This window comes from Actinomadura livida (assembly GCF_014648675.1).
GTDB lineage: Bacteria > Actinomycetota > Actinomycetes > Streptosporangiales > Streptosporangiaceae > Spirillospora > Spirillospora livida.
The window spans coordinates 252,550-307,848 of sequence record NZ_BMRO01000002.1 but is presented as its reverse complement, the minus strand read 5'-3'; the positions used below and the strand labels follow the sequence as shown (position 1 = coordinate 307,848).

The following is a 55,299-nucleotide window of genomic DNA, read 5'->3' as shown; positions in this document are numbered from 1 at the left end:
CCCCCTCCGGGCGGCGGATTGTCGGTCCTGGGGGTCACGATGGGTTCGTGGATCGCGTCGACCGGCTGCTGGCGCTCATCGCGGAGCTGCGCGCGGCCTCCCCCGAGCCGGTGGATCCGGCCGTCCTGGCGGGGCGGCTGCGGGTCAGCGAGCGGACCGTCCGCCGCGACCTGGAGCTGCTGACGCACGGCGGGCTGCCGGTGCGGCAGGTGAAGGGCCGCGGGCACGCGCTGCCGGGCGCGGCGGAGCCCGAGCCGCTGAGCGAGGCGGGGTCGCTGACGGGCCCGGTGCACGACACGCTGGCCGAGGCGGTCCGGACCCGGCGGGTGGTCCGGCTGGCCTACACCGACCAGTCGGGGGCGCGCAGCTTCCGCGACGTGGAGGCGCACGGCCTGGTCGTCGCCCCCTACGCCGAGTACCTGGTGGGGTGGTGCCGGATGCGGGACGGGCCGCGGATGTTCCGGCTGGACCGGATCGGCGCGGCGTACCTGTCGGGGCGGGGCGCGGAGGTCCGCGATCTGGACGAGCTGCTGGCGGCGCTGCGGGTGCCGATGCCGCGTCCTGCGCCGGGGCCGGAGCCGCGGGGCCCGGCGGGCGCGGCGCGGGCGCGGGCGTGGACGCTGGACCGGCTGGAGTTCGTGCGGTCGCGGCTGCGGGACGCGGCGGCGGAGGTCCGTCCCGCGGCGCCGGGCGGTGGCGGCGGCGCGGCGGCGCTGCGCGCGGTCCTGGGCCATCTGGCGGAGTGGACGCGGTGGCAGGTCGCGGCGGTCCGGGCGGCCGCGACCGGTGAGGAGCCCGTCCTGGACGGGCGCCGCCCGCCGTTCCCGGCGGAGTTCGGCCGGGAGATGCCCTACGACGCGCGGGAGCGGATGATCCAGGACGCGATGGCGCTGCGGTCGCTGGCGGATCTGGCGCGGGACCTGCAGGAGGTGCTGGAGGCGGCGGGGCACTGGGCGGCGGGCTGCGACGACGCGCTGTGGGAGGCCGAGCTGCCCGATCCGCGGCCCTTCGGCGCGCCGGGCCCGCCGCGTCCGCTGGCGGATCTGCTGGCGGGGTGGCGGGGGCCGCTGGCGCACATCGAGTGGCATCTGGACCGGCTGTCCGACGAGCCGCCGCCGGCGCCGTCGGGCGACGACGAGGACGTGTGGGTCGTGGACCGCTGCCCCCTGCAGGCCTGACGGCGCCGGAGGCGCACCGCGTGCCGGGCGCTGACCGGGCTCAGCCGTGCAGGGCGGGCCGGTAGGTGAGCTCCTGGGTGCGGCCGTCGAGTGTCCGGCTTTCGAGCAGTTCGAGGTCGAAGTCGGGCGCGCCTTTGAAGACCGGGTCCGCCCCGGTCCGGCCGGCGATGACGGGGAAGATCGTCACCTGGACGCGGTCGACCAGCCCGGCGGCCATCAGCGCCCGGTTCAGCGACAGGCTGCCGTGCGAGCGCAGCGGCACCTCGGACTCCCGCTTGAGCCGGGCGACGACGTCGGCGGCGTCGCCGCTCGCGATGGTGGCGTCGGGCCAGTCGAGGGGGCCTCGCAGGGTGTTCGACACCACCGTCGCCGGTAGGTCCCTCATCCGGGTGACCCACGGGTCACGGGACTCGGGCTCCCCCGTGCCGGACGCCAGCATCTGCGCGTGCGCCCGGTAGGTGGCGGCGCCGAAGACCATGCGAAGATCCCCGCTGTACAGGGCGAGGCGGTGGTCGAGCAGCTCGGGGCCCTGCCTGCCCCAGTAGCCGCCCCAGTCGCCATGGTGCGCGCCGTAGCCGTCGAGGGTGGAGAAGACGTCGAAGGTGTAGGTGGCGGTCATGGTGTTCTCCTCGTGTCCGGTGACCGAGCGTGTGGGGTTGCGGGCCAGGGGGCGGCCGGGGTGACCGCCTCGTCGTAGGCGGTGCGGGCTCCCTGGGATCAGGCGGACAGGCGGCGGGCGACGACCGGAATCACGATCACGGCGGCGACCGCGGCGGTCGGGCCGCCGATGACCAGCGGCCGCACGGGAGCGGTGGTGGTGACGGACTTCGCGGGAGCGGTGGTGGTGACGGACATCGTTGTCTCCGATGTGCGGCGACCGGCCCGTTGCCGGTCTCTCACCATGGCCACGAACGCACTCGGCGCCATCCGACACCCCGCGGAAAAAATCTGAACCGAGATTCCCGGCAGGGTCGTGGGGCGATGCCCGGGGGCGGAGCGGGCCGGGGGCGTGGTCAGGACGGGTTGAGCAGGCGGGTGAACCAGACGGTCTTGCCGGTCTCCTCGGGGCGGGCGCCGTGGTCGGTGGCCAGGGCCGGCGCGCCGGGGGGTGCGGTGGAGGAGGCACCGCCCGGGAGCCGTTACAGTGGACGGGTCGGTGTGGCATGTGTCCCCCGGGCTCTACCTGATGCCTTCGGGGAATACCGCCGGTCCCATGCGGTCCGGGCTGGAGCTTCGTTGTGCCTTTCGCCGTGAGGCGACCACCACACCGGCTTGAACGCCGAGCCCCCGGCGAGTATCGCAACTCGCCGGGGGCTCGGCGTTCGTGTCTCCGGCCGCGGGGGCGGCGCTCGGACGGCGCTGTGTCTAGGGCGGGGCGTGGGGGTCGGGGCGGGGGGTCATAGGGCGGCGGCCGCGACGGCGGCGCCGACCGCGGCGAGGACGATGATGACGGCGGCCGCGGCGAGGACGACGGTGCGGGCACGGCGGCGGGGTGCGCCGAGCCGTGCGAGGCGATGGGCCAGCCGCGGGTCGTCCTCGCTCAGGCGGACCTCGATCTGGGTGAGGATCCGCTGCTCCTCCATCGACAGCGCCATGCTCATACCTCCGGGGGGTCAGGTGTCTTCTTCCTCCCCCCGGAGCATGATCATTATCCCTTCGGGGCGGTGACCGTCACGCCGCGCGCGGGGGCGCTCTGGTGGTGGCGGCGGTCCAGCGCGGTGACGTAGTAGGTGTAGGTGCGGCCGGGCTCGGCGCCGGGGTCGACGATGCCGCCGCCGCGGACGTCGGCGATGAGGTGCCCGGGGTCGACGGGGGCGCAGCCGGGGCGCTCGCCGTCGGCGCGGTACACGGCGTAGGTCGCGGCGTCGCGGGACGGCCGCCAGGTGACCTTGACGCCGTCGTCGTGGGGTTCGGCGGCGGTCTCCTGGACGGGCTGGGGCGCGTCGCCGCCGGCGCCGGCGGGCCGCAGGGCGGGGCGGCGGTAGTGGTCGTCGCGGAGCCGCTCGGCGAACCCGCGGCGGTTCTCGGTGATGTCGGTGGCGCTGAAGTACACGTCGCCGCGGACCTGCGGGTACTTGTCGTTGAGGGTGAGGTGCCGCGACAGCTCGGCGGGGTCCTTCCAGGCGGCGTCGGCGCCGACGCGGTAGGCGCCCTGCCCGATCGTCAGCTGCACGTCGGTGCCCTCGACCTGCTCGGCCCACCACGCGACGAGCTCGGCGTAGTCGGCGCGGGGGTCGCCGATCGGCCAGTACAGCTGCGGGGTGATGTAGTCGACCCACCCCTTCTCGATCCACTTGCGGGTGTCGGCGTAGATGTCGTCGTAGCTCTGCAGCGCGCGGGTGTCGGATCCGGCGGGGTCGCTGTTCTTGTTGCGCCACACCCCGAACGGGCTGATGCCGAACTGCACCCACGGCTTGGCGTCGTGGATCTTGCGGGACAGGTCCTCGATCAGCAGGTCGACGTTGCGGCGCCGCCAGTCGCCCTTGTCCATCCCGCCGCCGTGGGCCTTGTAGGTGGCCTGGTCGGGGAACTCGCCGCCCTCGGGGTAGGGGTAGAAGTAGTCGTCGAAGTGGACGGCGTCGATGTCGTACTTGCCGACGACGTCCATGACGGCCTTGGTGGCCAGCTCCCGCACCTGCGGGATGCCCGGGTCGTACCACATGCCGCCGCCGTACTCGCGGACCCAGCCGGGGTTCTTGCGGGCGGGGCTCTTGGCGTCCAGCTTGTCCAGGTCGGTGTGGCGGGCGATGCGGTAGGGGTTGAACCAGGCGTGGAACTCCAGGTTGCGGGCGTGGGCCTCCTTGAGCATGAACTCCAGGACGTCGTAGCCGGGGTCCTTGCCCTGCGTCCCGGTGATCCAGGTGGACCACGGCTCGATCGGCGAGTCGTAGAACGCGTCGGAGTTGGGGCGGATCTGCACGAACACCGCGTTCATGTTCATCTGCCGGGCGTTGTCCAGGAGCCGGGTGAACTGCTTCTTCTGCTCCGCCGCGGACGCGCGGGGGTCCTTGGGCCAGTCGATGTTGCCGACGGTGGCGATCCACATGGCGCGCAGCTCGCGCTCCTTGGAGTCGCCGGGCGCGGGGACGTCGGCGCACTCGGCGCGCGCGCCGGCCGGGACGGGCGCGCGGCCGCCGCCGCGCTCGTCGGTGCCGCCGAATACGGGGATGCCGCAGCCGGCCAGCGCACCGGCCGCCATCGCCGCCGTGAGTGCCGCCGCCGCCGCTCGGAACTTGGATCGCCACATAGCGCGCCCATTGTTACCCACGCGGAGCGATGCTGCGTACAGAACACCTCCCCGCCCACCACCCCGCCCCCACCTGGCGCGGCTGGTGGAGCCGGGCGCCGCGCCGCCCCGCAGCCGCCTGGAGGTGGTGGCGGCGCTGAACGAGGCCGGTATCGGCTGCGGGGTGCTGATGGGCCCGGTCATCCCCTACCTGTCGGACTCACCCGCCCAGCTCGGCGCCGCGGTCCGGCGGATCGCCGACGCCGGCGCCACGTCGGTGTCGGCGATCACCCTGCACCTGCGTCCGGGCGCCCGCGAATGGTTCCTGGCGTGGCTGCGCGAGCACCACCCCGGCCTGGTCGTCCCCTACGCGCGGCTGTACCGGGGCGGCGCGTACGCGCCCAGGGAGTACCAGGACGCCGTCTCCCAGCGCGTACGCGACCTGGCCGCCGAGTACGGCATCACCGGCCGCACCCGCCACCGGCCCGCCCGCGCCGCTCCCCCGCCGCCCGCCGCGCCGCAGCAGCTCTCCCTGCTCTGACCGGCCGCCCGGCGGCCCCGCCCCGCACCGGCGGCCGCCGGGCGCCAGCCACCGGGCACGCCCGGCCGGCGCGCCGCTGTTCGAGGGGTCGTCGTCCATGGAGGTGGCGCGCCCGGTGCCGGGCGTCCATGCGGGGGTTCGTGGGGTGGTCTCCGTCGTCGTCTCGGTGGTCGCGCGAGGCCGGGGGTGGGGTGGCCGGGGGTGGGGGTGTGTGAGGATCGGACCATGGGTGTGGGTGGGGGTGGGCGGCATCGGGTGGCGGTGGTGGTGCGGGAGGGTGTGCAGCCGATGGAGTTGGGGCTGGTGCACCAGTTGTTCGGGGGAGCGTGGTCGCCGGGCGGGGAGCCGCTGTACGAGGTGGTGTCGTGTGCGGTGGAGCCGGGGCCGGTGGTAACGGCCGCCGATTTCGCGGTGGTCGTCGCGCACGGGCTCGACGTGCTGGAGGACGCCGGCACGGTGGTCGTGCCGGCGGCGCCCGCGGTGGACGAGGTGCGCCCGGGCGATGGGCCGGTGCCGGCGGCGCTGGTGGCGGCGCGGGAGCGGGGCGCGCGGATCGCCTCGATCTGCACCGCCGCGTTCGTGCTGGCGGAGGCGGGGCTGCTGGAGGGGCGGCGGGCGACGACGCACTGGCTGTCGTGCGAGCGGTTCGCGGCGCGGTTCCCGGGGGTGCGGGTGGACGCGGCCGTCCTGTACGCCGACGAGGGCGACGTGCTGACCTCGGCGGGCGAGGCGGCGGGCATCGACCTGTGCCTGCACATGATCCGCCGGGACCACGGCGCGGCGGTGGCGGGGGACGTGGCGCGCCGGACGGTGGTGCCGCCGCACCGCGAGGGCGGGCAGGCGCAGTTCATCGCGCGGCCGGTGCCCGAGCCGCGGGGCTCGTCGACGGCGGCGGCGCGGGCGTGGGCGCTGGAGCGGCTGGACCGGCCGGTGACGCTGGCGGAGCTGGCGGGGCGGGCGTCGATGAGCGTGCGGACGTTCACCCGCCGGTTCCGGGAGGAGACCGGGGTGTCGCCGCAGGCGTGGCTGGCCGGGCAGCGGGTGGAGCGGGCGCGGCGGCTGCTGGAGGAGACCGACCTGCCGGTGGAGGCGGTCGCGGCGCGGGCGGGGTTCGGGACGGCGGCGTCGCTGCGGGCGCACCTGCAGGCGGCGGTGGGGGTGGCGCCCACCGCCTACCGGGCCACCTTCCGCGGCCGCTGACCCCGCCGGCCCGCGCGCGGCGGCGGGGCGGGGTCAGGCGTGTTCGGAGTCGAGTTCGACGGGTTCGGCGATGACGTCGACCATGGCGCCGTTGCGCAGCACGGTGATGGGCAGCGGCCGGCCGATCGCCTCGGCGAACATGAGCTTCTGCAGCGACTGGGCGTGCGAGACCGGTTGCCCGCCGGCGGTCAGGACCAGGTCGCCGCGGCGCAGCCCGGCCCGGTCGGCGGGGCTGGCGGGCACGACCTCGGCGACCCGCAGCGCCGCTTCCTGCCCGGTGCGGGCCCGCAGCGCGGCGGGGACGGGCACGGGCGCGGCGGCCAGGCCGAGGAACGCGCGGCGGACCCGGCCGTCGCGGATGAGCGCGCCGATGATGCGGCGGGTGGTCGCGTTGATGGGGACGGCCAGGCCGAGGCCGATCCCGGCGACGGCGGTGCTGACGCCGACGACGCGGCCGTGCGCGTCGGCGAGCGCGCCGCCGGAGTTGCCGGGGTTGAGGGCGGCGTCGGTCTGGATGACGTCCTCGATGACGCGGACGGCGGTGCCGGTGCGGGTGCGCTGCGAGGTCGGCAGGGACCGGCCGAGCGCCGACACCACCCCGGCGGTGACCGACCCCGACAGGCCGAGGGGGTTCCCGACGGCGACGACGAGCTGCCCGACGACGAGGCCGTCGCTGTCGCCGAGCGTGACCGGGCCGGGGACGGGGCCGTCGGCGCGGACGACCGCCAGGTCCGACAGGGGGTCGCTCCCGACGACGGTGAAGTGGGCGGTGGAGCCGTCGGCGAACGCGGCGTCGCCGCCGTGCGCGGCGCCGACGACGTGGGCGTTGGTGAGCAGGAACCCGTCGCCGGTGAACGCCACGGCCGAGCCGGCGCCCTCGCCGCCCCGGTGCCGGACGCGCAGCGCCGCCACCCGCGGGGTCAGCTCGCGCGCGACGGCGGACACGACGCGGGAGTAGGCGTCCAGCGGCGGACCGCCGTCAGGGGGATCGGGGATCATCGCACCTCCCGGATGATTACATCGTTACACGGTAACCACGGGAGGGGAAGAGGTGTTCCGCGCCGCTCGGGCGCGCCCACCTGCGCGTCCGGGAGCGGCGGTGTCAGCGGAGGGTGGACAGGCCGCCGTCGACGTGGACGACCTGCCCGGTGACGTAGGACGCGCGGTCCGACATCAGGAACACCGCCACGTCGGCCACCTCCCACGCGGTGCCCTGCCGCCGCATCGGGATCAGCCCCGCCACGCGGTCCCGGTTCCGGTCGCCGGCGGACGCCTCGCGCCCCATGACGGTGTCGATGAGGCCGGGCGCGACCACGTTGGCGCGGACACCGCGCGGCGCGCCCTCGGCGGCGATGTGGCGCACCAGCCCGGCCAGGCCCGCCTTGGACGCGTCGTAGGACGGCGACCGCGACCCCGGCTTGGTCCCCGCCAGCGACCCGATGAACACCATCGCGGCGCCGTCGTCCAGCGCGGGCATCGCCGCCTTCCCGACCAGGAACGGGGCGCGGAGGTTGACCTGCAGGACGCGGTCCCAGTCGGCCAGCGCCGTGCCCGCCAGCCCGTACCCGATGCCGATCCCCGCGTTGAACACCACCCCGTCCAGCCCGCCGAGCCGCTCGGCCGCCTGCGACACCACCCGGTCGCAGGACTCGGGGTCGCCGACGTCGGCCACCGCGACGCACGCGTCCCCGCCCTCGCCGGCGATCATCGCCGCGGTCCGGCCGGCGGAGTCCTCGTCGGCGTCGGCGCAGGCGACGCGGGCGCCCTCCCGCGCGGCCGTGATCGCGATGGCGCGGCCGTTGCCGACCGGCGCGTCCGGTTCGTCGCTGGGCCGCGTCCCCGCGCCGACGACCAGGATCCGGCGGCCGCGCAGCAGGCCGCCCGGGAGGGAGGGATCGGGCATGACCGGCACCGTACTGGACACCGCCCGCCGCCGCCCAGACCCGGAGGCCCCCGCCCCGGGCTATGGTGCGGGGCATGGGCGATGGCGCGGGGACGGCGAGCGGGCCGGCGGTGGCCGAGCCGGGCGAGTTCGAGCCGGGCGAGTTCGAGCCGGGCGCGGTGGAACCGGTGGTGGTGGAGCGCGCCGCGGGGGTCGGCGGGGAGCTGGTGCTGCGCCGCGCCGGCGCCCACTACGAGATCATCAGCAACGGCGTGTTCCTCATGGACACCCGCGGCGGCGCGTCCGAGCGGCTGCTGGTCCGCGCCGCCGTGCAGGGCCTGGACGGGCCGGTGCGGCTGCTCATCGGCGGCCTCGGCGTCGGGTTCTCCCTCGCCGAGGCGCTCACCCTGCCCGCCGTCGCGCACGTCACCGTCGTCGAACGCGAACCCGCCGTGATCGCCTGGCACGCCGCCGAGCTGCGGCCCTTCTCCCGCGGCGCGCTCGACGACCCCCGCGTCACCGTGGAGCGCGCCGACCTGCTCGACCACCTCGCCGCCCCGCACGGCCCGCGATACGACGCCCTCTGCCTGGACATCGACAACGGCCCCGACTGGACGGTCACCCCCGGCAACGCACGCCTGTACGGCGCCGCGGGACTGGACCTGCTCACCGCGCGGCTCACCCCGCGCGGGACGCTGGCGGTGTGGAGCGCCGGCGCCGCACCGGCGTTCGAGGCGCTGCTGCGCGGCCGGTTCAGCCGCGTGCGGACCCGGGCGGTGCCGGTGCCGCGCGGCGAACCCGACGTCGTCTACCTGGCGACCGGCCCCCGCCCGGCCGGCTGACGCTTCCGGCCGCACATCCCGGGGGTTCGCGGCCCGGTTCCGGTAACCCCCTTCATCAGCTCCGACGTCCCGTTCGCTAGGTTTCCGGACTGACAACACCTTTTGGGAGGACCCTGTGGCCACTGCCCACGCAGCCCAGCGGCGCCCCGCCGTCCTGGGCGACCTGCTGCCCGGTTCACTGGCCCGCGACGCCGCACTCGTCGTCGGCGCCGCCGCGTTCGTCGGCGCGGCCGCGCAGCTCGCCGTCCCGCTGCCCGGCACCCCGGTGCCGGTGACCGGGCAGACCTTCGCGGTCCTGCTGGCGGGCGCCGCCCTCGGCTTCGGACGCGCCGGCCTCGCCATGATCGTCTACCTGCTGGCCGGGATGGCGGGCATGCCCTGGTTCACCGAGGGCGGCTCCGGGACCGGCGTCCCGACCCTCGGGTACGTCATCGGGTTCGTCGCCGCCGCGGCCGCGGTCGGCGCGCTGGCCCGCCGCGGCGGGGACCGCACCCCGCTGCGGACCGTCGCGACCATGCTCGCCGGCACCGTCATCATGTACGCGGCGGGCGTCCCGTACCTGATGGCGTCGCTGGACATCGACCTCGGGCGGGCCCTGGACCTCGGCGTCACGCCGTTCCTGGCCGGGGACGCGCTGAAGGTCCTGCTCGCGGCGGCCCTGCTGCCCGCGGCATGGAAGCTGACCGGGACCGCCCGCGGCCGCTGACCCGCCCCGCTGCCCCGCGCCGAGGCCGGCCCCCGGCCGCGCACCGCCCGCCCGCGTTCCGTGCATGAGCCCGGCGCGGGCGGGCATATGCCCCCGCACCGGACACGGCACCGGAGCGCCCGCCGGACGGCCCCACCGGACGGCACGGGAGCACCGGGCGTGTGGCGCACACCTCACCGCACCCCCTCCACACCCGTTTGAACAGGTTCAAATCTGGCGTACAGTGGCTTGCGTGAAGCTCGCCGTGACAGCACCGGAGCGCCTGTCCGTCCGCACCGTCCCGGTCCCCGACCCGGGCGACCTCATCGCGCGGCTTCCGCACCCCTCCGCGCTGGCCTGGATCCACCGCGGCGAGGGCATCGCCGGCTGGGGCGAGGCCGCCCGCATCCACCTGCCCGGCGGCCCCGGCCGCTTCACCGCCGCCGCCCGCCTCCTGCGCGAGATGTTCGCCGCCGCCACCATCGACGACCCCGTCGGCGTCCCCGGCACCGGCCCCGTCGCGTTCGGCTCCTTCGGCTTCGACCCCAAATCCCCCGACTCCACCCTGATCATCCCCCGCCGCATCCTCGGCCGCCGCAACGGCACCGCATGGCTCACCACCATCGGCGGCGACACCGACCCCCTCACCCTCCCCAACCCCCCGCAGCCCCCCACCGGCCTGCGCTGGCACGACGGCGCCCTCCCCGAGCACGCCTGGAAGCAGGCCGTCGCCACCGCCGTCCACTGCATCCGCGACGGCCACCTCGGCAAGGTCGTCCTCGCCCGCGACCTCACCGTCCGCGCCGCCGCCCCCATCGACGCCCGCGTCCTGCTGCACCGCCTCGCCGCCCGCTTCCCCGCCTGCTACACCTTCTCCTGCGCCGGCCTCGTCGGCGCCACCCCCGAACTCCTCATCCGCCGCACCGGCGACGACATCGAATCCCTCGTCCTGGCCGGCACCACCGCCCGCGGCACCGACCCCGCCGACGACCGCGACCGCGCCGCACGCCTGTTCGCCTCCGCCAAGGACCGCGAGGAACACCGCTACGCCGCCGACATGGTCCGCGACGCCCTCGCCCCCCTCTGCGCCGACCTCACCGTCCCCGCCGAACCCGAACTGCTCACCCTCCCCAACCTCACCCACCTCGCCTCCCCCGTCCGCGGACGCCTCGCCGCCGACCGCTCCGTCCTCGACGTCGTCGCCGCCCTGCACCCCACCCCCGCCGTCTGCGGCACCCCCACCGGCACCGCCATGGACCTCATCCGCGAACTCGAGGGCATGGACCGCGGACGCTACGCCGGACCCGTCGGCTGGGTCGACGCCCGCGGCGACGGCGAATGGGGCATCGCCCTGCGCTGCGCCGAGATCGACGGAACCCGCGCCCGCCTGTTCGCCGGCTGCGGCATCGTCGCCGACTCCGACCCCGGCGCCGAACTCGCCGAGGCCCGCACCAAGTTCCGCCCCATGCAGGACGCCCTCAGCGGCTAGCGGCAGACCCGTCCCACCCCGCCGCACTCACACGGCGGACGGCTGGCACCCCGGACACCAGAACAGGTTCCGCGCCGCCAGCTCCACCGTCCGCACCTCCGACCCGCACACCAGGCACGGCAGCCCCGCCCGCCGGTACACGTACACCTCACCGCCGTGCCCGTCCACCCGCGGCGGCCGCCCCATCGCCTCCGGCATGTGCTCCGGACGGACCGTGTCGATCCGCCCCGCCCGCACCCCCGCCGCCATCAGCACCACCAGGTCGTCCCAGATCCCCGCCCACTGCTCCCGCGTCAGCCGCCGCCCCGGCAACCGCGGATCGATCCCCCGCCGGAACAGCACCTCCGCCCGGTAGATGTTCCCCGGCCCCGCCACCACCGACTGATCCATCAGCAGCACCGCGATCGGCGTCCGCGCCCGGCCCACCCGCCGCCACGCCACCTCCGGATCACCGTCCGCACGCAGCGGATCGGGCCCCAGCCGATCACGCAGCACCTTCACATCACCCGGCTCCAGCAGCTCGCACGCGTTCGGCCCCCGCAGATCCGCGAAACCCGCCGCACCCGCCAGCCGCAGCCGCACCGCCCCCACCGGCTCCGGCGCCGGCACCGCCCCGAACACGTACTTGCCGTAGATCCCCAGATGGACGTGCAGCGTCCGCTCATCGTCGAACCGCACCAGCAGATGCTTCCCGTGCGCGTCCGCCTCCACCAGCACCCGCCCGTCCACCCGCGCCGCCCCCTCGGCGAAACGACCCTGCGGACTCGACGCGGCGACACGACGGCCGCCGAACATCCGCTGATGCTCGGCGGCCAGACGATGAACGGTATGTCCCTCCGGCATGCCCGGAGCATAGCCCGCCCTACCGCAGCGGCTCCCCCACCTCACGCATATGCCCCAGCGCCTGCCGGTACGACGCCACCAGACCCGTCTCCGCGTACGGAACCCCGACCGCCGCGCAGTGCTCCCGCACCAGCGGACGCACCGCCCGCAGATTGCACCGCGGCATGCTCGGGAACAGATGATGCTCGATCTGGTAGTTCAACCCGCCCATGAACCAGTCGGTGAACAGCCCACCCCGCACGTTCCGCGACGTCAGCACCTGCCGCCGCAGATGATCCCACCGCACCCCCGGCTCCGGCATCGCCATCCCCTTGTGGTTCGGCGCGAACACCGCACCCAGATGCACCCCGAACAGCGCGTGCTGCACCGCGATCAGCACCAGCGCCTGCGGCACCGGAAGCAGCGTGAACGCCAGCGCCAGATACCCCACGGCATGCGCCACCAGCAGCCCGCCCTCGACCACCTGGTCACGACGCGACCGCCCCCGCAGGAACAGCAGGCTCCCCACCTTCAGATTCAGCCCCTCCAGCGTCAGCAGCGGGAAGAACAGCAGCGCCTGATGCCGCGCCACCCACCGCAGCGGACCCCGCTGCCGCCCCGCCTGATCCTGCGTCCACGCCAGGATCCCCTCCCCCACATCGGGGTCCTTCCCCACATGGTTCGGGTTGGCATGGTGCCGGTTGTGCTTATCGCTCCACCACCCATGCCCCATCCCCAGCAGCAGGTTCCCCAGCAGCAACCCCAGCCACCGGTTGCCGCGCGCACTCCCCGCGATCTGCCGGTGCCCCGCGTCATGCCCCAGGAACCCCGTCCGCGCCGCCAGCACCGCCAGCGGAACCCCCAGCAGCACCGCCCACCAGCTCGGCGCCGCCCACGCCACCGCCCCCCACACCGCAGCCGTCGCCGCCAGATTCAGCCCCACCGCCCGCACGTAGTAGCCGCGGCGCCGATCCAGCAGCCCGCTCTCACGGACCCGCCGGGCCAGCGGCGCGAAATCACTGCCGGCCGCCCGGGTCACCGGAGGGGGCGCGGCGTGCAGGGTCGAGGGCATGAAGCCTCCATTCGGGGAACGGGACGATCACTTGAAGCTACGGGCCGCGTAACCTGCCGGTCACCACGCTGCAGAGCCATCCCCCATCTGGCTCCTAAGTCCCGGTCCTCCCCCGCACACCCCTCCCCACAACACGACCCTGCGAAAAACAGCCCCAACAACCGCCATATAGGGTCACAAACCATGGACGACGGCACGCGCTGGATCGACCTCAACGGAGCAGTCAACGCCCGCGACCTCGGCGGACTCCCCACCACCGACGGACGCACCACACGCCGCGCACGCATCCTGCGCTCCGACAACCTCCAGCACCTCACGGTCGCCGACGTACGGCTCCTCCTCGACGACTACGCCCTCAAGAACATCATCGACCTGCGCAGCAGCGCCGAAGTACGCCTCGAAGGACCCGGCCCCCTCACCCGCGTACCGTCCATCACCGTCCACCACCTGTCCCTGTTCCCCGAAGGCGGCCGCCACACCGACGCCGCCGCCGACACCATCGAGATCGACAAAGTCCTCCCCTGGCAGAACGGCCCCGCCCAGAGCCCCGGCCCGGACCGCCCCACCGGCCACTACCTCGGCTACCTCAACGACCGCGGCGACTCCATCGTCACCGCCCTGCGCGTCATGACCCGCACCGACGGCGCCGCACTCGTCCACTGCGCCGCCGGCAAGGACCGCACCGGCGTCGTCTGCGCCCTCGCCCTCGACGCCGCCGGAGTCACCCGCGAAGCCATCGTCGCCGACTACGCCCAGACCGGCGACCGCATCGACGCCGTCCTGAGCCGCCTCCGCGCCAGCGACACCTACGCCGCCGACCTCGACTCCCGCCCCGCCGACTCCCACCTCCCCCACGCCTCCATCATGGAGAAACTCCTCGCCCGCATCGACGAGCAGTTCGGCGGCACCCTCGGCTGGCTCGCCGGCCACGGCTGGACCCCCGACGACACCGACGCCCTCCGCACCCGCCTCCTCGACTGAACACGCGCAAGGCTTCCCCACGAGGACGGCCGGAACGGCACGGTCGTAGCCCCCCATCAACCGATCGGCCGATGGCAGGACCAGCGCCCCGGACGATGCCCCACCGCACCGCCCCGCGCCATCCTCGAACCATGCCGATCATCGAAGTCAACGGCCTGCGCAAGACCTACGGCGCGCACACCGCCGTCGACGACGTCACCTTCACCGTCGACGAAGGCGAGATCTTCGGAATCCTCGGCCCCAACGGCGCCGGCAAGACCACCGCCGTCGAATGCCTCGAAGGACTCCGCCGCCCCGACACCGGAACCATCCGCGTCGCCGGCCTCGACCCCGCCACCGACCGCGACGAACTCACCGCGATCCTCGGCGTCCAACTCCAGGAAAGCGAACTCCAGGAAAAACTCACCGTCCGCGAAGCCCTGGACCTCTACAGCGCCTTCTACCCCTCCCCCGAGGACTCGCACGCCCTCGCCGAACGCCTCGGCCTCACCACCAAACTCACCACCCGCTTCGGCAAGCTGTCCGGCGGCCAGAAACAGCGCCTCTTCATCGCCCTCGCCCTCATCGGCCGCCCCCGCATCGTCGTCCTCGACGAACTCACCACCGGCCTGGACCCACGCGCCCGCCGCGACACCTGGAAACTCATCGAGGAGATCCGCGACTCCGGCGTCACCGTCGTCCTCGTCACCCACTTCATGGAAGAGGCACAACGCCTCTGCGACCGCATCGCCGTCTTCAAACAGGGCCGCATCGCCGCCCTCGACACCCCCGCCGGCCTCATCGGCCGCAGCGCCGGCGACACCGTGATCTCCTTCACCCCCTCCCGCCCCCTCGACCACGACGACCTCGCCCACCTCCCCGACGCCCAGACCATCGAACGCCGCGACGGCCGACTCACCATCCACGGCGGCGACACCACCGTCAACGCCGTCATCTCCCTCCTCGCCCGCCACCGCATCACCGCCCACCAGCTGCGCGTCACCGACTCCACCCTCGACGACGCCTTCCTCGAGCTCACCGAAGACCGGGAGAACTGACGTGTCCGCCCCCACCGCCGTCCTCAAAGCCGAACTCCGCCTCTTCCTCCGCGAACCCTTCAGCCTCTTCTGGATCGTCGTCTTCCCCACCCTCCTGCTCGCGATCCTCGGCCTCATCCCCTCCTTCCGCGAACCCAGCGCCGAACTCGGCGGAAACCGCGTCATCGACCTCTACGTCCCCGTCAGCGTCCTCCTCGCCACGATCATGGCCGGGCTCATGGCCCTCCCGCCCGTCCTGGCCGGCTACCGCGAACGCGGCATCCTGCGCCGCATGTCCACCACGCCCGTCCGCCCCGCCGCACTCCTGGCCGCCCAGATCGCTCTGCACTTCGCCGCCGCCCTCGTCTCGGCGCTGCTCGCCATCGCCACCGGCCGGCTCGCCTTCGGCGTGGACCTGCCCGCCCACCCGCCCGGCTACATCCTCGCCCTCCTGCTCGGCGCCCTCAGCGCCCTCGCACTCGGCTCCGCGATCACCGCGATCACCCCCACCGCCAAGGCCACCAACGTCGCCGGCACGATCGTCTTCTTCCCGACGATGTTCCTCGCCGGCGTCTGGGTGCCCGTCCAGGCCATGCCCGAACTCCTCCAGCACATCGTCGGGTACTTCCCGTTCGGCGCCGCGGCCCAGGCGCTCGACGACGCCGCCCAAGGCGGCTGGCCCGCATGGAGCGACCTCGGCGTCCCCGCCGCCTGGACCGCCCTCCTCATCGCCGCCGCCGTCCGCTGGTTCCGCTGGGAATAGGACGCACACAGGAATAGGACACACTGCATCTATGGCGACCATCCAGGAGCAGTGGGAACGGTTCTACCGCTGGGGACCCTTCGGCCTGCTGGCCCTCGGGACCTTCCTGGCCCTGCTCATCCGGGAAGTCGTCATGACGCCCGCGCAGGAGCGGGCCGCCGCGACCCTCCTCATCACCGCCCTGGTCCTCCAGACCCTCCACCTCACCGAGAAGATCCCCGGCCACGTCTACTACTGGACCCGCACCGGCCTGGCCTTCACCCTCTCCTGGCTCAACCCCTTCTTCTGCATCTACGCCGTCGTCGGCTACTTCGACGCCCAGCACTACCTCACCCGCCGCTGGGCCATGACCGGACTGCTCATCACGGCGGTCACCATGGCCGGCGCCCAGGCGGGCGGCCTCCCACCCGACGACCCCACCGAGGCCGCCGCCCTCGGCGGCCTCTTCGCCCTGAACTGCGGACTCATCGTCATCTTCGGCCGCATGGCCGAAAGAGAGGAGAAGCAGAGCCTCGTCCAAGCCGAGACCATCGACGAGCTCGAACGCACCAACGCCCGCCTCGAACAGGCCCTCGCCGAGAACGCCGGCCTCCAGGCCCAGCTCCTCGTCCAGGCACGGGAGGCCGGCATCAGCGACGAACGCCGCCGCCTCGCCGCCGAGATCCACGACACCATCGCCCAGGGCCTCACCGGCATCATCACCCAGCTCCAGGCCGCCGAGGACAGCGAACACGTCCGCCGCGCCACGGCCCTCGCCCGCGAGAGCCTCCGCGAAGCCCGCCGCTCCGTCCAGGACCTCGCCCCCACCCACCTGGAGCACGACATGCTCCCCGAAGCTCTCAAGAAGATCACCGACGGCAGGGCCCACCTCACCGTCACCGGAACCGCCGAACCCCTCCACGGCGAACTCGAAGCCACCCTCCTGCGCATCGCCCAAGAAGCCCTCACCAACGCCGAACGCCACGCCCGCGCCGACCGCATCGGCGTGACGCTGTCCTACATGGACGACGAGGTCACCCTCGACATCCGCGACGACGGACGCGGCTTCACCCGGCCCTCCTCCGGCTTCGGCCTCACCGCCATGCGCGAACGCGCCGAACGCGTCGCCGGCACCCTGGAGATCGAATCCGAACCCGGCCGCGGCACCGCCGTCTCCGCCCGCGTACCGCTGATCCGCCAGTACCGTTGACCCGCCATGCCTGACATCACCCTGCTGATCGTCGACGACCACCCCGTCGTCCGGGACGGCCTGCGCGGCATGTTCTCCGCCGCCGGAGGCTTCGAGGTCCTCGGCGAGGCCGCGGACGGCCGCCAGGCCGTCGCCCTCGCGGAGGAACTGCGCCCCGACGTCGTCCTCATGGACCTCCGGATGCCCGGCGGAGACGGCGTCGAGGCCATCACCGAGATCAGCCGCCGCGGCCTCCCCTGCCGGGTCCTCGTCCTCACCACCTACGACACCGACACCGACACGATCCCCGCGATCGAGGCCGGCGCCACCGGCTACCTCCTCAAGGACGCACCCCGCGACGACCTGTTCGACGCCGTCCGCGCCGCCGCCCAGGGCCGCTCGGTCCTGTCACCGGCCATCGCGTCGCGGCTCGTCTCCCGCGTACGCGAACCCCGCAGCGGCAACCTGAGCACCCGGGAACTGGAGGTGCTGCGCCTGGTCGCCCGCGGCACCGGCAACCGCGAGATCGCCCGCGAGCTGTTCATCAGCGAGGCCACCGTCAAGACCCACCTCACCCACATCTACGCCAAGCTCGACGTCAGCGACCGGGCCGCCGCCGTGGCCACCGCCTACGACAGACACCTGCTTCCGTAGTCGCTGTCGGTGTTTGTAGGTGAGATGAGAGAGGCACATCACCTGGTGCCTTTACGTTGTAAATTGAAAGCTGAAGCAAAGGGGGAGCCCGGCGCGGGCCGGCCCCGGTCAGGACAGGACGGTGCGGACGGCGGCCTGGGCGGCCTTGCGCATCTCGGCGTGCAGCACCGCGTTCGCCTCCCGATCGGTGCGCGCCTCCACGATCCGCAGCCCCTCCCCCACCAGCGCCTTCGGCACGTCCGCCGCGGCCTCCAGCCGCCGGTACGGCACGCCGTGCGCGGCGGCCAGCGACTCCAGATCCACCTCGTGGGGGGTGCCGAAGACCCGCTCGAACGGATCCGCCAGCGCCGCCTGCGGGAGCAGCGAGAAGATCCCGCCGCCCCGGTTGTTCACCACGATGATCGTCAGGTCCGGCCGGCGGTCGCGCGGGCCGAGGATCAGCCCGTTCTGGTCGTGCAGGAACGCCAGGTCGCCCAGCAGCGCGAACGCGCGGCCGCTGTGCGCCAGCGCCGCGCCCATCGCCGTCGACACCAGGCCGTCGATCCCGCTCGCGCCCCGGTTCGCCATGATCCGGATGCCGCGCCGCGGCCGCATCACCTGGTCCAGGTCGCGGATCGGCATGCTCGCGGCCGCCAGCAGCAGCGACCCGCCCGGCAGCGCCGCCACCAGGTCGCGCGCCAGCCGCGGCTCGCTCACCTCCGGCACCGCGTCCAGCACCTCGTCGACCGCCGCCGCGGCGGCCCGGTCCGCGTCGCGCCACGACCGCAGCCACGCGTCGTCGCCCGACACCACCGGGATCTCCACCTCCGGCGCCACCTGCGTCGCCGACCGAACCGGATCGGGCCAGTGCGCCAGGTCCGGCGCCAGGACGATGTGCTCCTCCGCGCGGCGCAGCAGCGAGAGCAGCGGACGCGACAGGCCCGGCTTGCCCAGCGTCACCACCACCTCCGGACGGTGCCGCTCCACGAACTCCGGCACGCCCAGCAGGAAATGGTGCGCCGTCAGCGCGTGATCGCCGTAGCGGGCGTTGCCCTGCGGCTCGGCCAGCACGGGCCAGCCCGCCATCGACGCCGCCGCCACGTACCGCTTGACGTTGGACGCCCCGTCCCCCACCACCAGCACGCCCCGCCGCGTCGGCGGCACGTGCAGCACCGACCCCGGCGTCGCCGGCCGCACCTTCGTCCACGCGCCCGTCGCGTCGCCGTCGAGCGGCTCGCACCACGACTCGTCGCCGTCGGGGATCAGCGGCTCCCGGAACGCCGCGTTCAGATGCACCGGACCCGGCGACGGCGCCTGCGCCAGCCCCCACGCCCGGCTCACCAGCGACCGCCAGTACGCCACCATCCCGGGACGGTTCTCCGGCACCCCGATCTCGGTGGACCACCGCGCCGCCGTCCCGTACAGCTTCACCTGGTCGACCGTCTGGTTCGCGCCGGTGTCGCGCAGCTCCGGCGGGCGGTCCGCCGTGATGACGATCAGCGGGACCCCCGACTCGTGGGCCTCGATCACCGCGGGGTGGAAGTTCGCCGCCGCCGTCCCCGACGTGCACACCAGCACCACCGGCCGCCCCGACCGCTTGGCGATGCCGAGCCCGAGGAACGACGCCGACCGCTCGTCGATCCGCACGTGCAGCCGGACCCGCCCCGCCTCCGCGGCGGCGTGCAGCGCCAGCGCCAGCGGCGCCGACCGCGACCCCGGCGCCACCACCGCGTCGGTCATCCCGCAGCGCTGCAGCTCGTCCACCAGGACGGTCGCCAGCGCGGTCGCCGGGTTCACGGCGCCGCCCCGATCACCTCGGGGCCGCCCAGGTGCTGCTGCGCCCCCGCGACCCGGCCGCGCCACCGCGCGTCGCCGGGCACCTCCCAGCGGCGCAGCGCCTCCTCGTCCACCGCGGGGCGCCGCACCGCGATCTCGCCCGCCACCGGCGCCAGCGGATCGCCGGCGACGTCGCCCTTCAGCAGCGACAGGGTCCCCAGGCCGCACGCGAACGGCAGCTCCGGCAGCGCCGCGGCCAGCGCCACGCCCGCCGCCAGCCCCACCGACGTCTCCACCGCGCTGGACACCACCACCGGCAGCCCGCACGCCTCGGCGACCCGCAGCGCCGCCGCGACCCCGCCCAGCGGCTGCACCTTCAGCACCGCCACGTCCGCGGCGCCCGCCGCCCGCACCTTCAGCGGGTCCTCGGCGCGGCGGATCGACTCGTCCGCGGCGATCGGCACGTCCACCCGCCGCCGCACCAGCGCCAGCTCCTCCAGCGTCGCGCAGGGCTGCTCGACGTACTCCAGCTCCCACCGGTCCAGCGTGCGGATCATCCGGGCCGCGTGGTCGACGTCCCAGCCGCCGTTGACGTCCACCCGCACCTGCCCGTCCGGGCCGATCGCGTCACGGACGGCCTCCACCCGCGCGAGGTCGTCGGCGTCGGACTGGCCGCGCTCGGCGACCTTGACCTTCGCGGTGCGGCAGGCGGACTCCTTCGTCATCGCGTAAGCCCGCTCCGGGCCGACCGCCGGGATCGTCACGTTCACCGGGACGGTGTCGCGGACGGGCGCCGGCCAGCCGTCATGGGCGGCCTCCCGGGCGGCGGCGAGCCAGCGGGCGCACTCCGCCGGGCCGTACTCGGGGAACGGCGAGAACTCCCCCCATCCGGCGGGGCCGCGGACCAGGACACCCTCCCGCCGCGTGAGACCGCGGAACCGCGTCCGCATCGGGATGGAGAAGACCCGCACCCGCACGACCCCCTGACCTGCGCCACCGAATCACGGTATTCCGGATCACACCGCGCGTTCGGACATTCAGTAGTACCACGGGTAGCGCGACCAGTCGGGATCGCGCTTCTCCAGGAAGGAGTCCCGGCCCTCGGCGGCCTCGTCGGTCCCGTACGCCAGCCGCGTCGCCTCCCCGGCGAACACCTGCTGCCCCACCAGCCCGTCGTCGATCAGGTTGAACGCGTACTTCAGCATCCGCTGCGCCGTCGGGCTCTTGCCGTTGACCTTGCGCGCCCACTCCAGCGCCGTCGCCTCCAGCTCGGCGTGCGGGACGACGGCGTTGACCATGCCCATCCGGTGCGCCGCCTCGGCGTCGTAGGCGTCGCCCAGGAAGAAGATCTCGCGGGCGAACTTCTGCCCGACCTGCCGCGCCAGGTACGCCGACCCGAAACCGCCGTCGAAGCTCGCCACGTCCGCGTCGGTCTGCTTGAACCGCGCGTGCTCCCGGCTCGCGATGGTGAGATCGCACACCACGTGCAGGCTGTGCCCGCCGCCCGCGGCCCAGCCGGGCACCACGCAGATGACGACCTTGCCCATGAACCGGATCAGCCGCTGGACCTCCAGGATGTGCAGCCGCCCCGCCCGCGCCGGGTCGATCGTCTCCGAGGTCTCCCCCTCGGCGTACCGGTAGCCGTCCTTGCCGCGGATCCGCTGGTCGCCGCCTGAGCAGAACGACCAGACGCCGTCCTTCGGCGACGGCCCGTTGCCCGTCAGCAGCACGCAGCCGACGTCGCTCGACATGCGCGCGTGGTCCAGCGCCCGGTACAGCTCGTCCACCGTGTGGGGACGGAACGCGTTGCGCACCTCGGGGCGGTTGAACGCCACCCGGACCGTGCCCTGGTCCACGGCCCGGTGGTAGGTGATGTCGGTGAAACCGAACCCCTCGACCTCTTTCCACGCGTCCGCGTCGAACAGCTCCGAGACCATTTCCTCCACGTCTTCCTCTCCCCTGGGGGCGACCGCGCCGGCAGGTCCGCGGCCCGCGGTCCCATTCAACCCGCCCGGGATTCGAACGCGTTCAGCGGGGTCGTCTACCCTGATGAGATCATGGATCGCCCGCTGCACGCCGCCGTTCTGCCATCCGGGCCCCGCCTGCTGCGCGCCCTCGCGGACGCCCTCGACGGCGGCCCGGCGATCTGCCCGCTCTCCCCCGACCTGCCGGCGCCCGCGCTCCGCGGCCTCCTGGACGCCCTGGCCCCCGACGCGGTCGAGACGCCGGACGGGCCCGTCCCGCACACCCCCCGCGGCGGGCGCGCGCCCGTGGCGGACGGCACCGCTGTGCTGATCGCCACGTCCGGCTCCACGGGCGCGCCCAAGTTCGTCGAGCTGGCGGGCGACGCGCTGCGGCACTCGGCCGCCGGCACCCTGGCCCGCATCGGGGCCGCGCCCGGCGACCGGTGGCTGTGCTGCGTCCCCACCAGCCACATCTCCGGCGTCCAGGTCCTCGTCCGCTCCCTCGTCGCCGGGAGCGACCCGGTCATCGCGCCGCGCTTCGACCCCGCCGACGTGGCCCGGGCGGACGGCGCCCACGTCTCGCTGGTGCCGACCCAGCTGCGCCGCCTGCTGGACGCCGGGACCGACCTGTCGCGCACCGGCGCGATCGTCCTCGGCGGCGCCGCCGCCGCGCCCGGGCTGCTCGCCGAGGCCCGCGCCCGCGGCGCCCGGGTCTTCACCACCTACGGGATGAGCGAGACCAGCGGGGGCTGCGTCTACGACGGGACCCCGCTGCCCGGAATGCGCGTCGCGGTCGGGGACGACGGGCGGATCCGCCTGGCGGGCCCGTCGCTGTTCACCGGCTACCGGCTGCGGCCCGCCGACACCGCCGCCGCCATGGACGGCGAGTGGTTCGTCACCAGCGATCTCGGAGCCCTGGAGGACGGCCGGCTCCGCGTCCGCGGCCGGGTCGACGACGTGATCAATACCGGCGGGGAGAAGGTCGTGGCGGGCGAGGTCGCCGCGGCGCTGTCCCGCCATCCGGCGGTCCGCGACGTCGTGGTGGTCGGGCGTCCCGACCCCGAATGGGGCGAGCGCGTCACCGCCGTCGTGGTCCCCTCCCCCGGCGCGGCCGCTCCGCCCGGTCTGCGGGAGCTGCGGGCCCTCGTCCGCGAGACGCTGCCGGCGTACGCGGCGCCCCACGAGCTGGAGCTGGTAGAGGCCCTTCCGCTGCTGCCGTCTGGGAAGCCTGACCGCGCGCGCCTCGTTACGTCTATATCCTGATATCGCACCGGCCCGGGGCCTTTACGTAGTAAGGTCCGTCCGGTATGGCACCGGGCAGTGTGAACGCCCGTATGCGGGTATCACGGCGTCTTGGATCGCTCCCCCGCGATCCCCCGCGGAGCGCCGCTCCCCAGGGCGCCGGGAACAAGAACCCGGCCGTGCGACGTTCCGTTAAGTGCGTGCGCCACCAGGTATCGACAATCCGCGCCGCACTCACACACCGAAGGGAGAGGGGTGTCCCCATGCCGCGAAGCGCCGTCGAGACCCCGCTCACGGAGTCGGCGGGCCCCGCGCTCGACGACCTCCTCAAGCGTGGCCGCGCCCAAGGGCGCCTCTCGCTCGACGAAGTGAGGGGGGCCTTCGAGACCGCCGGCATCAGCCCGGCGCAGGGGCGCTCCATCCTGCGCGAGCTGTCCGAGGCCGGCATCAACCTCGCCGGCGAGTCCGACGCCGCCCGCAAGATGGCCGCGGCCGCCGACCACGACGGAGGGGACACCGCTCAGGCGGCATCCGGCCCTGCCAAGTCCGGCCCTGCCAAGTCCGGCGGTGTGAAATCCGCCACGGCGCCGTCCGCCAAGCGCGCCACCCGCAAGACGGCCGCCAAGGCGGCCGGCGGGCGCGCGGCCGGGAGCGCCGCCGGCGCCGCCGCCGACGAGGGGTTCGAGGTCACCGAGGTGGAGGCCGCCGAGCCCGAGGCCGCCGACCTGGACGACCAGTCGACCACGATGGGCGACTCGGTCCACACCTACCTCAAGGCCATCGGGCGCCGCCAGCTGCTCACCGCCGAGCAGGAGGTCGACCTCGCCAAGCGCATCGAGGCCGGCCTGTACGCCGAGCACAAGCTGGAGACCGGGGACCACTCCCCCGCCATGCGCGCCGACCTGGAATGGGTCGCCGCGGACGGCCGGCGCGCCAAGGCCCACATGCTGGAGGCCAACCTCCGGCTCGTGGTGTCGGTCGCCAAGAAGTACTCCGACCGCGGCCTGTCCCTGCTGGACGTCGTCCAGGAGGGCAACCTCGGCCTGATCCGCGCGGTCGAGAAGTTCGACTACTCCAAGGGCTACAAGTTCTCCACGTACGCGATGTGGTGGATCCGGCAGGCCATCCAGCGCGGCTTCGCCGACTCGGCCCGCACGATCCGGCTGCCGGTCCACGTCCTGGAGATGCTGAGCAAGCTCAGCCGCGTCGAGCGCGACATGCACCAGCGGCTCGGCCGCGAGCCCACCCCGGAGGAGCTGGCCACCGAGCTGGACAAGAGCCCCGAGCAGATCCGCGAGCTGCTGCGCACCAGCCGCCAGCCGATCAGCCTGGACTCCACCATCGGCGAGGACGGCGAGACCCGCATCGGCGACCTCATCGAGGACACCGACAGCCCCGAGGCGTCCGAGCTGGTCGACCGGCAGCTGATGGCCGACCAGCTGCGCCGGACGCTGGACATCCTGTCCCCCCGCGAGGCCAAGATCATGGCGATGCGGTTCGGGCTGTACGACGGGACGCCCCGCACCCTCGACGAGATCGGCAAGGCCCTCGGGCTGACCCGCGAGCGCATCCGCCAGCTGGAGAAGGAGTCGCTGTCGAAGCTGCGGCACCCCAGCAACGCACGCCCCCTGCTGGACTTCGCGGTCTGACCCCGCGCGGCCCGCACGATCGGAGGGCCCGCCGAACCGGATCCGGTTCGGCGGGCCCTCCGCCGTCTCCGGGCACCGCCCCGCGGGCAGGGGTCAGTCCGTGTGGCGGAACTGCAGGATCGCCACCCCGAGCAGCCCGGCGCCGATGCCCGCGACGAGGACGAGCTCCAGCCAGACCGGGACGAGCCACCCGTTCCACGTCACCCCCGAGCTGAAGGTCCGCTGCAGCTCGGGCGACAGGTCCAGGCGGGAGAACACCGCGCGGCGCATCGGGTCCACGGCGTAGGTGAGCGGGTTCAGCTTGGTGAGGATGCTCAGCCACGTCGGCAGGCCGTTCAGCGGGTACAGGGCGCCCGACAGGAACATCATCGGCAGCATCGCCATCTGCATCAGGGCGAAGAACGACTGCATCTGCGTGATCCGCGCGGCCATCATCACGCCGAAACCGGTCAGCGCGAACGCGCCGAGGAACATCATCCCCATCAGCTGGGCCAGCAGCACCGGGTCGTAGGGCACTCCGGCGAGGCCCGCGAGCGCCACGATCACCGCGCCCTGCATCGTCGCGACGAGCGCGCCGCCGATGCACTTGCCGATGACGATGGAGCTGCGGCTCACCGGCGCGACGAGCATCTCGCGCAGGAACCCGAACTCGCGGTCCCACACGATCGACCCGGCCGAGAACATCGCGGTGAACATCACCGACATCGCGCACACGCCGGGGAAGATGAACGTCCGCAGGTCGACGCCGCCGCCCGCTCCCCCGGTGGCCATCAGGTTGGACAGGCCGGTGCCCATGACCAGCAGCCACAGCACCGGCTGCACCAGCCCGGAGACCATCCGCAGCTTGTCGCGCCAGAACCGCAGCAGCTCCCGGTGCAGGACGATCTTCACGGCGCGCAGGTCCTGGCGCAGGCCGGGCTCGGGCACCCGGACGCGGACGATGCCGGCGACCGGAGCGGCCCGCCCGCCGGGGCCCGCGGCGGAGGAACCCGGCACGGTCACCTCCTCATCGCGCGCATCGTCAGGCGGTTGCGGTCGCCCGCCCCCGCCTCGGCGTCGCGGATCGTGGTGCCGGTGAAGGACATGAACACGTCGTCCAGCGACGGGCGGGACACGTTCACCGACCGGATCGGCACGCCCAGCTCCGCGAACAGCCGCGGGACGAACGCCTCACCGGCCGCCACCGAGAACGTCACGGCGCCCTCGGACACCACGGCCGCCAGGCCGAACCGCTCCTCGAGCGCGGCGATCGCGGCGTCGTCGTCGGAGGTCTGGATGCGCACGCGGTCCTCGCCGATGCCGGCCTTGAGCGACTCGGGGGTGTCCAGCGCGACGATCGTCCCCGAGTCCATGATCGCGATCCGCTCGCAGAACTCGGCCTCGTCCATGTAATGGGTGGTCATGAAGATCGTGATCTCTTCGGCGTCCTTGAGCTGGCGGATGTAGTCCCAGATCGACGCCCGGGTCTGCGGGTCCAGGCCGACGGTCGGCTCGTCCAGGAACAGCACGCGCGGGGAGTGCAGCAGCCCCCGGGCGATCTCCAGGCGCCGCTTCATGCCGCCGGAGTAGTTCTGCACCAGGTCGCCGCGCCGGTCCCACAGCCCGACCATCTCCAGCACCTGCCGCATGCGCTCGCCCACGGCCTGCCGCGGCACCCCGTACAGCTCGGCGTGGAAGCGCAGGTTCTGCTCGCCCGACAGGTAGCCGTCGAGGGTCGTGTCCTGGAACACCAGGCCGATGTTGCGGCGGACGGCGTCGCGCTCGCGGACCACGTCGTGCCCGGCCACCAGCGCGCGGCCGCCGCTGGGCCGCAGCAGCGTGCAGAGCATGTTGATCGTGGTGGACTTGCCCGCGCCGTTCGGGCCGAGGAAACCGAAGACCTCCCCCGGCCGCACGCTGAACTCGATACCGCGCACGGCCTCCACGTCGCCGAACCTCTTGCTCAGGCCGTCGACCTCGACGGCGGGTTCCCCGTCCGGCATGGGCCTCCCCTCCGGGTTGGAGCATACGCCCCATTTTCCGGCATTCCGGGGGAGGGTCAGGGCATCGTCACGACACCGCGGCGGCGGCCGCCAGCCGCGCGCGGGCCTCGTCGTAGCGGCGCAGGACGAGGCGGGCCGCGGCCGGGTGCGCGCCGATCGGCGGGGTGACCGCGTCGGCGCCGCACGCCGCGATCCGGTCGTGGAAGCGGCCGGGGGCCAGCAGGTAGGACGCGACGGCGACGCGTTCAACGCCGGTGCGGCGCAGCCCGGCGACGACCTCGTCCAGCGGCGGCCCGCCCGCGGCGACGAAACCGTGCGGGACGCGGCGGCGCAGCCGACGTGCGAGCAGCCGCGCCGCCGCCCGCACGTCGGCGATGCCCGCCGGGTCGGCGGACCCCGCCGCGCCGAGGACCACGGTGTCCGTCCGGCGCAGCTGGAGCATGGGGTACGGCGCCGCCCCGGCCGTTGCACGGGCCGGTGCGACGAGGCCGGTGAGGAGGTCGGCGAGCGCGCCGGCGAGCAGGGCGTCCGGGCCGAGCGGCCGGGCGGTCACCGCTCCCGGCAGCAGCCGCCCCGCCCGTTCCGGAACGTCGATCAGCGCGTGGTAGCCGCGGGCCAGCAGTAGCGGCACCACGACCACCGGGCCCCCGCGCAGCCCGGCCGCCGCGTCCTCCAGCGACGGCGCGGACAGCTCGCCGTAGGACTCGGCGACCCGCAGGCCCGGCCGCAGCGCGCGGACCAGGGCGAGCAGGTCCCGGACGGCGGCGGGCCCGGCCGGGTCCCGGGTGCCGTGCGCGACGGCCAGCAGCGCGGGCGCCGGCAGCGCGGGCGCCGGCGGCTCGGGGATCGGCGGGCGGGCGGAGCGGTCAGCCACCGGCGCCCGCCGCGAGCCGGTCCGCCATGCGCGGGTCGCACGCCAGCCGGTAGCCGCGCTTGACGACGGTCTCCACGATCCCGGGGCGTCCCAGGCCGCGCCGCAGCCGCGCCACGGCCATCTCCACCGCGTGCTCGTCGGCCTGGGGCCGGGCTTCGCGCAGGCGCTCCCGCGTCCACCCGTCCCTGGCCGCCGAGCCGCCGGGGACGAGCCGGCCCGGCAGCACGCCGCACAGCTCGGCCCGCGACACCACGTGCCCGGGACGCCGCGCGAGCGCCCGCAGGATCGCCATCGGCGCGGGCGCGATCGGCCGCAGCTGCCCGTCCAGCACGACGGCGTGCCCGCGCAGCTCCAGCGAGAACCCGCGCACCGACAGCCGCCGCGACCGGCGGCGCGGGAGCTCCGACACCAGGGTCCGCACGAGCGCGCCGAGCCTGGCCCGCTCCGGCTGGACGGTCGGGACGCCGCGCCCGGTGAGCGCCCGCCCCGTCACGGGCCCGACGCACGCCGCCACCACCTGGGAGCGCATGGCGTCCAGCAGCGGCTCCTCCAGCCCGTCCTCCGCGGCGACGGCGAGCGTCGCGGCCACCGCGGCGGCGCTGGTGAAGGTGACCGCGTCGACCGTGCCCGCCACGGCCTGCCCGACGAGCCGGCGCAGCGGCGTGGGGTCCTCGGTCCGCGACCACCGGTACACCGGGATCTCGATGACCTCGGCGCCCGCGGCGCGCAGCGCCCCGGTCAGCTCCGGCTCCCGTTCCCCGTACAGCTGCACGGCGATCCGCGCGCCGGCCAGGTCCTCGCGCAGCAGGTGCCGGATCACCTCGGCGCACTCCTCCGACTCCGGCGACCAGCTCTCCCGCAGGCCCGCCGAGCGGATCGCGCCGCGCGCCTTGGGGCCGCGCGCCACGATCCCCGTCTCGGCCAGCCGGGCGGTGACGGCGTCGCGCATCCCCCACCCGTCGGCGGCCTCCAGCCAGGCGCGGAAACCGATCCCGGTGGTGACGACGACGTGGTCCAGGGGACCTTCGGCGCAGGCGCGGGTGGCCTCCAGCAGCTCGGCGTCGTCGGCGAGCGGGACGAGGCGGATGGCGGGGGCGAGCACGACCCGGGCGCCGCGCCGTTCCAGGAGCGTGGCGAGCTCCTCGTGGCGGCGGGCCGCGGTCACGCCGACGGCGAACCCGGCCAGCGGCTCATTGCCGGTGCTCATCGGGGAGCGCCACCTCCACCCGGTCGCCCGCGCGGCGGACCGGGAAGGCCGGGACGGCCACCCTCGGATCGTCCAGGCACGCCCCGGTCCGCAGGTCGAACACCTGCTTGTACATGGGGGAGGCGACGGTCGGCGCGCCGTCGCGGGTGCCGAGGATCCCCCGCGACAGCACGTGGGCGCCGCTGAAGGGGTCCAGGTTCGACAGCGCGTACACGGCGCCGTCGAAGGTGCGGAAGACCGCCACCTGCGTCCCGTCGACCATCGCGCACGCGCCGCGCTCGGGAGTCAGCTCGGCGTAGGAGCAGATGTCGGACCAGCGGAGCCCGGGCCCGGCTGCGGGCCGGGCGGCCGTGCCCCTCGTGATCGTCGCTTCGGGTGTCGTGGTCATCGCGCGGCAACCTCCTGGCGGGTCCTGGTCGCCGGCGCCCCGCGACTCGGCCCGGCGGCGGTACCGAGTGTCGTGGCCAGTGGGTCCCGTCGCGCGGCCCCGGCGTTCATGGACTGATCCTCGGCAGGAGCCGTTTCGCGATTGGGTCCCCATTGTCACCGGCGTGTTAAAAGGCGCTCACGCCGCCGGGGGGACCTCGGGCTCCAGCCGGACGGCGCATACCTTGAACTCCGGCATCCGCGACACGGGGTCCAGGGCGGGGTTGGTCAGCAGGTTCGCGCGGCCCTCCCCCGCCCAGTGGAACGGGATGAACACCGTGTCGTGCCGGATGTCGGCGGTGAGCCGCGCCCGGACGGTCACGGCCCCGCGGCGGCTCGCCACCCGGACCCGGGCCCCGTCCTCGATGCCGAGCCGCCCGGCGAGGTCGGGATGCAGCTCGGCGAACGGCTCCGGAGCGGCCTCGGTCAGCGCCGCGACGCGCCTGGTCTGCGCGCCGGACTGGTACTGCGCCAGGACGCGCCCGGTGGTCAGGTAGACGGGGTAGTCGGCGTCCACGTCCTCGTCGGCGCCCCGGTGCTCGGCGGGGACGAACCGGGCGCGCCCGTCCGGTGTGGGGAAGCGGTCGAGGTAGGGCCGCGGGGTGCCGGGGTGGTCCTCCGCGGGGCAGGGCCAGAACACCCCGCCCTCCGCCTCGATCCGCTCGTAGGTGATGCCGGAGTAGTCGGCGGTGCCGCCCGCGCTGGCGCGGCGCAGCTCGCCGAACACCTCCGCCGGGTCGGTGCTCCACTTCCCCGGCGCCCCGAGCCGGCCGGCGAGCGCGGCGATGATCTCCAGGTCGGTGCGGACGCCGTCCGGCGGCGGGACGGCCCGGCGCCGCCGCAGGACCCGCCCCTCCAGGTTCGTCATCGTCCCGGACTCCTCGGCCCACTGCGCCGCCGGCAGCACCACGTCGGCGCGCCGCGCGGTCTCCGACGGCACGAAGTCGGCCACCACCAGCAGGTCGAGGGCGTCGAGCCGGTCCTGCACGGCCGCGGCGCGCGGGGCCGACACCACCGGGTTGGAGCCGAAGAGCAGCAGCGCCCGCGGCCCCCCTTCAGTGCCGAGCGCCGACAGCAGCTCGTACGCCGAGCGCCCCGGCCCCGGCAGGTCGTCCGGGTCGACGCCCCACACCTCCGCGACGTGGGCGCGCGCCGCCGGGTCGTCGATCCGGCGGTAGCCGGGAAGCTGGTCGGCCTTCTGCCCGTGCTCGCGGCCGCCCTGCCCGTTGCCCTGCCCGGTCAGGCACCCGTAGCCGGAGCCCGCGCGGCCGGGCAGCCCGAGCGCGAGCGCCAGGTTGATGAAGGAGCCGGCCATGTCGGTGCCGCGGGCGTGCTGCTCGGCGCCCCGCGCGGTCAGGACGTGGGCGCGGGACGCGCGGCCCAGCAGCCGGACGGCCTCGCGCATCAGCGGGACGGGCACCCCGGTGATCCGCTCGACCCGGCCGGGCCAGTATCCGTTCACGACCGTCCGGACGGCGTCGAACCCGGTGGTCCGGGCCGCGATGTACTCCTCGTCGGCCAGGCCCTCGGCGATCACCAGGTGCAGCAGCCCGTTGGCGAGGGCGATGTCGGTGCCGGGCGCGGGCTGCAGGTGCAGGTCGGCCCGGCGGGCCGTGGCGGTGCGCCGCGGGTCCACGACGATGAGCGCGCCGCCGCCGTCGCGCATCTCGGTCAGGTGCCGCATGAACGGCGGCATCGTCTCGGCGACGTTGCCCCCGGCGAGCAGCACGGCGCCCGACGCGGCCAGGTCCGTGACCGGGCCGGGCAGCCCCCGGTCCATGCCGAACGCCCGGCCGGACGCCGCCGCGGCCGACGACATGCAGAAGCGGCCGTTGTAGTCGATCTGCGAGGTGCCGAGCGCGATCCGGGCGAACCTTCCCAGCTGGTACGCCTTCTCGTTGGTCAGCCCGCCGCCGCCGAACACCGCGACGGCGTCCGGGCCGTGCAGCGCCCGCAGCCGCCCGGCCTCCGCCGTGACGCGGTCGAGCGCCTCGTCCCACGTGCAGGGCTCCAGCGGCGCGTCGCGGCGGGCGCGCATCAGGGGCGTGGTCAGCCGGTCCGGGACGGTGAGCAGTTCCGCGGCCGTCCAGCCCTTCTGGCACAGCCCGCCGCGGTTGGCGGGCACGTCGTCGCGCGGCGTCACCCGGACCGCGGTCCCGCCCGTGCCCGTCGCGTCCCGGGTCAGGGTCATGCCGCATTGCAGGGCGCAGTACGGACAGTGCGCAGGAGTCCCCATCATGCGCCCGAGACTCGGCGTGCGCCGTTTCGCGCGCGGGTCCCCGGTGTGACCCCGGCGTTAATTGCGCTTCACGGCGCGCGTCCACCCGGGGCCGGACGGCCTTGACGAGCTCGTGTCAAGCGTTGTCGACCCCGGTCATGGCCGTTTCGTCGCCGTTCACCCGGTTCTCGAACGGATTCACGGCGGCGCGGTGATCTTCCACACGGAAGCGGCCCCGGCCGCCGCCCCGCCCCGGCGGCACCGCGATGATCACGCCTAACCTCGGTACATGCCCGACCTTGCTTACTACGCCTCACTGCCGCGCTCCCGCGGCGCCGCGGCGGCGCTCCTCCTGGACGACCTCGGGCGGGTCCTGCTGGTCAAGCCCACCTACAGCGAAGGCTGGTACCTTCCCGGCGGCGTCATCGAGGCCGACGAGTCCCCCCTGTCGGCCTGCGTCCGCGAGTGCATGGAGGAACTCGGGCTCGTTCCCCGGCTGGACGGCCTCGCCTGCGTCGACTGGGGCTCCCCGCGCGCCGACGGCGTCGACTCGGTCAACGTGTTCGTGTTCGGCGGCACGATCACCGGCGAGGAGATCGCCAGGATCCGGCTGCCGCCCGAGGAGCTGTCCGACCACATCCTCGTCGCCCCGGAGAAGATCCCCGAGCTGGCGCCCCCGCACGTGGCGCGCCGGATGGACCCCAGCCTGCGGGCCATGGCGGCGGGCCGCGCCGTCTACCTGGAGGACGGCCGCGAGCAGCCGTTCGGCGCCGCGCTCGGCTGACCGGCCCACCCGGCGGGCGGCGCCCGCCCGCCGGGCCGGGCGAACGTCCCCGGCCCGGCTCCGGCTCCTTCACTCAGGCCGGTACCGCGCCCCTCAGGCGAGCACCGCGTCCTTGGCCTGCCGTCCGCGCTCCGGATCGGCGGCGCGGGCGCAGTGCGCGCAGCAGTAGAAGTGGCCGTCCACGTCCACGCCGTGCCCGATGATCCGGCACTGGCAGTGCTCGCAGACCGGCGCCATCCGGGTGATCGCGCACTCGAACGAGTCGAACGTGTGGACCTCGCCCTGCGCGTGCACCTCGAAGGCCATCGCGTAGTCGTTGCCGCAGACCTCGCACATCGCCATCGTTCACGTCTCCAGTCCCCCCGCCGCGTCGCGGTCTCCATCCTTCCCGGGCGCGCCCGGGCAAACCCGCCTCACAGCCGGCGGAGAGGCGCTGTGCGGCGGAGTTATCCGGTCCGTATGACCGTTCACACGGCGGTGAAACCCCGCGCTCCTACGGTCGTGCCCGCTCAGCGACCCAAGGGAGAAGCGATGACCGTCACCACCCCAGCCGCCCGCGGCGACCGCGGCCGCCCGCCGAAGGGCCGCCGGATCGGCGACTGGCGGCCCGAGGACCCCGCCTTCTGGGCGGACGGCGGCGCCCGCGTCGCCCGCCGCAACCTCGCCTTCTCGATCTTCGCCGAGCACATCGGGTTCTCGGTGTGGACGCTGTGGTCGGTGCTGGTGCTGTTCCTCGGACCGGCCTACGGCATCGACCCGGCCGGCAAGTTCACCCTCACCGCCGTCCCGGCGCTCATCGGCTCCGCGCTGCGGATCCCCTACACCCTCGCCGTCGCCCGGTTCGGCGGACGCAACTGGACGGTGTTCAGCGCGGCGCTGCTGCTCGTGCCCGCCGTCGCCGCCGCGTTCCTCATCCGGCCCGGCGTCTCCTACACCACGCTGCTGATCCTGGCGGCCGCCGCCGGCGTCGGCGGCGGGAACTTCGCGTCCTCGATGGCCAACATCAACGCGTTCTACCCGCAGCGGCTCAAGGGCCGGGCGCTCGGCATCAACGCGGGCGGCGGCAACCTCGGCGTCGCCGTCGTCCAGCTCGTCGGGCTCATGGTCCTCGCCACCGCGGGCAAGGACCACCCCGGGCTCGTCGCCGGCGTCTACATCCCCCTCATCGTCCTCGCCGCCCTCACCTCCGCGCTCTACATGGACAACCTCACGCAGGTCCGCAACGACCGCCGGGCCATGCGCGACGCCTGCCGGGACGCCCACACCTGGATCATGTCCGTCCTCTACATCGGCACCTTCGGGTCGTTCATCGGGTTCGGCTTCGCGTTCGGGCAGGTCCTGCAGGTGCAGTTCGCCTCCGACTTCGACACCCCCGTCAAGGCCGCCGGCCTGACGTTCCTCGGCCCGGCGCTCGGCTCCCTCACCCGCCCCGCCGGAGGATGGCTCGCCGACAGGCTCGGCGGCGCCGCGGTCACCTTCTGGACGTTCGTCGCGATGGCCGCCTCGGCGGGCCTGGTGCTGACCGCCTCGCTGCAGGGGTCGCTGGCGCTGTTCCTCACCGGCTTCGTCCTGCTGTTCGCCTTCAGCGGCGCCGGCAACGGCTCGACCTACAAGATGATCCCCGCGATCTTCCGCGCGAAGGCCGGGCGCGCCGTCGCGGACGGCGGCGACCCGCGGGCCGCCGAGCACGAGGCCCGCAGGCTCTCCGGCGCGCTCATCGGCATCGCGGGCGCCGTCGGCGCGTTCGGCGGCGTCCTGGTCAACGTCGCCTTCCGCCAGTCGTTCCTCGCCTACGGGACCGGCGACGGCGCGTACCTGGCCTTCATCGCCTTCTACGCCGTGTGCTGCGTCATCACCTGGCTGGTCTACCTGCGGCCCCGCCCGGGGCGGCCGGTGGGCGTCTGACGACGCCCCGCGCCGCCTGCGCCGCCCTGCCCGCGCGCCGACCGCGCGGCCGGCCGGGCCCCTCCGCGGGGTCCGGCCAGCGGGGCGACCGGCCCGACGACCGCAGCACCGCCTCCCACGCGTCCCCCGGCGTCAGCGGCAGGTGCGGCACGCCCCAGTGCCACGCCGACACCAGCAGGTCCGGATCGCGCGGCTGGTACGCCTCCCCCATGGCGCGCGCCATGTCCCAGGCGTGCAGATGCCATTCCACGCAGGCCGCGCCCGCGTGGTCGCCGACGGTGTACTTCGTGCCCCGGTAGATCAGGTGCGTCCGGTCCCACATGTCGGGCATCAGGTCGGCGTAGGCCCCGGCCGACACCCCGAACGCCATGATCCTGGCCGGTCCCGGCTCGGGCGGCAGCACCGCCAGCTCGGCCGCGTTCTGCCGCGCCTGCTGCCTGATCAGCACGGCCGCCGCGGCGTCCCGGGCGAACAGGGTGGCGAGCCTGCTGTCGGGCGCGTCCTGGAGGTACTCCAGGAAGTTCTCCGCGACGCAGCGCAGATGCCCGGCCAGGTCGATCAGCCGCCAGTCCGGGCACGGCGTCGGCGCGTCCCAGTCGGCGGCCCGCTCCGCCAGCGCCCGGATCGCCCGGACCCCGTCCTGATAGCACTCGAGAACGCGGCACCGGTCCGGTGGCGTGCGCTCCACGTGACTTCCCCCCGCGTCCAGAGCACCGTGTGCCCTCCCCGCCGGGGCGCGGCCGCGCCCGTCGCGGTGTCGCGACATGCGGCGCGGGGCTCCCCCGGCGTTCCCCGAGAGGGCAGACTCTCAGAGTTCGGTGGCCGGTGCCACCCGGTGACGCTGTGTCGTCACACGTCCCCGCGGCTCACGCGAGGACGCCCGGCCGGGTCCGGTACCCGAACCGGTGCACCTCGCGGGCCGTGCGCAGCCGGTCGACCTCGTCCGTCCAGGGGCGCACCGACGGGCGCGCCTTGGCCTTGCGGGCGCTGATCTCCGCGGCCCGGCGGGTCTTGGCGTCCTGCGCGTCGGTCGCGTACGTCTTCGGGCCCATCGCGACCCGCTCGGCCGCCTCCGCCGCGGCCAGCACCGACGTCAGCGCCTTGTCGAACTCGCGCGTCAGCTCGCGCAGCTCCGGTTCGGGCACCCCCTCGCCCTGGGCGTCCCGCAGCACCCGCTCCGCCTCGCCGGCCGCCGCCAGCCGCGCCTCGTACTCGTCCGCCAGCCGCCGGTCGGCCTCGTACAGCTCCGCGACGTCCTTGCTCACCCGTCGGCCCAGCGGCATGGTGGTACTCCCTCAGCGGTCTCCAACATCAGGTCGAGGCCAGGGTACGCGGGCCACGGGCGTGTCGTGGCGCCGGACACCCGGCTCCGGCCCTTTACGCAGTAAGGTCGATGCTCATGGTCAGGCAGCCCAGCATCAACGCGCAGCACCGCACGCCACTGTCCACCGAGCGCATCATCGAGGCCGCCCTGCGGATCGTCGACGGCCAGGGCCTCGGCCGGCTCACCATGCGCCGGCTCGGCGACGCGCTCGAGGTCGAGGCGATGGCGATCTACCACCACCTCCCCCGCGGCAAGGAGCAGCTCCTCGACGGGCTGGTGGTCCACGTCGCCTCCGGCCCCGCGGAGGCGGCGGGCGTGACGGCCGCGAACTGGCGGGACGTCCTGCGCGCCTGGGCGGCCGATTACCGCGCGCGGCTGCTGGCGCACGCCGGCGTGCTGCCCCTGCTCGTCACCCGCCGCAACCCCGCCGCGCTCAGCACCACCGTCGGGTCGCTGCGGGAGGTCCTCCGCCGCGGCGGCGTCGCGGACGACACGGCCGCGGTCGCGGCGCACACCCTGCTCGGCTACGTCATCGGCCACGCCGCGCTGGAGGTCCGCGACACCCGCGAGGACGGCGCGGACCGCCCCGTCGACTGGGACGCCCGCTTCGACGCCGGCCTCGGCCTCGTCATCGGCGGCGTCCGCTGACCGCCTCGGCGCGGCGGGGACCTCGTCCCGGCGGATGACGGCTCGTCCGCCGGGACGAGGAGGCCGCCGCGATCGGCCGGCGCGGCGCCTCCTGCCGAAGATCGTGGCGGTTTCCCTTCCCGTCGGCGTGTCGTTCTTCGTCCGTTACGTCGGAGAGAGACGCTATGCCTGGCACCTCAGAGTGAGCGGGGTCACAGGTCTCCGGTACCTCGGGACCAACGGACAACCGTCCCAACGGGCTATGGCCGGTGATGGCGAACCGCTTCACACTTGGGTGCGTCAATAAAGGAAAGCACCACAACCGACCAGTTCGAGACCGGAGGCACACGATGTGCCCGCACCAGCCGCCCTGTCCCGCGCACCACGCACCCGACCGCGACGCCGCCCGGACGCTGGCCTCGCACCCCGAGCAGGGGTGGAGCCTGCTGTGCAACGGCGTCGTGCTCTTCGAGGACACCGGTGAGCTGCTGCCCGACGGGGGAGTCATCGCGCCGCACCGGCCGACGGACCTGCAGGCTCCGTCCGCCGCTTGAACGGTCTCCACGGGGGACTAGTTCGAACGGATGATCATCCTCGGGGGCACGGCCGCCCAGCCGCCGCATCCGGGCCCGCACCGGGCCCGGAGCAGACCCACTGAACCCACTACTCCCGGCCGCCCGTCCGCACCGGACGGGCCGCCCACCTCCGCAGCCACGGCTCCGCCGCCCTCCCGACCGCGGCGGGGTCCCGGTTCAGATCGTGCCGCTCCCCCGCCAGCACCTCGACGTGCGCCGCGTCCGCGGCGTCCGGCACGCCGAACGGGTCGCGGTCCCCGCTGACCACGAGCACCTCCACCCCCGCCGAACGCAGCTCGTCCGCCCGGCTCTTCGCCGGGTCCCGCGGCGGGTGCAGCGGGAACGCCAGCGCCAGGACGCCCACCGCGCCGGCGGCCCGCGCCGTCCGGCACGCGACACGGGCGCCGTTGCTCCGGCCGCCCTGGACCAGCGGCACGTCCCCCGCCCGCTCCCGGATCCGGCCGACGACCTCCAGCCACGCCTCGTCCTGCTTCGCCGCCGGTCCCGGCGCGCGGCGGCCGGCGAGCCGGAACGGCTGCATCACCCGCGCGACGGAGCCGCCGAGGCCCAGCGCGGTCTCCCGGACGGCGAGCAGGTCGGGCGCGTCCACTCCCCCGTTCGACCCGTGCGTCAGCACCAGCAGGAACGCCGGGTCGGCGGCCTCGTCCAGCACCGCCTCCGCGGGCCCGTGCGCCGTCACGATCTCCATGCCGCTCACCGTAGCCCCACCATGGAACGACCAGTGAGGCAGACTGCCGGTATGGAGCAGATGACCGAGAGCGAATGGCGCGCCTTCGTGTCCGAGGGCACCCGCACGGGCAAGGCCGGCGTCGTCCGCAAGGACGGCTCACCGCACGTCACGCCGATCTGGTTCGTGCTCGACGGGGACGACGTGCTGTTCAACACCGGCCGCAAGACCGTCAAGGGACGCGCCCTCGCCCGCGACCCGCGCCTGTCGATCTGCGTGGACGACCAGGAGCCGCCGTTCTCCTACGTGCAGATCCAGGCCGAGGCGGCCCTCATCGAGGACCTGGACGAGATGCGCCGCTGGGCCACCGCCATCGGCGGGCGCTACATGGGCGACGGCCGGGCCGAGGAGTTCGGGGCGCGCAACGCCGTCCCCACCGAGTACCTCGTCCGCGCCCGCATCACCAAGGTGATCGCCGAACGCGACATCGCCGACTGACCGCGCACCGGCCGGACGGGCGCCGGGCGGTCAGGCGCCGGGCCCGCCCATGGCGAGGCGGAGCCGCTCGGCGAAGCTCTCGTGCAGCAGCGGCCCCCACGGGTAGCCGTCCGGGACCCGCACCGCCTTGCCGAGCACCTCGTGCGTCTCGCCCGGCCGCCGCTCGGCCGGGTCCTCCGCGTACCGGACGGCGAGCAGCGCGTACATGTGGTCGAGGGCGCCGAACGCCTCGCCGGTGAGCGCCGGGAGCGTCCCGTCCGCCGCGGCCTCCTCCAGGACCGGCTCCCACCACAGGTCGGGGTCGCCGTCCTCGCCGAAGTCCCGGCGCAGCCGGGCCCGGACCTGCCCCGCGATGCCGGGGTCGGCGAGCCCGCGCCGCCACACCTCGCCCGCCTCGGCGGCGCGCCCCCGCAGCGGCAGCGTCCGCGCGAGCAGCTCGGTGGCCAGCGGCCCCACCTCCGCGTCGGGCGGCTCCTCCCCCAGCGCCGCGCCGAACGCGCCGATCGCCTGGTCGAGGTAGGAGATCCCGAGCGCGACGGCGAGCCGCGCGTACGCGTACGGGGCGCCGGCCCGGTCGATCAGCTTGAGCCCCGCGGTCAGGACCCGCTGGGCACGCGCCGGATCGCCGCGCTCCAGCAGCCGCTGCGCGAGGTCGTGCGCGGCGGGCGGCCCGTACTCGGGGTCGCCGGTCGCGACCGCCGCCTCCCAGTGCTCCCGCGCCGTGTCGAACTCGCCGGCGTCGTCGGCGATCCGGGCGAGCGCGAGATGGGCGGGCGGGAGGTACGCGGCGTTGCCGAAGTCGACCACGACCCGCCACGCGGGCGCCGCCAGGCTCTGCTCGCCGGCCCGCTCGTAGGTGAGGGCCAGGTGGTACGCGGCGCGCGGCCCGTACTCCGGGTCCCCGGTGGCGATCGCGGTCCGGTCCGCCTCGCGCGCCCGCTCCACGTCGCCGGAGTCGTCCAGGACGACCGCGAGACCGAGGGCGGCCTGCGCCCTGCAGTCCGTCTCGCCGAGGGCGAGCACCTCCTCGAACAGCACGGCCGCCCGCTCGGGCTCGCCGTTCTCCGCGAGGTTCCGGGCCTCCTCGCACACCTGCGCCGGGTCGTCGGACACGCGCTCCGGTGACTCGCTCATCGGTCTCTCGCCCTCTGGAGGTCGGGGTCCGCCCAGAGCCTAGCGAGCCCGCACCCCCGCGTCTCGCGACGACACCCAGAAACCCCCACCAAGATCACAAAACTGCCCAGGGGGCGATCCCCTGGAACCCCGTTGCGAGCCGGTCGATCCTCACGCCACCGTGGTGGTCCGGCGTGACCGTGCGGGATGTGTGAGTGTCGCTGCGGTCGCCCGGCTCGGCGGGTCGTGCTACCTGTGACCGCGCCACCCGAAGCGGGCGCCCTTACTCCTCGTAGGCGTCCGGGGGCGGGCAGGAGCAGACCAGGTTGCGGTCGCCGTAGGCCTGGTCGATGCGGCGGACCGGGGGCCAGTACTTGTTCTCGCGCAGAGCGGGGAGGGGGTAGGCGGCCTCCTCGCGGCTGTAGGCGTGCTTCCAGTCGTCGGAGACCAGGGCGGCGGCGGTGTGCGGGGCGTTCTTGAGCGGGTTGTCCTCGCGGTCGTAGGCGCCCTCGGCGACGCGGCGGATCTCCCGGCGGATCTCGATCATGGCGTCGCAGAAGCGGTCGAGTTCGGCGAGGTCCTCGGACTCGGTCGGCTCGATCATCAGCGTGCCGGCGACGGGGAACGAGAGCGTCGGGGCGTGGAAGCCGTAGTCGATGAGGCGCTTGGCGACGTCCTCGGCCGTGATGCCGGTCTCCTTGGTGATCCTGCGGAGGTCGGCGATGCACTCGTGGGCGACGAGGCCGTTGCGGCCGGTGTAGAGGACCGGGTAGTGCGGGGCGAGCCGGGCGGCGAGGTAGTTCGCGCCGATGATGGCGCCCTCGGTGGCGGCGCGCAGGCCGTCGGGGCCCATCATCGCGATGTACGCCCAGGAGATCGGCAGGATGCCCGCGGAGCCCCACGGGGCCGCGGAGATCGGGCCGACGCCGGTCCCGGGGCCGGCCTCCGCGCGGAGCGGGTGGTTCGGCAGGAACGGGGCCAGGTGCTCGCGGACGCCGATGGGGCCGACGCCGGGTCCGCCGCCGCCGTGCGGGATGCAGAACGTCTTGTGCAGGTTGAGGTGCGAGACGTCGGAGCCGAACTCGCCCGGGCGGGCGAGGCCGACGAGGGCGTTGAGGTTGGCGCCGTCCACGTAGACCTGGCCGCCCGCGTCGTGCACGGCGGCGCACACGTCGGTGATCGTCTCCTCGAAGACGCCGTGCGTGGACGGGTACGTCACCATGATCGCCGAGAGCCGCTCGCCGTGCTTGGCGATCTTCGCGTGCAGGTCGTCCAGGTCGACGTTGCCCCCCTCGTCGCACTTGACGACGACGACGCGCATCCCGGCCATGACGGCGCTGGCCGCGTTGGTGCCGTGCGCCGACGACGGGATCAGGCAGACGTCGCGGTGCTCCTCGCCGCGGGAGGCGTGGTAGCCGCGGATGGCGAGCAGGCCGGCCAGCTCGCCCTGGGAGCCGGCGTTCGGCTGGACGGACACCTTGGCGTACCCGGTGATCTCGGCGAGCGCGTCCTCCAGTTCGCCGATCAGCTCGACGTACCCGGCGGCCTGGTCGACGGGGGCGAACGGGTGGAGGTCCGCGAACTGCGGCCAGGTGATCGGCTCCATCTCCGCGGTGGCGTTCAGCTTCATCGTGCAGGAGCCGAGCGGGATCATGGAGCGGTCGAGCGCGATGTCCTTGTCCTGCAGCCTGCGCAGGTAGCGGAGCATCGCGGTCTCGGAGCGGTGCGCGTGGAAGACGGGGTGGGTCAGGTAGGGGCTCTCGCGGCGCAGGCCGTCCGGGATCGCCTCGGCGACCGCGGCGGCGCCCTCCGCGGGGACGCCGAACGCCTCCAGGACGGCGGTGACGTGCGCGGGCACGGTCGTCTCGTCGCAGGCGATCCCGACGTGGTCGGCGTCGGCGCGGCGCAGGTTGATCCCCCGCTCGCGGGCCGCGGCGACGACGTCCGCGGCGCGGCCGGGGACGCGGGCGAGGACGGTGTCGAAGAACGCGTCGTGGACGATCTCCACGCCGCCGGCGCGCAGCCCGGCGGCGATCTCGGCGGCCCGGCGGTGCGTCCGCTGGGCGATCGCGGCCAGGCCCTCCGGCCCGTGGTAGACGGCGTACATGCTCGCCATGACGGCGAGGAGGACCTGCGCCGTGCAGATGTTGCTGGTGGCCTTCTCGCGGCGGATGTGCTGCTCGCGGGTCTGCAGCGCCAGCCGGTGGGCGGTGGCGCCGTCGGCGTCGACGGACACGCCGACGAGCCGGCCCGGGAGCTGCCGCTGGATGCCCTCGCGGACCGCCATGTAGCCGGCGTGGGGGCCGCCGAACCCGTACGGGACGCCGAGGCGCTGCGCCGAGCCCACGGCGATGTCGGCGCCGGACTCGCCCGGCGGGCGCAGCAGCGTCAGCGCGAGCAGGTCGGCGGCGGCGACGACCGCGGCGCCGCGCTCGCGGGCCTGCGCGATGACCGGCTCCAGGTCGCGGACGGCGCCGGACGCGCCCGGGTACTGCAGGAGCACGCCGAAGAAGTCGCCGTCCGGCAGCCCGCCGGACAGGTCGGCGGTGACGACGTCGATGCCGAGCGGGACCGCCCGCGTCCGCACGACCTCGATCGTCTGCGGCAGGGCGTCGGCGTCGACCAGGAACGTCCCCGGGTCCTTGCGCTTGGAGACGCGGTGGGCGAGGGCCATCGCCTCGGCGGCGGCGGTCCCCTCGTCCAGCATGGACGCGTTCGCGACCGGCAGGCCGGTCAGGTCGCTGACGACGGTCTGGAAGTTGAGCAGGGCTTCGAGGCGCCCCTGGGAGATCTCGGGCTGGTATGGGGTGTAGGCGGTGTACCAGCCGGGGTTCTCCAGGACGTTGCGCATGATGACGCCCGGGGTGATCGTCCCGTGGTAGCCGAGGCCGATCATCGACGTCAGCACGGTGTTGCGGGCGGCGAGCTCGCGCAGCCGGTCGAGCGCGGCGCTCTCGCTCAGCGCGGGCGGCAGGGCCAGGGGGCGGGAGGTGCGGATCGCGGCGGGGACCGCGGCGTCGATCAGCGCCTCGGCGTCGGAGTAGCCGATGGCGGCGAGCATCCGGTCCCGCTCGTCCGGGGACGGGCCGATGTGCCGGTCGGCGAACGCGGTGCGGGGATGCTGCGGCGAGGCCACGGGGGCGAAGAACTGGGCGGTCATGGAGAGCCTCCTGGCTGCTGCGGTCGCTCAGGTCCGGCGCCGGCGCGGGCCCGGCGGCCGGTCTCCCCCTCTGTCATCGGCACCTGAGAGCTTCACCCGCGCGGCGGGGTTTCCCCTTCGGTGAGCCGCCCTTCCCCGGGTGCGGGGACCGACGCCTGCTTTCCAGAGGTGCCTCGCCCGAGCGGTCCTTTTGCCTGAGAGGTTCCGGGGAGGTTGCCCCTTCGGCGCCCCATGCTGGCGGCATGGGATCTCTCCCGCCCAGGGTCGACGGCATGTCCACCACGAACCCTACCCAAATCCGGTCGAAGGGACCGGCACCGCCCGTGCCCCGGCGCGCGTCCGCGCGGTACCGGCGAGTAAGCTATATACGTTTGACCTGGGATAGGACGGGCCGCGGACCTCTGGACGAACCGGGGCCGCGCAGTGCCGACGCGAGGCTCGCGAAGGCGCCGGCCGCTCGACTGCGCGCCGCCGGTTCTGGGACGCTGATCACGATGACGGACGGTCAGGGCGGCGGGAGCGCGTGACGCAGACCCACGACAAGGCGGTGCGCCCGCGGGAGGGCGCCGACGCGGGCGTGCCCGTGGACGAGCCCGCCCAGCCGTACCGGATCCGCCGCTCGTCCGACGCGATCAGGTTCGCGGCGTCGGTGACCGGGCTGGCGGTGGTGATGCTGCTGGTGTCGGTCGCGCAGGGGACGACGCACGGCCTGCACTCCGACATCCAGGAGGGCACCGCGCACGCGCCCCGGATGCTGCTGTCGCTGGCCACGCTCGTGTCCAGCTTCGGCGTGCTGGCGGCGCCGATCGCGTTCGGGATCGTGCGGCTGTTCCACAAGGACGGCACCCGCGTCGCGATCGCGCTGCTGGCCGCCATGATCGCGTTCGGGATCACGGTGGGGCTGGACGACCTGTCGGTGCGGGCGGCGCCCGGCGGCGTCCTGGACTCGCTGATCTGGGGCGGCACGGAGACGGCCCCCATACACACCGACATCGCGCCCGTGATCGCCTTCGTCAGCGCGGTGGGGATGGCCGGGCGCATCCGGTGGCAGGCCGCGACCTGGACGATGATCGGGCTGGCCGCGCTGACCGGGCTCACCGCCGCCTACGCCTCGGTCGCCGCGCTGGCGGCCACCTACTTCCTCGGCCGCGCCATCGGCCACGGCACCCTGTACGCGGTCGGGACGCCGAACCCGCGTCCCCCCGGCACCGCGGTCGTCGCGGCGCTCGAGCGGCTCGGGCTGCGCCCGGTGCGGGCCGTCCGGCTGGACGGCACGCCCGACAGCGGCGAGGAGACCCGCCGGTACGGCGTCGTCCTCGCCGCGGGCCCCGCGGACGGGGACACGGCCCCGGACCGCGACGCGGGCGAGTGGGACCTGGAAGTGCGCGTCCTGGACCGCGACCAGCAGACGGCGGGCCTGCTGTACCGGGTCTGGCGCCTGCTGCGGCTCCGCTCCACCACGACCGGGCGGGCGCTGCGGTCGCTGCGCCGGTCCCTGGAGCAGGAGTCGCTGATGGCCTACGCGGTGGCGGCGGCGGGCGTCCGCACGCCCCGCCTGGTCGGCACGTCGGAGGTCGGCACGGAGGCGGCGCTGCTGGCGTACGAGCACGTGCCGGGACGGCGGCTGGCGGACGTCCCCGACGAGGAGATCACCGGCGCGCTGCTGACCGACGTGTGGCGGCAGTTCCGCGCCATGCAGGCCGGGCGGCTGGCGCACCGGCGGCTGCAGGACGGGGCGGTCGCCGTCGGCGCGGACGGCCGCGCCTACATCACCGACCTGCGGGCCGGGGAGACGGCGGTGGGCGACCTGGCGCTGCGGCTGGACCTGGCGCAGCTGCTGACGACGCTGGCGCTGCGGGTGGGCGCGGAACGCGCTGTGCGCACCGCCGCGGAGGTGCTCGGCGGGGAGGCCCTGGCCGCCGCGGTGCCGCTGCTGCAGCCGGTGGCGCTGTCCCGGGCGACCCGCACGGCGCTGCGCCGCGACCGGGAGCTGCTGACCGGCATCCGGGAGCAGATCGTCCGGCTGAAGCCGGAGACGGAGGTCGCGCCGCTCCGGCTGGAGCGGTTCCGGCCCCGGACGATCTTCAGCATCGTGGCGCTGTCGATCGCGGCCTACATCGTGATCCCGCAGGTGGCGAGCCTGGACCTGGCGGCGATGGCGTCCGCGGCGACCTGGCACTGGGCGGCCGCCGCGCTGGGCGGGGCGGCCCTTACCTACCTCGCCGCCGCGTTCATGCTCATGGGGTTCGTGCCCGAGCGGCTCCCGCTGGGGCGGACGGTGCTCGTCCAGCTCGCGGCGTCGTTCGTGAAGCTGGTGGCGCCGGCGGCGGTCGGCGGCGTCGCCGTCAACACCCGCTACCTGCAGCGCTCGGGGGTGCGGCCCGGCCTGGCGGTGGCGAGCGTCGGCGCGTCGCAGCTGGTGGGGCTGGTCACGCACGTCCTGCTGCTGATCATGTTCGGGTTCCTGACGGGGTCGACGACGAAGGCGACGCAGGATCTCGCGCCGTCCCGGACGATCGTCATCGTGGTGCTGTCGCTGGGGCTGCTGGCAGGGCTGGCGCTGACCGTCCCGCGGGTCCGCCGGGTGGTCGCCTCGCGGCTGAAGAGCATGTTCTCGGGGGTCGTGCCGCGGCTGGTGGACGTCCTGCAGACGCCGAAGAAGCTGTTCACGGGGATGGGCGGGACGCTGCTGCTGACGGTGGGGTTCGTCCTCTGCCTGGACGCCTCGATCCGCGCGTTCGGCGGGTCGCTGCCACTGACGACGGTCGTGGTGGTGTTCCTCACCGCGAACGCGGTCGGGTCCGCGGCGCCCACGCCCGGCGGCCTCGGTGCCGTGGAGGGCGCCCTGACGCTGGCGCTGACGATCTCGGGGCTGACCGCGGAGACGGCGACGTCCGCGGTGCTGCTCTACCGGCTTCTGACGCTGTGGCTGCCGGTGTTGCCCGGCTGGGCGGCGTTCACCTATCTGCAGCGCCGTGAGGCGCTCTGAGGGCCGATCAGCCGGTGCGGCGGGCGCGCCGCCGTCCGGCCAGTTCGTCGTGGGGATGCTCGTCCGGGGCGTCGCCGGTGGCGGCGCGCTCACCGGGTAGTTCCGCGAGGCTGCCCTCCACCTCCTGCCACACCCGTCCGAGCGCGATGCCGAACACGCCCTGCCCGCCCTGGAGGAGGTCGACGACCTCGTCGGCCGAAGTGCACTCGTAGACGCTGACCCCGTCGCTCATCAGGGTTATCTGTGCGAGGTCCTGGACGCCGCGGTCGCGCAGGTGGGTGACGGCGGTGCGGATCTGCTGCAGCGAAACCCCGGTGTCCAGGAGCCGCTTCACGACCTTCAGGACGAGGATGTCGCGGAAACTGTAGAGCCGCTGGCTGCCCGACCCGTGCGCCGCGCGCACGCTCGGCTCCACCAGCTTGGTGCGCGCCCAGTAGTCGAGCTGCCGGTAGGTGATCCCCGCGGCAGCGCACGCCGTCGGGCCGCGGTAGCCGACATCCTCCGGCGGCACCGACACCTGCGTGTCGAAGAGCAGCCCCTGCTCTCCGGCACGCCGGGACGCCATGTGCCTGTCGGGGGTCGCCTTGCCCTCGCCGCTGCTCACCGCCACGCGGACCTCCGGCTTCTATCATCCCGTGCCGGTTCGTCAAGGGGGTTTGACGAATTACACCACGGGTGTTCCACCAGCACGGTAGGTGCCGGTCAGGGTGTGGTCAACGTTCACCGTCGGCGCGTCGCATGCCCGGATGAACCGGCTTCACGTGGGCAAACTGCGCACCTCGGCCGCCAAACCTCTCCTACCCCGATGCTCCCCCACGGAAAACCGCCAGGTCCAGGGCGATGCACAACCAATCGCGCCACGGTATGAACATACACCCGAGAGTGACATTCCCCACGCACTCCGTCCTAGTCCCAGCTCAGGCATGACCCCGACGTTCATTCGGTCAAGCTTCCCCACCCCCGCCCTCACAACGAGACGCGAAAACGACACCCCGCACAAATGACCACGCCACGGGTCGCAAGCGAAACCGGGAAGGCACAGGTCGCCCCTTGGGCGATACCAGCTCACCACCTCAATGATCACCCACGGCTCGTGCGGCCGGAGCGAGTGCAGCGAGCGCAGGTCGCACGAGCCGCCGCACGGTGCGCCGTGCGGACCGGGGGTTCCAGGGGGTCACCCCCTGGGCTAGCACCTAGCCAGCTCTGCCGAAGTCCTCTGGGGAGATCGTGTCGAGGAACTCGCGGAACTTCTCGACCTCGTCCTCCTGCTCGTCCGGGATGGCGACGCCGGCCTCTTCCAGGACGTCCTCGCTGGCGAAGATCGTGGCGCCGGTCCGCAGGGCCAGGGCGATGGAGTCGGAGGGGCGGGCGCTGACCTCGACGCCGTTGGAGAAGATGAGGTCGGCGAAGAAGATGCCCTCGCGCAGGTCGGTGATGTTGACGGTGCGCAGCTGCACGCTGAGGGCGTCCAGGACGTCGCGGAACAGGTCGTGGGTGAGCGGGCGGGCCGGCAGCACCCCCTGCTGGGCGAAGGCGATCGCGGTCGCTTCGACCGCCCCGATCCAGATGGGCAGGTAGCGATCGCCCTCCGTCTCCTTCAACAGGACGATCGGCTGATTGGAGGGCATCTCGACCCGGACGCCGACGACCTCCATCTGCTTCACTGCGGCTCCCTGCTGGTTCTCGCTGTCTCGATCACCTTGTGCAGCGGATCGATTCGTGACCGAACCCTGTAGCCAACGTACACCCGTGCCCGGACGGCTCGTGATTCCGCGGGTGCGGGAAAATCCTCCGCGGCCCACATGATCATCGGTCCAGGCTTTCGCGGATACCGGCCGACACCAGTGCCGCGTGGAGCCTGACGGACAGCGCGGCGATCTCCCGGGCGGTCTCGGCGGCCTGCTCGTGGGCGCCGCGGCTGCGGCGGCGCAGCTGCGGCGCGACCATCTGCTCGATGAGGCCGGCCTGCCGGTCGGCGGCGGCCTTCACGGCGCGCAGGTGCCGGACCTCGAACCCGTACTCGCCGAGCGCGGCGGCGGCCCGCGCGATGTTCAGCGCGTCGCCCTCGTAGTGCGTGCCGGCCCTGCGGACGAGCCCGTACTCCTCCAGCCTGGCGAGGAGGGCCTCGTCGATGCCGGCGCCGTCGAGGAGCTGGCGGCGCGTCAGCCGGACGGCGGGGTCCTCGGCGGTGGTGTCGGCGGCGACGAGGGTGCGGGGGCGGCGCGGTTCGGGCGCGCCGAGCGGCGGGACGTCCTCGCCGCGGTCGCGCGCCTCCAGGTGCTGCCGGATCACGCGCAGCGGCAGGTAGTGGTCGCGCTGGGCGGCGAGGACGAACCGGAGCCGCTCCACGTCGGCGTCGCAGAACTTGCGGTAGCCCGACGGGCTGCGCTCCGGCTCGACGAGCCCCTCGGACTCCAGGAACCGGATCTTCGAGACGGTGATGTCGGGGAACTCGGGCCTGAGCAGGCCGAGGACGTCCCCGATCGTCATCAGGGACCGGGCTGGCTGCGCGTTCACGGCCCCTCCCATCGTCGCGCGTCCTTCCGCCCGCGTCAGCCGTGCGCGGGGTTGGTCAGGAACACCAGCCGGAACTTGCCGATCTGGACCTCGTCGCCGCCCGACAGCGCGGCCTGGTCGATCCGCTGCCGGTTGACGTAGAGGCCGTTGAGGCTCCCCACGTCGCGGACGGAGAACGCGTGGCCCTGGCGGGAGAACTCGGCGTGCCGGCGGGAGACGGTGACGTCGTCCAGGAAGATGTCGCTCTCGGGGTGCCGGCCCGCGGAGGTGCGGTCCTTGTCGAGGAGGAAGCGGCTGCCGGCGTTGGGGCCGCGCTTGACCACGAGCAGCGCGGTCCCCGGGGGGAGCGCCTCCATGGCCATCTGGTCGGGGCCGGGGGACTCCTCGGCGCCGGCGTCGGTGTCCAGGGCCTCGAACCCGCCGATGGAGATCGTGGACGTGGACTCGCCGGGGGACTCGCGGTGCGGTGGCGGCGACGGCGAACTCCGGGTCAGCGGGGTGCCGCAGTTCGAGCAGAAGCGGGCATCATCCGGGTTGGCGTGACCGCACTGCGTGCAGTAGACGCTCGGCATCGATCGGCTCGGCCTCCTACCTTCGGCGTACCGCCCGCGGGTTCCCGCCGCAGCGGGAGCCGCCTGCGCCACGCGCTCCATCCAACCAACCCACGCCGGGGAACCGCCCCCGACCACGGTCCAGCTCACCGGCCGCTCACGCGACGGTCGCCGCAACTTACGCGGGTATTACCCGAGGGGTCAACTGGAACGGCGAGCCGACTGGACCAAACTACATTCGTCAATGATCGCAGGTCTACGCCGCCGCGCGGACGGCCGATCGCGACGGCCGCGCCGCGGCGCCGGTCGACCGCTCCCCCCGTTCCCCTCTACGGAGACCGTACCGCGCCCACGGTCACTTTCGCGCGCGGGTTGATCAGGACGCCGGCGCCCTTTCCCTGCAGCGTCCTGACCAGGCCGCCGGGGATGTTCATGGCGGTCGTCATCGTGTGCGGGTCGCCGATGGCGAGGAACCGGTACGGGGCGGTGAGGACCTCCCCGTCGGACTCGATGCCGTGCCGGCCGTCCACGAAGTAGGTGTCGACCCCGGCGCGGACGTCGTTGACCTGGACGACCTCGGCGCCCGCGTCGCGGAGTTCCTCCAAGGCGTCGAGCAGGTCGATCGCCTTGACGGCGCCGCCCGGGTCGCTGATCATCATCTCGATGCCGGGCCCTTCGGCGGGAAGGGTGCCGGCCAGGAGGCCGTAGGTGGTGGTGCGCTCGCGCGCCTCCTGCAGAGCGGTCTCGCCTTCGGCGTCGCGTTCCAGTTCCGCCTTGGTGTCCTCCAGTTCGCGCAGGTCGCCCTGCAGGCGGTCGGAGCGCTGGCCCAGATCGGACAGGATGCCGACGAGCTCGTCCTGCCGCGCGGTGGCGAAGGTGGTGTCCCGCTTGGTCGACTGCACCTGGACGACGACCGCGAAGCCGAGCAGGAGGCACAGCAGCCCGCCGGCGAGTTGCGCGCGGCTGACTCGCGGCCGCAACAGCCCGGCGAGCCCGCGCAGGCCCGCCGGCTCCGGCGGAACCCCGTCCGCGGCCGCCTCCGCAGCCCCTTCCCCAGGCTCGTTCACCCGCTCGCCCGCGGGCTCGTTCACGTGCTCGCCCGCGGGCTCGATGGGGCGCTCGTCCTCGCGGGCGGTCATGCGCCGAACACCCTCCGCCGGATGCCCGCCACGTTGGCGAAGATCCGGATGCCGAGGACGACCACGACGCCGGTCGACAGCTGGGAGCCGACGCCGAGCTGGTCGCCGAGGAAGACGATCAGCGCGGCGATGACGGCGTTGCCGACGAACGAGACCACGAACACCTTCTCGTCGAAGACGCCCTCCAGCCGGGCGCGGAGGCCGCCGAACATGGCGTCGAGGGCCGCGACGATCGCGATCGGCAGGTACGGCTGGAGCCACAGCGGCACGTCCGGCTGGAGCAGCAGGCCCAGCGCCACACCGATCAGCAGCCCGATCAGCGCGATCATCTCCGGGTCACCTCTCCCCTGCCGGCCGTCCGCTCGCCGGGCGTCCGCTCACTGGCCGTCCTCCTCGCGGGGGACGGCGTACCGCAGCCGGACCGGCCCCGCCGCGGGCAGCCGCACGTCCGGCGCGCCGCGCGTGCCGTACCGGATCCGGTAGCGCTCCTCCAGGGCCCGCAGCCGGCGGTCGGCGGCCGAGCCGGTGAAGGCGTCCCGCAGCCGGCCCGGGTCGCCCAGCGCCGTGACCTCGTAGGGGCGGGTCAGCGGCCGGTAGTCGACCAGGATCGCCTCCCCGGCGGAGCGGATCGCCGTCGTCGCCGTGAGCCGCTGGCCGTTGACGCCGATCGCCTCGGCGCCCGCGGCCCAGAGCCCGTTGACCAGGACCTGGAGGTCACGATCATAGACCCGTCCGCGGGCGCCGCCGCGCGCGGCGAGCCCGTCCGGGTCGTCGCGCGGGGAGTCGTCCAGGGTGACGACGAGCCCTTCGCCGGTGGCGGGCGCGGCGGCCGCCGCGGCGGCCGCGCGGGCGAGCCGGGACCGGACGCCGTGGCCGGCGTCCCCGCGGGCGAGCGCGGCGGCGCGCTGCCGCTCGGTCTCGGCGCGGAGCCGGTCGAGGCGCCGCCGGAGCGCGTCGGTCTCGGCGGTGCGGGCGTCGATCTCGTCGATCAGCCGCGAGCGCCGCTCGGCCGCGACGGGCTCGCTGCGGCGCACCTCGGCCCCGGCGACGGCGATCAGCGTCCCGGTCAGCACGAGGACCAGCAGGACGCCGCCGCCGCGCCGCCCCCGCCGGAGCGGGCCGCCAGGGGCGTCCGGGCGGCGGGCCCGGCGCGCCGCCGCCTCCGCGTAGCCGGGGTCGAGGAGCTTGCCGGCGAGCAGGTCGGCGAGCAGCGACATGGACGCGTCGGGCCGCCGGGGCCGTCCCGGGGCGCGGCCGCCGGGCTCGCCGGGGTCCTGTCGTGCGGTCACCGCCCCATCATGGCAAGGGTCGGCGGCTTTCCCCGCCCCCGGCTCAGCCGACCCGCGGCATGCGGAGGACGTAGCCGACCCGCGGGACGGTGTGGATGAGGCGGGGGCCGCGGTCGTCCAGCTTGCGGCGCAGGTAGCTGATGTAGGTCTGGACGACGCCCTCGCCGCCGGTGAAGTCGTACTGCCAGACGTGGTCGAGGATCTGCCGCTTGGTCAGCACCCGGCCGGAATTGCTGAGCAGGTAGCGCAGCAGCGTGAACTCGGTGGGCGCCAGGTCGATGGGGACGCCGCCGCGCCGCACCTCGTAGGCGTCCTCGTCCAGTTCGAGGTCGGCGAACGTCAGCCGCGCCCGTTCCCGCGCGCCGGGCCGGGTGCGGCGGAGCACGGCGCGGACGCGGGCGGCCAGCTCGTCCAGGCTGAACGGCTTGGGCACGCGGTCGTCGCCGTCCACCGGCCCTCCGGCCCCGTTCCCGGCGGCGTCTGGGCCGGTGAGGAGCACGACCGGGGCCTCGCAGCCGTTCCGCCGCAGCCGGGCGCGGACGTCCGGGCCGGGGCCGTCCGGCAGCGCGGCGTCCAGCACGATCAGGTCGGGGCCGAAGCGGGGGGCGCTCGCCAGCGCCTCGGTGCCGGACCGGGCGACGGCGGTCTCGAAACCCTCGTAGCGCAGGGCGGTCGCGACGAGGTCCGCGACGTAGGCGTCGCCGTCCACGACGAGGATCTTGGTGGGGTTCACAGTGCCAGTCTGTCCCCTGGGCCCTGTGGGTGCACTGAGGGGACTCTGCGGATCCGCTCAAGAATCCCCGTGCGGAGGTGCGCGTTAGGCGGAGGCGGGCCTGGTGAGACCCATGTGGACGGCGAGCCCGGCGAGCACCGACCCCATCAGGTACCGCTGGGCCCGCCGCCAGCCGGGCCGCCGGGCCAGGAAGACCGCGATGCCCCCGGCACCGAGCACGATGAGGGCGTTGACCGTGACCGCGACGGTGAGCTGGGTGAGGCCGAGCAGGACGCTCTGGACCGCGACGTGACCGCGGTCCGGATCGGTGAACTGCGGGAGCAGCGACACGTACAGGACGGCGATCTTCGGGTTGAGCAGGTTGGTGACGAGGCCCATCGTGAACAGCCGGCGCGGCGGGTCGGCGGGCAGGTCCGCCGGGGTGAACGCCTCCTGCCCGCCCGGCCGGACCGTCTGCCAGGCGAGCCACAGCAGGTACCCCGCGCCCGCCACCTTGATCACGGTGTAGAGCGGCGGGACGAGGGTGAACACGGCGGTGATCCCGGCGGCCGCCGCGAGCACGTAGACGCCGAACCCCGCGGCGACGCCCGCGAGGGAGATCAGCCCGGCCCGGCGGCCCTGGGTCACCGACCGCGACACGAGGTAGATCATGTTGGGCCCGGGGGTGAGGACGAGGCCCAGCGCGACGAGGGCGATGGCCGCCAGCGCGGTTGACGAGATCATTGCACTCCCCGGTCGATGATGACCCGAGCCTAGATCTCGGAGTAAGCTCGGTGCAATACTGATATTGCTCTCGGTGCAATTCAGGAGGCGGGATGGCGGACTACCGGACGGTCGCGGACGCGGTGGCCGCCGACATCGCGGCCGGGCGGCTGCGCCCCGGCGACCGGCTGCCCACGCAGCGCGCCTTCGCCCGGCGGCACGGGATCGCGAACTCGACGGCGAGCCGCGTGTACCGGGAACTGGCGGCCCGCGGCCTGGTGGTCGGCGAGGTGGGGCGCGGCACGTTCGTCCGCGCCGCGCGGCGCCCGCCCGGCCCGGCCCTCGCGGAGCCCGCGGGCGCGCGGGTCGACCTGGAGCTCAGCAATCCCTCCGTGCCCGGGCAGAGCGAGCTGATGCGGGCCGGGATGGAGCGGCTGCTCCGCCCCGACGTCCTCGGCGCGGCGCTCGGCCCCGCCGGGGCCGCCGGAACGCCCGCCGCGCGGGAGGCGGCGGCCGGGCTGCTGGCGGCGCCCGGGTGGCGGCCCGACCCGTCGCGCGTCCTGTTCGCCGGGAACGGGCGGCAGGCGATCGCGGGCGCCGTGGCCGCGCTCGTGCCGCCGGGCGGCCGGCTCGCGGCCGAGGCCGTGACCTACCCGGTGATCAAGGGCATCGCGGCGCGGCTCGGCGTCACGCTCGTCCCCGTCGAGACCGACGAGCACGGCCTGTGCCCGGACGCCCTGGCCTCAGCCCACCGCAGCGCCCCGCTCGGCGCCGTGTACCTCCAGCCGACGCTCCACAACCCGTACGGGACGACGATGCCGCGCGAGCGCCGCGCCGAGCTGGCCGCCGTACTGGAGCGGCTCGGCCTCCACGCGATCGAGGACCGCGTCTGGGCGTTCCTCCCGGAGGACGGCCCGCCGCCGCTGGCGGCGGAGGCGCCGCACCGCACGGTCGTCGTCGACAGCCTCTCCAAGCGCCTCGCACCCGGCCTCAGCGTCGGGTTCGCCGTGCCGCCCGCCGAGCTGACCGGCCGCGTCGCCGCCGCGCTGCGGTCCGGTGCGTGGGGTCCGGCGGCGTTCGCGCTGGACGCGGCGACCGGCTGGATCACCGACGGCACGGTCGCGGCGGTGACCCGGGCCAAGCGGGCGGACGCGGCCGCCCGCATGCGGATCGCCGCCGAACGCCTCCCGGGGGCCGCGGGCCGGTCCGCGCCGCGCGCGTACTTCTGCTGGTGGGACCTGCCGCCCCGGTGGCGCGCGGAGACGTTCGTCGCGGCGGCGGCGCGGCGCGGCATCGCCGTCACGCCCGCGGCCGCCTTCGCGGCGGGCACCGGCTCGTCGCCCCGCGCGGTGCGCGTCGGCCTCGCGTCCCCGCCGCTGCAGCTCCTCGGCGACGCCCTCGGCGTCCTCGCCGAGATCGCCGCCGGATCGCCCGAGGACAGCCCCGTCGACTGACGGCGCGGGTCAGGTGCCCGCGCGTTCGACGACGGCCGCCCATTCCTCAAGGAGCGCCTGGGCGACGTCGGCGTCCGGGCCCTCGGCCCACAGGTGGGTGACCGGCTCGGCGGGATCGGGCAGCACGAGGACCCAGCGGCCGTCCTCCTCGACCACGCGGACGCCGTCGGTGGTGTCGATCGTGCGGGAGCCCGCGGCCTCCACGACGTGCCGCATCACGCTGCCCTTGGCCGCCCACGGCGTGGGGACGGAGCGGCGCAGCAGGTGCGCGTCGGGGATGCGGCGGTCGATCTGCGACAGCGTCAGCCGCGTCCTGGCGACCAGGCCGACGAGCCGGACGAACGCCGCGATCCCGTCGACCGTGCCGCTGAACTCGGGCATCAGGAACCCGCCCCGCCCGTCCCCCGCGAAGACCACGCTGGGCTGGGCGGCGGCCTTGGTCAGGACGTCCTGGGACGTGGACGTCCACTCGACCTGGACGCCGTGGAACCGGCACACCTGCTCGGCGACCCGCGTCGTCGTCACCGGCAGCGCGACCCTGCCGCCTCGTCGCTCCGCCGCCACCAGGTCCAGCATGACCAGCAGCGCCCGGTCGTCGCCGACCAGCTCGCCGTTCTCGTCCACGAGCGAGATCCGCTCCCCCACCGGGTCGAAGCGGACGCCGAACGCGGCCCGCGACGACGACACCAGTTCGCCGAGCCGCTCCAGGTCGCGCATGCGCTCGGCGAGCGTCTCGGTCGGGTTGGCCTCGTCCAGGCCGACGTTGCGGGTCAGGACCTCCACCCCGACCTTGCCGAGCAGGTTGGGCAGCACGAGCGACGCGACCCCGCCCGCGCAGTCCAGGACGATCTTCAGCCCGGCCTCGCGGACCCCGCGGATGTCGACGCGCCGCAGCAGGTCGCGGGTGTAGGTCTCGACGACGCGGGGCGGGTAGGCCAGCTCGGCGATCTCGCCGGGGAACGCGCGGCGGTACTCCTGCCGGCCGAAGACGCGCTCCAGCTTGCGCTGCGCGGCCTGGGACAGGTCGGCCCCGTCGGGGTCGAGGAAGATGATGTCGACGCCCTGCGGGTCGCCGAGCGTGGTGCGGATGTAGATGCCGCCGACGCTGTCCTCGCGGCCGGTCTCGAACCGGGCCACGGTCAGCGGGGTGGCCTCCAGGTCGTGGACGTTGATCGCGCTGGCCGTCAGGGCGCTGTTCACCGCGCGTTTCAGCGTGCGGGCCGCGCGGGACACGTCGCGGCCGGTGACGACCGTGGTGCCCTTCTTCAGCGTCGTCGCGTACGCGCTGGCGAGCCGCACCGCGAGCTCCGGCGTGATCTCCACGTTGACCAGCCCGGACACGCCGCGCGGGCCGAACAGGTTGCGCTGCCCGCGCGACTCCCAGATCACGCTGGTGTTGACGACCGCGCCGGCCTCGATGGTCTTGAAGGGGTAGACCTTCACGCCGCTGGAGACGTACGCCTCCGCCTCGATCACGCACTCGTCCCCGATGACCGCGCCCTCCTCGACGCGGGCGCCGGCCATGATGTCGGTGTTCTTGCCGACCACGCAGCCGCGCAGGTTCGTGGACGGCGCGACGAACACGTTGTCGTGGACGACGGCGCGGTGCAGGAACGCGCCCTCCTTCACGACGACGTTGCTTCCGAGGACGGTGTACTCGCGCAGCTCGACGCCCGCCTCGACCTTGGCGTAGTCGCCGATGTAGAGCGGGCCCTTCAGCACGGCCTCGGAGTCGACCTCGGCCCCCTCGGCGACCCAGACGCCGGGCGACACCTCGAAACCGTCCAGGTCGATCGCGACCGCACCGGACAGCATGTCGGCCTGCGCCTTGAGGTAGCTCTCGTGGGTTCCGACGTCCTCCCAGTAGCAGTCGGCGACGTAGCCGAACAGCGGAGCGCCCTCGGCGAGCAGCTTGGGGAACACGTCGCCGGACCAGTCGACCGACTCGCCCTCGGCGACGTGCTCCAGGACCTCCGGCTCCATCACGTAGATGCCGGTGTTGACGGTGTCGGAGAACACCTGCCCCCACGTCGGCTTCTCCAGGAACCGCTGCACGCGGCCGTCGTCGTCCACGATGATGATGCCGAACTCCAGCGGGTTCGGGACGCGCTTGAGCCCGATCGTGACCAGGGCGCCGTTCCGCTCGTGGAACCGCACCATGTCGGTCAGGTCGATGTCGGTGAGCGCGTCGCCGGAGATGACGAGGAACCGGTCGTCGCGCAGCGCCTCCTCGGCGTTCTTGACGCTGCCGGCGGTGCCGAGCGGGACCTCCTCGGTCGCGTAGCTCAGCGACATGCCGAGCTCCTCGCCGTCGCCGAAGTAGTTGCGGATCAGCGCCGCCAGGAACTGGACGGTGACCACGGTCTCGCTGAACCCGTGCCGCTTCAGCAGCCGCAGCACGTGCTCCATGATCGG

Annotated in this window: 54 protein-coding genes and 2 riboswitches; of the genes, 20 read left to right on the top strand and 34 right to left on the bottom strand. The window is 74.4% G+C overall.

Going from position 1 to position 55,299, the window contains the following annotated elements:
- The first annotated feature begins 47 nt into the window (after positions 1-47).
- A complete protein-coding gene (locus IEZ03_RS37555) occupies positions 48-1,178 on the top strand; it encodes a helix-turn-helix transcriptional regulator (RefSeq protein WP_221480724.1) in 1,131 nt (376 codons plus the stop codon).
- 40 nt (positions 1,179-1,218) lie between these two features.
- On the opposite strand, the gene IEZ03_RS04690 is transcribed toward IEZ03_RS37555, so the two are convergent.
- The 4 genes from IEZ03_RS04690 to IEZ03_RS04675 form a co-directional block, all read right to left on the bottom strand.
- Complete coding sequence (locus IEZ03_RS04690; protein WP_184884394.1) at positions 1,219-1,797, bottom strand: dihydrofolate reductase family protein; 579 nt, start codon at positions 1,795-1,797, stop codon at positions 1,219-1,221.
- Positions 1,798-1,895: 98 nt separating this feature from the next.
- A complete protein-coding gene (locus IEZ03_RS04685) occupies positions 1,896-2,033 on the bottom strand; it encodes a hypothetical protein (RefSeq protein WP_184884392.1) in 138 nt (45 codons plus the stop codon).
- A 542-nt stretch (positions 2,034-2,575) separates the two neighbouring features.
- Positions 2,576-2,773 (bottom strand): DUF3040 domain-containing protein, encoded by a 198-nt coding sequence (locus IEZ03_RS04680; protein ID WP_132054013.1) that lies wholly within the window; start codon positions 2,771-2,773, stop codon positions 2,576-2,578.
- Between the two features lie 53 nt (positions 2,774-2,826).
- The gene (locus IEZ03_RS04675) at positions 2,827-4,425 is read right to left on the bottom strand and encodes a glycoside hydrolase family 10-like protein (RefSeq protein WP_184884390.1); all 1,599 of its coding nucleotides are present in this window, start codon (positions 4,423-4,425) and stop codon (positions 2,827-2,829) included.
- An 85-nt stretch (positions 4,426-4,510) separates the two neighbouring features.
- Here IEZ03_RS04675 and IEZ03_RS04670 point away from each other — a divergent pair, with 85 nt between their 5' ends.
- Together IEZ03_RS04670 and IEZ03_RS04665 are read left to right on the top strand one after the other, a co-directional pair.
- Positions 4,511-4,945, top strand: coding sequence for a radical SAM family protein (locus IEZ03_RS04670; protein WP_184884388.1), 435 nt, complete (start codon positions 4,511-4,513; stop codon positions 4,943-4,945).
- A 288-nt stretch (positions 4,946-5,233) separates the two neighbouring features.
- Entirely contained in the window at positions 5,234-6,145 is a 912-nt protein-coding gene (locus IEZ03_RS04665; protein WP_229808013.1) for a GlxA family transcriptional regulator, read from the top strand.
- A gap of 33 nt (positions 6,146-6,178) precedes the next feature.
- On the opposite strand, the gene IEZ03_RS04660 is transcribed toward IEZ03_RS04665, so the two are convergent.
- Together IEZ03_RS04660 and IEZ03_RS04655 are read right to left on the bottom strand one after the other, a co-directional pair.
- Positions 6,179-7,144, bottom strand: coding sequence for a S1C family serine protease (locus tag IEZ03_RS04660; protein ID WP_184884384.1), 966 nt, complete (start codon positions 7,142-7,144; stop codon positions 6,179-6,181).
- A gap of 103 nt (positions 7,145-7,247) precedes the next feature.
- The gene (locus IEZ03_RS04655; protein ID WP_184884381.1) at positions 7,248-8,048 is read right to left on the bottom strand and encodes an SDR family NAD(P)-dependent oxidoreductase; all 801 of its coding nucleotides are present in this window, start codon (positions 8,046-8,048) and stop codon (positions 7,248-7,250) included.
- 74 nt (positions 8,049-8,122) lie between these two features.
- On the opposite strand from IEZ03_RS04655, the gene IEZ03_RS04650 reads away from it, so the two are divergent.
- From IEZ03_RS04650 to IEZ03_RS04640, 3 genes are all read left to right on the top strand, one after another.
- Positions 8,123-8,869 carry a spermidine synthase family protein gene (locus IEZ03_RS04650; RefSeq protein WP_229808012.1) on the top strand — a complete coding sequence of 249 codons (747 nt, stop codon included), beginning with the start codon at positions 8,123-8,125 and terminating at the stop codon, positions 8,867-8,869.
- Positions 8,870-8,984: 115 nt separating this feature from the next.
- Positions 8,985-9,575 carry a biotin transporter BioY gene (locus IEZ03_RS04645; RefSeq protein WP_184884378.1) on the top strand — a complete coding sequence of 197 codons (591 nt, stop codon included), beginning with the start codon at positions 8,985-8,987 and terminating at the stop codon, positions 9,573-9,575.
- A gap of 232 nt (positions 9,576-9,807) precedes the next feature.
- Positions 9,808-11,043, top strand: a complete 1,236-nt coding sequence (locus tag IEZ03_RS04640) for an isochorismate synthase (protein WP_184884376.1) — start codon at positions 9,808-9,810, stop codon at positions 11,041-11,043.
- A gap of 27 nt (positions 11,044-11,070) precedes the next feature.
- Here the strand turns inward: IEZ03_RS04640 and IEZ03_RS04635 are convergent, their stop codons facing one another.
- Positions 11,071-11,886 carry an Fpg/Nei family DNA glycosylase gene (locus tag IEZ03_RS04635; RefSeq protein WP_184884374.1) on the bottom strand — a complete coding sequence of 272 codons (816 nt, stop codon included), beginning with the start codon at positions 11,884-11,886 and terminating at the stop codon, positions 11,071-11,073.
- Positions 11,887-11,905: 19 nt separating this feature from the next.
- A complete protein-coding gene (locus IEZ03_RS04630; protein ID WP_184884372.1) occupies positions 11,906-12,937 on the bottom strand; it encodes a fatty acid desaturase family protein in 1,032 nt (343 codons plus the stop codon).
- A 183-nt stretch (positions 12,938-13,120) separates the two neighbouring features.
- On the opposite strand from IEZ03_RS04630, the gene IEZ03_RS04625 reads away from it, so the two are divergent.
- The 5 genes from IEZ03_RS04625 (at position 13,121) to IEZ03_RS04605 (ending at position 17,519) form a co-directional block, all read left to right on the top strand.
- Positions 13,121-13,918 (top strand): tyrosine-protein phosphatase, encoded by a 798-nt coding sequence (locus IEZ03_RS04625; protein ID WP_184884370.1) that lies wholly within the window; start codon positions 13,121-13,123, stop codon positions 13,916-13,918.
- A gap of 131 nt (positions 13,919-14,049) precedes the next feature.
- Positions 14,050-14,955, top strand: coding sequence for an ABC transporter ATP-binding protein (locus IEZ03_RS04620; protein ID WP_184884368.1), 906 nt, complete (start codon positions 14,050-14,052; stop codon positions 14,953-14,955).
- A 1-nt stretch (position 14,956) separates the two neighbouring features.
- The gene (locus tag IEZ03_RS04615) at positions 14,957-15,697 is read left to right on the top strand and encodes an ABC transporter permease (RefSeq protein ID WP_184884366.1); all 741 of its coding nucleotides are present in this window, start codon (positions 14,957-14,959) and stop codon (positions 15,695-15,697) included.
- Between the two features lie 31 nt (positions 15,698-15,728).
- The gene (locus tag IEZ03_RS04610; protein ID WP_184884364.1) at positions 15,729-16,886 is read left to right on the top strand and encodes a sensor histidine kinase; all 1,158 of its coding nucleotides are present in this window, start codon (positions 15,729-15,731) and stop codon (positions 16,884-16,886) included.
- 6 nt (positions 16,887-16,892) lie between these two features.
- On the top strand, positions 16,893-17,519 hold the full coding sequence (locus tag IEZ03_RS04605) for a response regulator (protein WP_184884361.1): 627 nt from the start codon (positions 16,893-16,895) through the stop codon (positions 17,517-17,519).
- A 108-nt stretch (positions 17,520-17,627) separates the two neighbouring features.
- On the opposite strand, the gene menD is transcribed toward IEZ03_RS04605, so the two are convergent.
- From menD to IEZ03_RS04590, 3 genes are all read right to left on the bottom strand, one after another.
- Entirely contained in the window at positions 17,628-19,295 is a 1,668-nt protein-coding gene (menD, locus tag IEZ03_RS04600) for a 2-succinyl-5-enolpyruvyl-6-hydroxy-3-cyclohexene-1-carboxylic-acid synthase (protein WP_184884360.1), read from the bottom strand.
- Positions 19,292-20,224, bottom strand: a complete 933-nt coding sequence (locus IEZ03_RS04595) for an o-succinylbenzoate synthase (protein WP_221481367.1) — start codon at positions 20,222-20,224, stop codon at positions 19,292-19,294. Before IEZ03_RS04595 ends, menD begins: the two co-directional genes overlap by 4 nt.
- 87 nt (positions 20,225-20,311) lie before the next feature.
- Positions 20,312-21,211, bottom strand: coding sequence for a 1,4-dihydroxy-2-naphthoyl-CoA synthase (locus IEZ03_RS04590; protein ID WP_184890626.1), 900 nt, complete (start codon positions 21,209-21,211; stop codon positions 20,312-20,314).
- Positions 21,212-21,331: 120 nt separating this feature from the next.
- Here IEZ03_RS04590 and IEZ03_RS04585 point away from each other — a divergent pair, with 120 nt between their 5' ends.
- Positions 21,332-22,501 (top strand): AMP-binding protein, encoded by a 1,170-nt coding sequence (locus IEZ03_RS04585; RefSeq protein ID WP_184884358.1) that lies wholly within the window; start codon positions 21,332-21,334, stop codon positions 22,499-22,501.
- Between the two features lie 242 nt (positions 22,502-22,743).
- Positions 22,744-24,129: an RNA polymerase sigma factor gene (locus IEZ03_RS04580; RefSeq protein WP_184884356.1), complete on the top strand. Its 1,386-nt coding sequence runs from the start codon at positions 22,744-22,746 to the stop codon at positions 24,127-24,129.
- Positions 24,130-24,222: 93 nt separating this feature from the next.
- On the opposite strand, the gene IEZ03_RS04575 is transcribed toward IEZ03_RS04580, so the two are convergent.
- From IEZ03_RS04575 to IEZ03_RS04545, 7 genes are all read right to left on the bottom strand, one after another.
- Positions 24,223-25,125, bottom strand: a complete 903-nt coding sequence (locus IEZ03_RS04575; RefSeq protein WP_132043080.1) for an ABC transporter permease — start codon at positions 25,123-25,125, stop codon at positions 24,223-24,225.
- Positions 25,126-25,127: 2 nt separating this feature from the next.
- On the bottom strand, positions 25,128-26,111 hold the full coding sequence (locus IEZ03_RS04570; RefSeq protein ID WP_184884354.1) for an ATP-binding cassette domain-containing protein: 984 nt from the start codon (positions 26,109-26,111) through the stop codon (positions 25,128-25,130).
- Positions 26,112-26,178: 67 nt separating this feature from the next.
- Positions 26,179-26,985, bottom strand: coding sequence for a sirohydrochlorin chelatase (locus IEZ03_RS04565; RefSeq protein ID WP_229808011.1), 807 nt, complete (start codon positions 26,983-26,985; stop codon positions 26,179-26,181).
- Positions 26,978-28,192: a uroporphyrinogen-III synthase gene (locus tag IEZ03_RS04560; protein ID WP_184884352.1), complete on the bottom strand. Its 1,215-nt coding sequence runs from the start codon at positions 28,190-28,192 to the stop codon at positions 26,978-26,980. Before IEZ03_RS04560 ends, IEZ03_RS04565 begins: the two co-directional genes overlap by 8 nt.
- Positions 28,176-28,580, bottom strand: coding sequence for a nitrite reductase small subunit NirD (gene nirD / locus IEZ03_RS04555; protein WP_132043086.1), 405 nt, complete (start codon positions 28,578-28,580; stop codon positions 28,176-28,178). The genes IEZ03_RS04560 and nirD overlap by 17 nt, the downstream gene beginning before the upstream one ends.
- Positions 28,581-28,757: 177 nt before the next feature.
- Positions 28,758-30,854, bottom strand: coding sequence for a molybdopterin oxidoreductase family protein (locus IEZ03_RS04550; RefSeq protein ID WP_184890624.1), 2,097 nt, complete (start codon positions 30,852-30,854; stop codon positions 28,758-28,760).
- Positions 30,855-30,972: 118 nt separating this feature from the next.
- Positions 30,973-31,110: a hypothetical protein gene (locus IEZ03_RS04545; RefSeq protein WP_165965896.1), complete on the bottom strand. Its 138-nt coding sequence runs from the start codon at positions 31,108-31,110 to the stop codon at positions 30,973-30,975.
- A gap of 15 nt (positions 31,111-31,125) precedes the next feature.
- Here IEZ03_RS04545 and IEZ03_RS04540 point away from each other — a divergent pair, with 15 nt between their 5' ends.
- Positions 31,126-31,620 carry an NUDIX domain-containing protein gene (locus IEZ03_RS04540; RefSeq protein WP_184884350.1) on the top strand — a complete coding sequence of 165 codons (495 nt, stop codon included), beginning with the start codon at positions 31,126-31,128 and terminating at the stop codon, positions 31,618-31,620.
- Positions 31,621-31,713: 93 nt separating this feature from the next.
- Here IEZ03_RS04540 and IEZ03_RS04535 read toward each other — a convergent pair whose 3' ends face one another.
- A complete protein-coding gene (locus IEZ03_RS04535; RefSeq protein WP_184884348.1) occupies positions 31,714-31,962 on the bottom strand; it encodes a metallothionein in 249 nt (82 codons plus the stop codon).
- A 189-nt stretch (positions 31,963-32,151) separates the two neighbouring features.
- On the opposite strand from IEZ03_RS04535, the gene IEZ03_RS04530 reads away from it, so the two are divergent.
- Complete coding sequence (locus IEZ03_RS04530; RefSeq protein ID WP_184884346.1) at positions 32,152-33,525, top strand: nitrate/nitrite transporter; 1,374 nt, start codon at positions 32,152-32,154, stop codon at positions 33,523-33,525.
- Here IEZ03_RS04530 and IEZ03_RS04525 read toward each other — a convergent pair.
- Both IEZ03_RS04525 and IEZ03_RS04520 read right to left on the bottom strand, forming a co-directional pair.
- Positions 33,473-34,213, bottom strand: a complete 741-nt coding sequence (locus IEZ03_RS04525; protein WP_184884344.1) for a maleylpyruvate isomerase N-terminal domain-containing protein — start codon at positions 34,211-34,213, stop codon at positions 33,473-33,475. The genes IEZ03_RS04530 and IEZ03_RS04525 overlap by 53 nt on opposite strands.
- Positions 34,214-34,391: 178 nt before the next feature.
- On the bottom strand, positions 34,392-34,808 hold the full coding sequence (locus IEZ03_RS04520; protein WP_184884342.1) for a plectin: 417 nt from the start codon (positions 34,806-34,808) through the stop codon (positions 34,392-34,394).
- 116 nt (positions 34,809-34,924) lie between these two features.
- Here IEZ03_RS04520 and IEZ03_RS04515 point away from each other — a divergent pair, with 116 nt between their 5' ends.
- Together IEZ03_RS04515 and IEZ03_RS04510 are read left to right on the top strand one after the other, a co-directional pair.
- Complete coding sequence (locus tag IEZ03_RS04515) at positions 34,925-35,497, top strand: TetR/AcrR family transcriptional regulator (RefSeq protein ID WP_184884340.1); 573 nt, start codon at positions 34,925-34,927, stop codon at positions 35,495-35,497.
- Positions 35,498-35,826: 329 nt separating this feature from the next.
- Positions 35,827-36,030 (top strand): DUF5999 family protein, encoded by a 204-nt coding sequence (locus IEZ03_RS04510; RefSeq protein WP_184884338.1) that lies wholly within the window; start codon positions 35,827-35,829, stop codon positions 36,028-36,030.
- 109 nt (positions 36,031-36,139) lie between these two features.
- On the opposite strand, the gene IEZ03_RS04505 is transcribed toward IEZ03_RS04510, so the two are convergent.
- A complete protein-coding gene (locus IEZ03_RS04505) occupies positions 36,140-36,760 on the bottom strand; it encodes an alpha/beta hydrolase family protein (RefSeq protein ID WP_184884336.1) in 621 nt (206 codons plus the stop codon).
- A 51-nt stretch (positions 36,761-36,811) separates the two neighbouring features.
- Here IEZ03_RS04505 and IEZ03_RS04500 point away from each other — a divergent pair, with 51 nt between their 5' ends.
- Positions 36,812-37,237 (top strand): PPOX class F420-dependent oxidoreductase, encoded by a 426-nt coding sequence (locus IEZ03_RS04500; protein ID WP_184884334.1) that lies wholly within the window; start codon positions 36,812-36,814, stop codon positions 37,235-37,237.
- 30 nt (positions 37,238-37,267) lie between these two features.
- Here IEZ03_RS04500 and IEZ03_RS04495 read toward each other — a convergent pair whose 3' ends face one another.
- Both IEZ03_RS04495 and gcvP read right to left on the bottom strand, forming a co-directional pair.
- Complete coding sequence (locus IEZ03_RS04495; RefSeq protein ID WP_184884332.1) at positions 37,268-38,371, bottom strand: tetratricopeptide repeat protein; 1,104 nt, start codon at positions 38,369-38,371, stop codon at positions 37,268-37,270.
- 262 nt (positions 38,372-38,633) lie between these two features.
- Positions 38,634-41,510 (bottom strand): aminomethyl-transferring glycine dehydrogenase, encoded by a 2,877-nt coding sequence (gene gcvP, locus IEZ03_RS04490; protein ID WP_184884330.1) that lies wholly within the window; start codon positions 41,508-41,510, stop codon positions 38,634-38,636.
- 60 nt (positions 41,511-41,570) lie between these two features.
- A riboswitch (glycine riboswitch) is annotated at positions 41,571-41,682 on the bottom strand.
- A riboswitch (glycine riboswitch) is annotated at positions 41,683-41,777 on the bottom strand.
- Positions 41,778-42,033: 256 nt separating this feature from the next.
- Here gcvP and IEZ03_RS04485 point away from each other — a divergent pair.
- Positions 42,034-44,499: a lysylphosphatidylglycerol synthase transmembrane domain-containing protein gene (locus tag IEZ03_RS04485; RefSeq protein ID WP_229808009.1), complete on the top strand. Its 2,466-nt coding sequence runs from the start codon at positions 42,034-42,036 to the stop codon at positions 44,497-44,499.
- A 7-nt stretch (positions 44,500-44,506) separates the two neighbouring features.
- Here the strand turns inward: IEZ03_RS04485 and IEZ03_RS04480 are convergent, their stop codons facing one another.
- The 9 genes from IEZ03_RS04480 to IEZ03_RS04440 form a co-directional block, all read right to left on the bottom strand.
- Complete coding sequence (locus tag IEZ03_RS04480) at positions 44,507-45,109, bottom strand: MerR family transcriptional regulator (RefSeq protein ID WP_184884328.1); 603 nt, start codon at positions 45,107-45,109, stop codon at positions 44,507-44,509.
- A gap of 583 nt (positions 45,110-45,692) precedes the next feature.
- The gene (locus IEZ03_RS04475) at positions 45,693-46,163 is read right to left on the bottom strand and encodes a bifunctional nuclease family protein (RefSeq protein WP_021599257.1); all 471 of its coding nucleotides are present in this window, start codon (positions 46,161-46,163) and stop codon (positions 45,693-45,695) included.
- A 142-nt stretch (positions 46,164-46,305) separates the two neighbouring features.
- The gene (ftsR, locus tag IEZ03_RS04470; RefSeq protein WP_229808008.1) at positions 46,306-47,016 is read right to left on the bottom strand and encodes a transcriptional regulator FtsR; all 711 of its coding nucleotides are present in this window, start codon (positions 47,014-47,016) and stop codon (positions 46,306-46,308) included.
- Between the two features lie 35 nt (positions 47,017-47,051).
- A complete protein-coding gene (locus tag IEZ03_RS04465; protein WP_184884324.1) occupies positions 47,052-47,588 on the bottom strand; it encodes an FHA domain-containing protein in 537 nt (178 codons plus the stop codon).
- 308 nt (positions 47,589-47,896) lie between these two features.
- Positions 47,897-48,706 carry a DUF881 domain-containing protein gene (locus IEZ03_RS04460; protein WP_184884322.1) on the bottom strand — a complete coding sequence of 270 codons (810 nt, stop codon included), beginning with the start codon at positions 48,704-48,706 and terminating at the stop codon, positions 47,897-47,899.
- A complete protein-coding gene (locus tag IEZ03_RS04455; protein WP_132043114.1) occupies positions 48,703-49,035 on the bottom strand; it encodes a small basic family protein in 333 nt (110 codons plus the stop codon). The genes IEZ03_RS04460 and IEZ03_RS04455 overlap by 4 nt, the downstream gene beginning before the upstream one ends.
- Before the next feature lie 48 nt (positions 49,036-49,083).
- Positions 49,084-49,995, bottom strand: a complete 912-nt coding sequence (locus IEZ03_RS04450; RefSeq protein ID WP_184884319.1) for a DUF881 domain-containing protein — start codon at positions 49,993-49,995, stop codon at positions 49,084-49,086.
- A gap of 43 nt (positions 49,996-50,038) precedes the next feature.
- Entirely contained in the window at positions 50,039-50,728 is a 690-nt protein-coding gene (locus IEZ03_RS04445; RefSeq protein WP_184884317.1) for a response regulator transcription factor, read from the bottom strand.
- Positions 50,729-50,812: 84 nt separating this feature from the next.
- Positions 50,813-51,451, bottom strand: coding sequence for a LysE family translocator (locus IEZ03_RS04440; RefSeq protein ID WP_184884315.1), 639 nt, complete (start codon positions 51,449-51,451; stop codon positions 50,813-50,815).
- Positions 51,452-51,543: 92 nt separating this feature from the next.
- Between IEZ03_RS04440 and IEZ03_RS04435 the strand changes: the two genes are divergently transcribed.
- On the top strand, positions 51,544-52,884 hold the full coding sequence (locus tag IEZ03_RS04435) for an aminotransferase-like domain-containing protein (RefSeq protein WP_184884313.1): 1,341 nt from the start codon (positions 51,544-51,546) through the stop codon (positions 52,882-52,884).
- A gap of 9 nt (positions 52,885-52,893) precedes the next feature.
- Here IEZ03_RS04435 and IEZ03_RS04430 read toward each other — a convergent pair.
- Positions 52,894-55,299 (bottom strand): mannose-1-phosphate guanyltransferase (locus IEZ03_RS04430; protein WP_189241153.1); only part of this gene is annotated, 2,406 nt, incomplete at its 5' end.

Coding starts and splice junctions, on each gene's coding strand:
- IEZ03_RS04690 (WP_184884394.1), bottom strand. CDS start 1,797: ATGACCGCCACCTACACCTTCGACGTCTTCTCCACCCTCGACGGCTAC.
- IEZ03_RS04685 (WP_184884392.1), bottom strand. CDS start 2,033: ATGTCCGTCACCACCACCGCTCCCGCGAAGTCCGTCACCACCACCGCT.
- IEZ03_RS04680 (WP_132054013.1), bottom strand. CDS start 2,773: ATGGCGCTGTCGATGGAGGAGCAGCGGATCCTCACCCAGATCGAGGTC.
- IEZ03_RS04675 (WP_184884390.1), bottom strand. CDS start 4,425: ATGTGGCGATCCAAGTTCCGAGCGGCGGCGGCGGCACTCACGGCGGCG.
- IEZ03_RS04665 (WP_229808013.1), top strand. CDS start 5,234: ATGGAGTTGGGGCTGGTGCACCAGTTGTTCGGGGGAGCGTGGTCGCCG.
- IEZ03_RS04660 (WP_184884384.1), bottom strand. CDS start 7,144: ATGATCCCCGATCCCCCTGACGGCGGTCCGCCGCTGGACGCCTACTCC.
- IEZ03_RS04655 (WP_184884381.1), bottom strand. CDS start 8,048: ATGCCCGATCCCTCCCTCCCGGGCGGCCTGCTGCGCGGCCGCCGGATC.
- IEZ03_RS04650 (WP_229808012.1), top strand. CDS start 8,123: ATGGGCGATGGCGCGGGGACGGCGAGCGGGCCGGCGGTGGCCGAGCCG.
- IEZ03_RS04635 (WP_184884374.1), bottom strand. CDS start 11,886: ATGCCGGAGGGACATACCGTTCATCGTCTGGCCGCCGAGCATCAGCGG.
- IEZ03_RS04630 (WP_184884372.1), bottom strand. CDS start 12,937: ATGCCCTCGACCCTGCACGCCGCGCCCCCTCCGGTGACCCGGGCGGCC.
- IEZ03_RS04625 (WP_184884370.1), top strand. CDS start 13,121: ATGGACGACGGCACGCGCTGGATCGACCTCAACGGAGCAGTCAACGCC.
- IEZ03_RS04620 (WP_184884368.1), top strand. CDS start 14,050: ATGCCGATCATCGAAGTCAACGGCCTGCGCAAGACCTACGGCGCGCAC.
- IEZ03_RS04610 (WP_184884364.1), top strand. CDS start 15,729: ATGGCGACCATCCAGGAGCAGTGGGAACGGTTCTACCGCTGGGGACCC.
- IEZ03_RS04605 (WP_184884361.1), top strand. CDS start 16,893: ATGCCTGACATCACCCTGCTGATCGTCGACGACCACCCCGTCGTCCGG.
- IEZ03_RS04595 (WP_221481367.1), bottom strand. CDS start 20,224: ATGCGGACGCGGTTCCGCGGTCTCACGCGGCGGGAGGGTGTCCTGGTC.
- IEZ03_RS04590 (WP_184890626.1), bottom strand. CDS start 21,211: ATGGTCTCGGAGCTGTTCGACGCGGACGCGTGGAAAGAGGTCGAGGGG.
- IEZ03_RS04585 (WP_184884358.1), top strand. CDS start 21,332: ATGGATCGCCCGCTGCACGCCGCCGTTCTGCCATCCGGGCCCCGCCTG.
- IEZ03_RS04580 (WP_184884356.1), top strand. CDS start 22,744: ATGCCGCGAAGCGCCGTCGAGACCCCGCTCACGGAGTCGGCGGGCCCC.
- IEZ03_RS04570 (WP_184884354.1), bottom strand. CDS start 26,111: ATGCCGGACGGGGAACCCGCCGTCGAGGTCGACGGCCTGAGCAAGAGG.
- IEZ03_RS04560 (WP_184884352.1), bottom strand. CDS start 28,192: ATGAGCACCGGCAATGAGCCGCTGGCCGGGTTCGCCGTCGGCGTGACC.
- nirD (WP_132043086.1), bottom strand. CDS start 28,580: ATGACCACGACACCCGAAGCGACGATCACGAGGGGCACGGCCGCCCGG.
- IEZ03_RS04550 (WP_184890624.1), bottom strand. CDS start 30,854: ATGGGGACTCCTGCGCACTGTCCGTACTGCGCCCTGCAATGCGGCATG.
- IEZ03_RS04540 (WP_184884350.1), top strand. CDS start 31,126: ATGCCCGACCTTGCTTACTACGCCTCACTGCCGCGCTCCCGCGGCGCC.
- IEZ03_RS04535 (WP_184884348.1), bottom strand. CDS start 31,962: ATGGCGATGTGCGAGGTCTGCGGCAACGACTACGCGATGGCCTTCGAG.
- IEZ03_RS04530 (WP_184884346.1), top strand. CDS start 32,152: ATGACCGTCACCACCCCAGCCGCCCGCGGCGACCGCGGCCGCCCGCCG.
- IEZ03_RS04520 (WP_184884342.1), bottom strand. CDS start 34,808: ATGCCGCTGGGCCGACGGGTGAGCAAGGACGTCGCGGAGCTGTACGAG.
- IEZ03_RS04515 (WP_184884340.1), top strand. CDS start 34,925: ATGGTCAGGCAGCCCAGCATCAACGCGCAGCACCGCACGCCACTGTCC.
- IEZ03_RS04510 (WP_184884338.1), top strand. CDS start 35,827: ATGTGCCCGCACCAGCCGCCCTGTCCCGCGCACCACGCACCCGACCGC.
- IEZ03_RS04505 (WP_184884336.1), bottom strand. CDS start 36,760: ATGGAGATCGTGACGGCGCACGGGCCCGCGGAGGCGGTGCTGGACGAG.
- IEZ03_RS04500 (WP_184884334.1), top strand. CDS start 36,812: ATGGAGCAGATGACCGAGAGCGAATGGCGCGCCTTCGTGTCCGAGGGC.
- IEZ03_RS04495 (WP_184884332.1), bottom strand. CDS start 38,371: ATGAGCGAGTCACCGGAGCGCGTGTCCGACGACCCGGCGCAGGTGTGC.
- gcvP (WP_184884330.1), bottom strand. CDS start 41,510: ATGACCGCCCAGTTCTTCGCCCCCGTGGCCTCGCCGCAGCATCCCCGC.
- IEZ03_RS04465 (WP_184884324.1), bottom strand. CDS start 47,588: ATGCCGAGCGTCTACTGCACGCAGTGCGGTCACGCCAACCCGGATGAT.
- IEZ03_RS04460 (WP_184884322.1), bottom strand. CDS start 48,706: ATGACCGCCCGCGAGGACGAGCGCCCCATCGAGCCCGCGGGCGAGCAC.
- IEZ03_RS04455 (WP_132043114.1), bottom strand. CDS start 49,035: ATGATCGCGCTGATCGGGCTGCTGATCGGTGTGGCGCTGGGCCTGCTG.
- IEZ03_RS04440 (WP_184884315.1), bottom strand. CDS start 51,451: ATGATCTCGTCAACCGCGCTGGCGGCCATCGCCCTCGTCGCGCTGGGC.
- IEZ03_RS04435 (WP_184884313.1), top strand. CDS start 51,544: ATGGCGGACTACCGGACGGTCGCGGACGCGGTGGCCGCCGACATCGCG.